The organism is Neolewinella lacunae, assembly GCF_014349155.1.
Lineage (GTDB): Bacteria > Bacteroidota > Bacteroidia > Chitinophagales > Saprospiraceae > Neolewinella > Neolewinella lacunae.
Genome location: NZ_JACSIT010000048.1, coordinates 1 through 48,904, shown reverse-complemented (window position 1 = coordinate 48,904; position 48,904 = coordinate 1). Strand labels below are relative to the sequence as shown.

Below are 48,904 nucleotides of genomic sequence, written 5' to 3'. Positions count from 1 at the left end.
AAAATAACCGACTCCAGCAGTATGCTTGCCACTCTTACTCAGGTATGAGGGGTCGAGAGCAATGATACGGTTGGGGCCTAAAAACGGCTCGCTCAACTCTCTGTTGAAGCCCAGCCAATCCATGCGTTTACCAAAGTGCTTACGGTAAGTGAACTCAGAATATTCGCCTTGACGACCTAGGTTGACAAAGTTCCGTCGGCCAATCATTGAGGGCCACAAAACGAAAAGATGGAGCAAAAAGCGGTAGCGCCATGCGGAAATACCAGGAAGTTTTTGCAAAATTGAGGCGACGAGGATTTCGATCTTCGTTGGGCAAGTCATATCTGTACGGTGTAAGGAACCAACAAGATAGGGCTTGCCCTCTTTATATGCATACTTTGCTAAAGTGTTGCCTCAAACCGTAGCGGACCATTGTATAACACTTGCGTGCATCAAACTCACTATTATTTCGTTCTCAAGTAGCTCAAACTTGAACCTAATTGGGCCATTCAAGTTGTTTCTAATCTTTAAATCTTTATAACCAAAAGCAACAGTAGCATCAGACCCCAAGGGCGCAAACCGGGTTTCATCCGTATAAATATCTATTGAGTAGCTATGCCTTTCAATAATCTCAAGAGATGCATACAAGCTCAAATAATAAATTAGCCCGGACAACTGACAAAGACCGCCTCCTACAGAATCCTCCACTTTTCCCCTAATCAAAGAACGGCTCTTTACAAACCCCTTCTTCTGCGATGGCTCTCCTACAACGTGCCAAAAAGAAAATATCTCATTTGGATTTATCTGAATAGATTCTATTCTCTTTATCGCTACCAATAAATTCGTTATTTTTGCCTCGTTTGGCTTTAATTCCTGCTCCAATGACAAGACATTTATTAAATCATGGTTATATTTCCTTGCTTTTGCATAATAGAAGTAATGCCCTTTTAAGACGTCATGCACTTTGCTCTTTAATAAGTTCAGCCTTACTTTAACATAGGGCGGGATAAATCTCCTCATCATAATTTTGTTAAAATAAAAATCATATGTGAACTATACTCTTTTAAAAATGAATTTCCTAAGAAGCTGTCAAATGTCACAAAGCTTGTCCCATACTTTTATCTAGACCATAAAGGTAAATAAAAACGCCCACACTTGCACCGGTGCCCGCACGACACTGTTGATACTTTGGGTGGTACATTGCGGTTCTCGCCGAGAAGATGCTGCACTGTCCGCTGACTGTATGTCAATTCAGTGACCAACCTAGCGTCAATAACTAAACGCTTACGGTTCCTACGCCCCTGTTACGGGCAGAGCGCTGACCAGCTTCGGGGAAGGAAAGATTGATGCTCAGCATCTTGTTAATTATGTGAAGTGATTACCTGAGAGTCACTTCTCCTGCCGCAAAAGATTGATGAATTCTTCAAAGCCGTAACAGATGTGCTGGAACGCACAGGCTATCAAGTTCACCAAGAAAAAACTCACGCCATTAATGACAATGAAATTTCAGAATTATGAAAAATCACATTTCCTAGGTTGTTAAAATATTCTTGATTTTTTATTAATTACGACTAGTAGATTTTTAAAACTTTATTTTATATTGTATCGTTCTGGAAATAATTTCCAGAGAAGTAATGTTAATAAGGCACTATTTATTATTGAGAAAACAATAACTTCGATTGAAAATGATTCTAAACTATAGCTTTTAACGATAATAATATATCGTAGAGCAAAGAAAAAAGTAGACATCAAAAAGATGCTCAGGCACAAATTACTTAAGTTTTGTTTGTTTTCCATAGTAGATAAATAATTAAGTCTATCAAAACAAAGCAACACTTTTCGATGGTTAAGTGGAAGACATGCTTTTTAACAACTAGACCAGTTGGCTTTAAGAGTAAAGTAAATAGCCTAGTGAGATCTAGTAATTTTATTAAACATATTCTAGTAAAATAAAATTTTCTAGTCAACTTAATTTCCTTAAGTTCTAAAACAAAGATGATAACCAACGACCAACTTTTCCAGCTGCACCCAACGATCCTGCAAGAGCACCGCCTAGTCCACCCATAATGATGCCGTTCACATCTTCACCTTGTATTCCGCCGTTATTATGCGCATTTACTGCTGCAATACCAGCTCCAATTACAAATCCACCTACATCCGCTGCCGCTTGTGGAGAAATTTTAGCAGTAGAATCAAACCCGTTTTTCTCATTCCAATATGTGGTTGAACTAATAGCTAATTCAATAGTTCCATCAACAATAGCAGAAGCAAGATTATTACTCAAATTTGCCTTTACACTGCTCCACTCTTGTCTTACTGATTCAACTTCGGATATATTTCCGGCCGCCGCAAGAATCCTATTCAAGTACTCAGCATGCACAACTGTAATCAAATAACATACGTGGTACCACGTTCAAGTAAGTGGGTAGAAAAACATTGGTACAGGGTATGGAGGGTTGCTTTTCGCTGCCCCCAATCTGTCAAAACAAGTTTCGGGCAAAGTTTAAATCCCTTCCGGCAATCGGCAAGTCCCCCCACCACCAGCCAAGGTATTTACTCCCCCCCCAAATATCCAAGCATGCACCAAAAAAATATGCCCCCCCCTCATCCATTCAACGAATCAATCCCCTCCGCCTTCAGCTGTGCAAGGTGAACTTTCATCCCCGCCACCTGCTCTTCCGGGTGCCCCTGCCACGCCATTACCTCCCCAACGACCCGAAAAGGATCGGTAGACCGGTAGGATTGCGACGGATTCCCCGGAAACTTTTTGTCCGTCAGGTCAGGATCGTCTTCCAGGGTGCCAGTGGGTTCTACCAGGTATATCCGCTGCCGACCTTCCCCGTAAGCGAGCTCCGCACCCCAGATGGCCGCATCCAAAGTGGCGGAGAGAAAAACGTATTTGGCCTGCTTCCGCTGTCCGTAATTCGAGTGGTAGCCCGGCCGAATGAGTTCCCCAACCCGCAAATCCGCGCGCGTGCCGTGGAAATAGGTTTGCGCAAAAGGGCTCGGGCGTTTATTGGCCGCTGGACGTTTGTCGTGGTCTTGTTCCATTTGGATATGTAAGGTTGTTTGTGAGGTCAAGGCGTTTTACGCCGCAGTAATGTAGGTGCGTGAGGTCATGGCAGTTCACGTCGCAGAAAGCATCTAACCACTTTATAAGGAAGCATCCCAACAGAGAATTACAGTCGACGTGAAACGTCTCGACCTCAATAAACTCCATGCTAATATACGGGCTAAAAGAACACCGCTCGAATCAACTTGGAGGTGATTTCCAATTTTTATTTCTTCCATTTTCGTTCTAGGCTGCGATGTTTTATTTATCTATTTCTCAGAGAAAGCAACGTCGAGTGTATGCACAATGGCGAAAAATCGAGCCATTATCGCATACCCATTATTGGCTATTCGTTATTTTACTCCTCCTTCAAGGTCATGTAGAATTAATTTTGTTAATTCTTTCCTACCTTTTATAAAATTCGGATTGTTATCATTCTGATCTTTTATCAATCGGGTGGCAAAAAAGTATACATTCGCATCAGTCTCTACGTAACCTACCCACCAACCGATATCTTGTTGATTCTTTCTTGTCCAACCTGTCTTATCCCTGTAAGTATGTGTTTCTGTTCTTTCTGAAATCATTATCTCCTTCACTTTATCAATAGTTGGTTTTGAGAATGGCAATTTGGCTTCATACAGTTTGATTAGAAATTCTATTTGATTTTTTGGTGAAACTTCTAACGCTCCATAGTTCCAAAAGTCAATTCCGTTTTCTTGTAAGTTGCCATCTCCATAATTACATTTTTTCAATATTTTTTTATACCTATTTCTACCAATCCTTCTGGCAATTTCCACATAAAACCAAACGGTGGAATTTTTAAAAGCCGTTTTCAAGTCAGTATCCTTATTCCAGGCATTTACGACTGTCCCTAAGTGCATTTTAGAGACACCATCCCATGTAAACACTTCATTTTCGTCTTTGACAGCTTTGTATTCAAGTGCTAAAAGTGAATTTGGGATTTTAAAAGTTGATGCTGGCAATGTGCCTAACGCAGCATCCTGTTCGTCTGTGAAAATCCATTTTTTGTTTTTGTAGTCATAAATGGTTGTACTTCCTTTTAAAAACAAACTATCATAATATTCCTGATATCTTGCTTGTCCAAACGCTGTGCAAGCCCACATTGAAAAAGCAATGATTAATATTTGTTTCATTTAGATCCTTTCCTTTAGCTGGGTAAACGGCCTCATCGGTGGTCAAGGTATTTAATAGCCGGGGAATGTGCAAAGGGGAGCACAAAAAAACGTGAGGCCAAGGCGCTCTCCCCCGCAGCAAGGTCAAGCCTAGAGACCAAGGCGCCTTTCGCCGAAGAAAGCGTCTAATCTTATTCCAAGCAAGCTTCCCCCCAGAGGCGAACACTCGACGTAAAACGTCTACTCCAAGCAACTCCATGCCCAACTCCATGCAACTCCATGGGCTAAACCCTACCGAAACACCCGCTGGCTAAAAGGAAACTCAAACTCCTCCCCTTTCGCTTCCACCCGCAACAAAAACTTACTCGCCTCATCGTTGCGTGGAAACACAATCTTACCAAAAGCCTTCTGCCCCGGCTCAATCGTCGTGATCCGCAAGGAGTGGTCCAGCCAGAAATAGCGGTTTTCCGGGACCGGTATCTCTCCCGCCGCCGGCAAATAATGCATGCGGTAATCCCGCACATCCGTCCCCTCCGCAATCCCAAAGGCCAAAGCACTCGCGGTATTGATGGCCAGGTCCTGTGCGAAAGAGCTCCCTACCGACGCCACTCCATTGTCCAAAGCGGGCGCGTCAACCGTTACGGCCGCCACCGTACCAGCCACCACAACGGCTGCCCCAATCCACGCCCACGCCCGGCCGTTGCGAAGCCTTTCCATATTATCTATGTCCATGGACAGTAATTGTTCCTCAGGGTTGATGGCGCGGGAAACTGGCCCCACATCGGGCACCAGCAAACAGCCCTCCGGACTAAAATCAAAAGCTTCATCTCCCGTATTCTCCACCGTCAGGTTAAAAACCAGGAACTGCGGCGTTGCGTCGTAGTAGCTCACGGCCACCCCCACGTCGCCCGCGTAGCGTTGCAAAATTTTGTCCCCGTAGGAATAAGCACTGGGCGTTTCTTCGGGTTCCAACCGGACCACCCGCAAGGGCGTACAGGAAGAAACGGTCAGGGCAAGGGCAATGCACAGGTAGAAGTACTTCATGGTTCAAGGTTTTATTTGGCCCCCTAAAATCGGTTTTTTTTCCCGTTTCACGCAAATTATTGTGGGTTTAAATTTTCCTTAACGCCTTGGTTGAGCCCTGAGGTCAAGACGTTCTACGTCGCAGCATTGTCAAGCCGTGAGGCCAAGACGTTCTACGTCGCAGCATTGTCAAGCCCTGAGGTCATGACGTTCTACGTCGCAGCATTATCAAACCGTGAGGCCAAGACGTTCTACGTCGCAGCATTATCAAACCGTGAGGCCAAGACGTTCTACGTCGCAGCATTGTCAAACCCTGAGGTCAAGACGCTCTACATCGCAGCCAGCTCAAATCCAGAGGTTAAGACGTTCTACGTGGCAGAAAGTGGCTACCCATATTCAAAGTAAGCTACCCTGGAGAGGTGGACAGTCGACGTGAAACGTCTCCACCGCAAAACTCCATGCAACTCCATGCCAGCATGAAATACTGCGAAGCAAAACTCCATGCAACTCTATGGGCTAAAAAAGACCGCCTACCGGACCAGAGGTTCGGATCCGACCCAAAACTCCATGCCTAACTCCATGCAACTCCATGGGCAAAAAAACTCCCTGGGCTAAACCCCTTACCCCAAAATCTTCTTATCAAAAGGATTCAGCCCCACCCCTTTCACCTGCGCCTCCGCCTCAATCCGGTACTCCGAAACCGCATTCCGCGTCTTCTTCGCCACCCAGGCCAGACCTTTAAATAATACGTTCCGGTTGCCAAAATCTTCGATCGCCGAAGTCATCGGAGCAAACTGCACCAGGAAGGGCACCTCGATGGGCTCTCCGTCTGCGGGCACCTCGATCGTTTGCCGGATCACCTGCGTGCCCAGCTCGTACTCGTCCACCAGCGCTTCGGCGTCGCGGCCCCGGGAATATTTTTCGATGATGGCCAGTTTGATGGCCGTAACGGTCTGGGTGTTTTTACTGCGGAAGCGCACCATGCCCGCCAGCGAACCCTGTCGGAGATCGAAATCCGGCGGCAAAACCAGTTCAAGTTTGACGCCCTCAATGCCCAGCCACTGTTTTACTTTTCCTAACATAGGGGTGAAGTTAGTACGATGCGTACTTTAGCATCCGTTATACTCGACGAACGCACCGCCGCCACCGATGGTTGGACGGTGGCTACCCCAAAAAATACAGATGCAGTTAATTGACAACGAACAGGTAAGGAATCTCGGAAACTTTGAATTGCTCGCCCGCCAGGTGGTCGAAGGCTTCATCATCGGCCTCCACAAAAGCCCCTTCCACGGCTTCAGCGTAGAGTTTGCCGAGCACCGTATCTACAACCAGGGCGAACCCACCCGCAACATCGACTGGAAGGTTTTCGCCCGCACCGATAAGATGTACACCAAGCGCTACGAGGAAGAAACCAACCTCCGCTGCCAGATCGTCATCGACACGAGCTCCTCGATGTACTTTCCCGAAGTCACCAAAACCTCCGAGGAACACGTCAACAAAATCCGCTTCTCGGCCCTCGCTGCCGCCAGCCTGATGAACCTCCTCATGCGGCAGCGCGACGCGTTCGGCCTCAGCTTTTTCGATGAGTCCGTCGGCCTGCACACGCGCCCCAAGTCGAGCACGACCCACTACCGCCTGTTGCTGACTTACCTCCAGAACCTGATCGAGAACCCCACGCGCGACCGCAAAACCAGCGCCGCAGCGTCCCTGCACCAGATCGCCGACAGCATCCACCGCCGCTCCCTGGTGATGCTCTTCAGTGATATGTTCGACGACACCGAGCGGGAAGACGACCTCTTCGCCGCCCTCCAGCACCTGCGCCACGCCAAGCACGAAGTCATCCTCTTCCACACCGTCGATAAGGCCAAGGAAATCGACTTCGCCTTCGATAATCGCCCCTACGAGTTCATCGATATGGAATCCGGCGAACGCGTCAAACTCCAGCCCAACCAGGTCAAACAGTACTACGTCGAGCAGGTCCGCGCCTACAAGGAACGCCTGCGCCTCAAATGCCTCCAGTACAAAATCGATTACGTTGAGGCCGACATCAACGACGGCTTCCGCACCGTCCTCCAAAATTACCTCGTTAAGCGCAATCGCATGGGCTAATGGGCGCGGCCGCAGGTGCCGGGGAAGTGCGAAGTAGCAAAGATTGGACAAAAACGCCAAGCCCTACCAAGACCCATCACCAGCCCGCCAGACCCCGTAGGGGTCGAACCTTAATAACCCCGGATGCAGGATGCGTAGCATCCGAAATCCGGGGGTGGAGGAGGAACCTACTCCACCAAAAAATGCAAAGCATCCGAAATCCCGGGGTGGTGGATAGACCTCCTCCACCCAAAAAACAAAAAGCGGACCCCACCACCCAGGCGAGGTCCGCTTTTTCATTCAATCTTTTGCTGCTTACATCCGCGTCACGATGCCCGCAATCTGGTGGGTATTGCGGATGTCGTTGGCTGCCGTTTGGGCTTCCGCCATGGAGGAGAAAGTGCCCACGTACACGCGGTTGATGACCTGTCCGTCAGCCTTGTTCGAGGACAGGTAAAAGACGTTGTTGAGGCCAGCGGCGGCCAACTGGGTTACGCGGTTCTTCGCGTAAAGTTCGTTGTTGTAAGCGCCGATCTGCACTACGTAGCCAGCAACGGGTGAAGCGGCCTGGACAGTGGGCGCAGCGTAAGCTACGGGCTCCACCGACTTCGCCATCTGGTAGGTCGCGGGCGCGGGCGTACCGTAGCTCTGCGGCGTAGCCACCACTTGAGGCGACTGGTAGCGCTGTACCGTCGGGGCGGGCGGAGCGACCTGACCAGGAGACGTGCTGCGGGGAACCGGCTGGTAAGCGGGTTGCTGCCCTTCCGTGGACATAGAGGGGTAAGTACCGTAGGCCTGGGGCTGGCTTACCGGCTGGTAGACCGGCGGAGCGACGTTGGTGGCCTGCGGCGTAACCGTGCCGGGGTAGCGGCTGTAGGTCAGGGGTTCACCCGAACGACCGGAAGGAGTCACTTCGCGGGACATCACTGAGTTGCGCGTATTGGCTGGCGCATTCAGGGTGGCGTAGTTTGTGGGCGTTGAGGGTACCGAGCCGTAAGTCGGGGGCGTCACGATGATGTCGCCACCGCGGGCATCCCAGCCGTAGGTTTGGCCATCAACCGTTACCGGCCGCACTACCCCACCCTGCGCGGGCGTGTAGGCGTAGGTCTGCGGGTGGTTGTAGTCTGCCGGCCCCGGAACTACGGCCGCCGCCGGAGCGGGATTCCAGTTACTAAAGCCGATGCGCTCCACACTGACGCGCGCCCGGTAGTTGATGCCCAACTGCGTAGCGGCGGCCTGGGAGAGCATCACCAGACAGTCGGCACATTCCTGGCCCCGGTCGTTCACGCGTACGGTTACGGCCTGGTTGTTCTCCAGGTTGGTTACCCGGATCATCGTACCCAGCGGCAGCAAGCCGTGGCTGGCGGTCAGTTCGCGGTTGCTGTACGTTTCCCCGTAGGCCGTGCGACTGCCGTGGGCACCGGGATTGTACATCCCCGCCAGCCCCATTTGCCGTTGGTTGTACGCCTGATCGTAGGAATTGGGTACAACGCTACCTGGCTGCACCTCGTTAGGATGCGCAGCGGCAGACTTGGTATTCCACTCGAAATTCTGGGCGCTCGCGGTGGAAAGGACGCCAAAGGCGATCAAGGAGAGAACGTATTTCATGCGTATAGAAGGGATTATAATTGGATCCCGGGGGGAAGACCGGGCTTTCTGACCATATTCTCAGCACAAATTAAAGGCCAAAACTGCTTAAAGTTCCATTTAGCATCAACTTTTTGCCTAAAGTGCTGAAGTTTTAACAACTTTTTGCGAAATCCGTTTAGCAAACGGTGGTTTTTAGCCCCTACTTAACGCAATTGGTTTAGGAAAAGGTATGCAGAAAAGTAAAATTTGAAACTTTTCTACCTATTGGGGGACACTTTGTTCGGCGTCGGGATCGGGCAGCGTCCACTTCCTGACTTCCCGCCAGGCGTACATCTCGTCTTCCCAGCGGAGCAGCTCGGTGACGCGCGGTCCTTTATAGTTGAGGAACCAGGATTCGATGATGGATTTGGCGGCGTCGTTTTCCAGGGCAAAGTCGAGAAAGTTATCGACCTTGAACACCCGCAGGTTCGTGTCGGCGGGTACGGCAATGATTTTGGTATCGATCTCCCCGCGATCCAGCAACAGGAGGGTGGCGATGGGTTTGACGGCAATTCTGCTGCCGGTGGCGAGGCTTTCGCAGATGACCAGTACGTCGAGCGGGTCCCCGTCGCCGCCCTGGGCCCGGTCCATCAAGGTAGAAGGTACGAAGCCGTAGTTCCCCGGATAAGGCAAAAAGTTGATGACCCGCGTGATTCCCCCTTCCAGGGTATCGTTGGAAAAGCCCGTTTCGCTGTCGTATTCAATCTTGTGGTTGGTGCCGGCCGGGATTTCGATGATGACGTTGAGGGCGTCGCCGTCCATGGCCGAAACGCGGTAGGGAGCGCGGGGCTTCTCCAGCTTGGTATGGACAACGGGGGGAGCATCGTTACAAGCCAGCAGCAGGCCTTGCAACAGGAGCAAAAAGAAAACGGGAGGGACGAATCGCATAGGGAGGAAGGATGAGATAGGAAGGGGACACAAAGATAGGCCTTGACCTCCTTTCTCCTTCACCCGTCATGGCACCTGCGGCCGCGCCCAACACCAAGGCCCAAAACACCACCGAAAAAAAGTATCTTGCCACCTGATTTACGCGAACAGCACACCCACCCGATGCAGAAAAACACACCCATCCAAACGTACCAAAGCTATCCCGTCCAGCCTGAATTGGCAGAAACTTCCGCGCGGAAGACGGCCGCGCCGCCGCCGACGCGCGAACTCGTCAGGTGGTGGATGTCTCCCGGCGAAGGCCGCCGAGGCTGGATTTATGGCGTGCTGCTGGCGGCCACCCTGCTGCTGTTTTTCGTGAGCAACCCTCCCGCCGTTTCCCCCTTAATTACTTCTTACCTCGATCTGCTGGATGAGCTCTCCGCCTGGGCCATTCCACGGATTGTCGAACTCGGCGGCATCAGTTTTTACCTCAGTCTGGCATTCGTAATCGTGCTGACCATTTTCCTGTGGTATACTTTCCGGCTTTGTCACGGCAGCTACATCCAACCTTCGCCAGATGATCCCACCTGGGTGGATACGCGCTACTTCAGCTTTCGCGTCGCTCCCGGTTCTGAGGGCTACGTGCGCATCATTACGGGCATTTACGTAGTCATGCTGCTGAGCAACGTTGCCTTATTTTACTACTACGCCCAACGGCTCGAATACCCCGAAAAACCGCTCGAAGGAAGCCTTTTCCGCGTCATTTATTTTCTAGCCATTACCAGCCGGCTGGCGGGCGTTTTTATCGGCATGGGCCTGGTAATTCAGCGGTTTTTGCAGGATTTTGGTGGGCCCATCTGGGATTTTACCCGGCGCTACTGGAAATATTTTTACCCGGCTATTTTGTCTTTGGCCATCGTTCTTTTTGTTTTCACGAAAATGGACCAGTTCGACGGGCTGTTCATTGACCTGATGAACTCGCGGGCCAATTTCCTCCTTTTTTCCCTTTTCCTTTTCCCGGTGTCCATCGTCATAATCTGGTTTGCGCCGAATTACCTGATGTTTACCGACCAGCAATTTTCCAACCGTTTTAAGACCTGGGACCTGATTGACCGGATTTACGACCGCGACAAGCGCTACCGCCGGGCGCCCCGGCTGCTGGCCTGGGCATTTCTCCACAAGCGGCTCTTTCCGCAGCTCGATCGCCTGCTGCCCGGGGAACCGCCCGCCGACTTCATGCCGCGGGCAACCGGCATGATTTCTTATCCCCCGGCGGCTTTTCACCGGGTCCGGGCCGTCCTGGCCCTGCTGTATATCCTCACGCTGGTCAGCATCGCCAGCCATATTTATTTCGATAACCAGCCGCAACCCAGCAGTTGGGGCGATTACCTGGCACCCTTCGTAGGGCTGCTTGCCTTCGCGTACATCATTTATTCCCTCCGCATCACGACCCTGGCCCAGCGACCGGAAAACCGGGTGATGCGCCCGTTTGTGGTCGTCGCCGAAGATGCAAAACTGGGCATCTGGGCGCGGTTGCGCGAGCGGGCGGTGGACAAAAGAAATGCGCAGGGAGAAATTTATCGTCGGGAATCCGAGGCGGTTTATTTCGTAAAAGATCGCTTTTCTTTCTGGTTCGGTTTTGGCATTTTATTGGTGGCGCTACTGGCTTTTTTGCGGCTTACTTTGCTGGTTTCCGAAGCGACGCCCTGGTACCGGAGTTTCGCCTGGTTTCTCGGGTTTCTGGCTTGTTCGGTGATATCTTTTGCGTGGCTGGGTATTTACCGGCCATTTTACCAGGGATATACTTTCAATCGGCAGGATGGCAAAAAACGCTTCCCCAGCGATGGCTTTATGGACCGGCTGGACCACCTGACCATCCAGTCGATGCTGACCTTAATGACGGCAGTATTTCTAATTGCATTTTGCTTTTTTATTTGGGCGCTGACGCAGGAGCGGGCGATAGCTTCAAGCCTGGTTGGGGCAATTAACCCCCTGAATATTTACCTGCTGCTGATCAATGGATTACTGGCCTTTTTCATCCTGGCCGACCGGCTGGTGATGCTTTACAATTTGCGGCAGCACTACCGGCAAGTGTCCCTTCGCGCCCAGGGCAAGCCCACCCCAGCCGACCCCGGCCTTAGCCAGGCCAACCTCGTCTGGGGTTGGGTCATCATCGGAGTGCTGCTGGCCACGGCCTACCTGGGCAACAGCTACCACGAGATCCGCTACCAATCCGGCGCAGCCCTGGAGGCCGCCCAACTGGGTCCACCCACTTTGGAAGATTACACCCGCAATTTCCTCGCCGACACTGCGGAGCAAGGGCCCATCATTTTCATCACCGCCGACGGCGGTGGGCTTAAGGCCTGCTACTGGACGATGCTCAACTTGCTGGAACTCGATGAAATGGGGCTCTACGACGGCCACGTCTTTGCCCTCAGCGGAGCCAGCGGCGGAACCATCGGCCTTTCGATGTACAACTACCTCAAGGCCCAGAACCTGCCGGTGGAAGACATCCGGGAATACATCGAACGCATCGGCCAGGGGAACTACCTGAGTGGCGACTTCACCGGCCTGCTCTGCCGCTTCCCCGTCAACTACTGGCCCGACCTGCCCGGCCTGGAAGCCCACCATTACGACGACCGCATGGACGCGATGGCCAACGCCTACTTCCGCATCGTGGGTGAAAAGGGCGGCGGCTACGAATACGCGCGCATCCGCCAGCAGCCCTTTTACTGGCCCTGGACCCAGAAGCCTGACCTTCCCCTGCTCATCATCAATACCGCCCGGGCGGAAGACGGCCTGCTGGGCACCGTCACGCCCCTCGCCGAAAACCCGCTGGTAGAAACCATTGACCTGACGCGCAATGCCGACCGGGATTTCATTTCCTACCCCGACGCCACCTTCTTGTCCAACCGTTTCCCCATTGCCAGTCCGGCCGCCCGCATCACCGGCAAAGGCCATTTTCTGGACGCGGGTAACGCCGATAACTCCGGCATCAACAGTGCCTACAGCCTGCTGCGGACGCTCAAAGCCCGGGAGTTTAACGACACGACAGCGGATTCCCTCTACCGCCGTTTCTTCGCCCGGAAGATCGTTTTACTGAGCATTCGCAACGCTGCTTCGCGCTACGTGCGCGATGCCTTTCTCGATCAGTTGGATAGCATGAACCGCTACCCTTATAAGTCGGAGTTCAGTGCCAACACGGGGGTAGCCCTTAACACGGGCATCTCTGGCGTCCCCATCGCCTGGGACGATTACCTGCGTGACAGTCTGGCGCAAAAGCTGGGCATCCTGGATGAATACGTGACCATTAACCTGCCCTTCCGCTTGCAGGGCGACGATGTTTTCTCCCTCCTCGGTGGAGAACTTAAGGTCCCGAACCTGCCCCAGCAAACGGACAGTCTCAACCACCTGATCAATGCGCACTTGCGCCGGGACTCCGTTTTTACCGTCATGCCGCCCCTGGGCCGCCTGCTGGCGAAACCCATCCGGGACTACATGGATAAGATGGTCGACTTCCCCGAAGTCCGTAGGCAGTATGAGCAGGTGAAAGGGGCGAGAAATTGAGAAATTGACCTCCGGCTCTTTAAACCGCGAATCCTTTTTACCTTTGCGGCGGTTTTCCACCTGAACAATAAAACAGAGCATAAAATGGCGTACGATCTTATCGTTATCGGTAGTGGCCCCGGGGGTTACGTAGCAGCAATCCGCGCATCCCAGTTGGGCATGAAAGTGGCCATCGTGGAACGTGAAAACCTGGGGGGTATTTGCCTCAACTGGGGTTGTATCCCTACCAAGGCCCTCCTGAAAAGCGCTCAGGTGTTTGAATACATCCAGCACGCCGAGGATTACGGCATCAAGGTGGGGCAGCCCAAAGCGGACTTTCCGGGGATGATTTCCCGCAGCCGGGGCGTCGCCGACGGCATGAGCAAAGGCGTCAGCTTTCTCATGCGGAAGAACAAAATTGAGGTCCTGGAAGGCAGCGGCAAGCTGATCCGCGGCAAGAAAGTGGAGGTTACCGCCAGCAGTGGCAAGGCCACCGTCTACGACGCCGAGCACATCATCATTGCCACCGGTGCCCGCGCCCGCGCCCTGCCGAATCTGCCCATCGACGGTGAAAAAGTCATTGGCTACCGCGAAGCCATGACCCTGCCCAAGCAACCCAAGCGCATGGTCGTGGTCGGAGCCGGTGCCATCGGCGTTGAATTTGCCTACTTCTACCACAGCATCGGCACGGAAGTGACCGTCGTGGAATTCCTGCCCGGCGGCCTCGTCCCCCGGGAAGACGCAGAAGTGAGTAAAGAACTCACCAAGATCTACAAGAAAAAGGGCATCAACGTGCTGGCCAACACCAGCGTAGAAAGTGTCGATACCAGCGGCAAGACCCTCAAGGTGACCACCAAAGACCGCAAAACGGGCAAAGAGGAAGTCATTGAGTGCGACGTCGTCCTCTCCGCAGCCGGCGTGGCCCCGAATACCGAAAATATTGGTCTGGAGGACCTTGGCATCAAGACCGACCGCGGCTTGATCGAGACCGACGAGATGTACCGTACCAACGTGCCCGGCATCTACGCCATTGGCGACGTGACCAAAGGCCAGGCCCTCGCCCACGTAGCCAGCGCCGAGGGCATCACCTGCGTGGAGGCCATCGCCGGCCACCACCCCGAGCCGATCGACTACAACAACATTCCCGGCTGTACCTACTGTGTGCCCGAGGTGGCCAGCGTCGGCTACACCGAAGAGGCGGCAAAAGCAGCGGGCTACGAACTGAAAATCGGCAAATTCCCCTTCAGCGCGTCCGGCAAAGCCAGTGCAGCGGGGGTGAAGGAAGGCTTCGTCAAGCTCATCTTCGACGCCAAGTACGGTGAACTCCTCGGTGCCCACATGATCGGTGCCAACGTCACGGAAATGATTGCCGAAATTGTCGCCATCCGCAAGCTCGAAACCACCGGCCATGAACTGATCAAGACCGTCCACCCCCACCCCACCATGAGTGAGGCGGTGATGGAGGCGGCGGCAGCGGCCTACGGGGAGGTGATTCACTTGTAGTTTTGGAACCTTGCGGTTTTGGAGGGAACCTGACGGTTCTGGTTTTCTACCACACGGTTTTGGAGGAAACCTGACGGTTCTGGTTTTGAACCACTAAGTGCACGAAGAGGTACTAAGGAGGGCACACTTTACGTCGGGTAACTCAAGGCGAGGGAACCTTACGGTTCTGGTTTTGAACCACTAAGTGCACGAAGAGGTACTAAGGAGAGCACAAGTCGCATAGGGTAACTCAGTGAGGTGAATACGTTTCACGTCGACTGTAAACCCACCTCACTTCGGCGGACAACGCCTCAACCAGATGCAACCTAAAAAACTTAGTGGACTTAGTGCCCTTAGTGTCCTTAGTGTCCTTAGTGGTAAAAAAAAATAGAGCGAAGCTCAAAAAAAAGCGCAGCGCCAAAACCCCCACGCCCCCGTATCTTGGCCCCACCCAAGAACTGTTTCTCCCATGCACACTTTTCTCCGCCTGGCCACTTTGGCCTTGCTCCTCCACGCTAATGCGTTATTTGCCCAAGCAATTTCCACGGATCCGGTACTCAATTGCGGGGCCACCGAAAAAACCGAGGCCCTGCACCTGGTTTACCCCGCTTACCTGCAACTGGAAAAAAAGCTGGAGCAAGCCTGGTCGGCCTACGCACAGAAAGGCCGGGCGGCCGGGAAGTCCAATCCCCCACCCTTTACGCTGCCCATTGTTTTTCACATCGTCCACGAAAACGGCGCGGAGAACATCAGCAACGCCGCCGTAGAGCGGGGCCTGGCCTACGCGAACGAGGCTTTTGCCAACGTCGGCTATTATGACCAAGGGACGGGCGTCAACACCCAAATCCAGTTCTGCCTCGCCCGCCGCGACCCCGACAACAACCCCACCAACGGCATCAACCGGATAGTATCTCCCCTGACCAACCTCGACTCCAACGACGATCGGGACCTAAAGGACCTCAGCCGCTGGAATACGCGGGAGTACATCAACGTCTGGGTCGTCAAGGAAATCTGCGGCTTGGGCCTGGGCTGCGGAGTGGCGGGCTACGCCTACTACCCCAGTGCGCACGGCAGTGGCATCGATGGCATCGTCATGGAAGCCCGGTGGCTGGCGGGGGATGAGGCGGCTGCCGGGGTGCTGATCCACGAACTGGGCCATTACCTGGGCCTGCGCCACACCTTCGATGGTGGCTGTACCAACGACGACTGCACGCGCGACGGCGACGCAGTTTGTGATACGCCGCCCGACCAGTCCAAGGCCGCCGTCCCCTGCACCGGCACGGCCAACTCTTGTACGACCGACGTCAACTCCGGCTTCGCGACCGACCAAAACGACATGTTCATCAACTATATGGACTATGGTCACTTCCGCTGCTATTCCGCCTTCACGGCCGGGCAGCGCGACCGGATGCACTTTTTTATTGACGGCATCCGCCGCAGCCTGCTGGAGAGCCGGGGTTGCCAGGATCCTTGTCCCGCCGTCGTAACGGCTAACTTCAGCGGCGGAGACGTGACGGTCGACGTTGGCACCACCATCAACTTCACCAACCTCAGTTCCAACGGAGACCGCTATACCTGGACCAATGGCAACACCATCTTCAGTACCACCTTCAACGCCAGTTTCACCTTCAATTCCAACGGCACCTACCGCATCACCCTCGTGGTGGAAAGCGACGATAACCTCTGCCAATCGGCCACCATTACGCAGACGGTTCGGGTGGTTTGTCCCGTCACGGCCAGCTTTGACGTCCCGGCGCTCGTGTACGTCAACGTAGGCGATACCTTACGCAACACCAGTACCAACGCGAGCACCTTCCGCTGGACGGTGGATGGAACACAGGTCAGTACCGCCGAAGATTATCCCTTCACTTTTACCGCTACCGGACTACGCCGCGTGTGTTTGGAAACGAGCAACGGCTTGTGTGGGGACAACTACTGCCGATCCGTCTTCGTGCGGGAGCCACCGTGCACGGGCCCGGGTTGCGACGGTGGCGGTGCCGACGATTGTGGCGAGGCCTTTGCCTACGCCTACGAGCAGCCGGGGGGACAAGCGGAAGGGCACCTGAATTGCGTGGTTCCTGCAACTGGCGGATTTTTTGCTGCCGGCGACTTGTACGGCCAGCCCCTGGTGATGCTCATCAACGGAGATGGGACGAGTGCCTGGCAGACCCAGTTATACCCGCCAGGCTTTGATGGCACCGTTACTTCCATGATCATCGACCAGAACGGGCTGCTGGCGGGCATTGGCTTCACGGGTGGCGACGAATCACCCCGGGCCTTCGCCTTTCAGCTGGACCCCGCAGATGGCAGCGTCATTTGGGCCAATGCCTACGGTGGAAACCTGGGCAGTCAGGCAGTGGGGCCCCGGTTTACCAGCATATTTCATACGGGGCCTTCCGCGCCCTACACTCTGCTGGGTGCTACGGACCAGGCCAGCATCACCGCCGGACAGCCGAGTGCAAGCTTTTTCCAGTTGGCTACCGCCGACGGGGCTCTGGGGGCCATTAACGTGCGCTACAACGACGGCAGCCAAAGCCGCTTGGTGGACGCCGTGTATGACCCCACCAGCGCCTTGTTTTACGCCGTCGGCAGCAGCAGCGGGGCAGCCGGGGGGTCTTCGCCGCTGCTCGTAGCGCTCAATGCTGCGGGTACCGTACAGTGGGCCAAGCGGCTTAACGACTTCAACGGCGGCACTACCGAAGGGCTCAGCATCGACTTAGACGGCGGCGACCTGGTGGTGCTGGCAACCAACGCGGCGGCCAACCCAGCAACCGGCAAAGCCTTCCGCCTCTGGAAAACGGACCTCCTCGGCAACACCACCTGGATCCGCCAACTCACGCCCAGCGCCGCGTTTTCACCCGAGCGGGTGCGGGTACACCCTAACGGCTACCTGCTGCTGGGCAACAACACCAGTACCGTGCGGCAGTGCCTGATCCAAACCGACCGCGACGGTAACGGTCTCTGGGCCCAGGCCTACGACAACCAGCTGGGCCAGACCCGCTTCCCCGCTGACCGGCTCCGGGTGGATCTAGACCGCATTTTACTGCCCACCAGCCTGGAACCCGGCTTCAGCGTCCCCGCCCTCCTGCGGCTGGGGCCTGCCGGGAATCCGCCGGGAGAATGTCCGCAGGGCGGGCCCCTGGAACTGGAAGAAAGTCAGTTGCAAGGCCGCAGCCTGGACCAGCAGCTGGGCACGCAGTCCTTCCAGATGGAGCGCGAAGCCTTTTTCTTTGAGCCCGCCTTTTTAGCGCTGAATCCCGAAAGCTGCCGGGATACCTGCCCAATCCCACCACCCGACACCGTACCGTGCGGAGCCCCCTTCTTCCTGCAATACACGGAAGCCGACGCAGTGGATATGACGGCCTTTTCAGCGGTGGTTCCCGCCCTGGGGCAGTACTTTGTGGGAGGCAGCAGCAACGGAAATGCCATCGTGCTTTCCATCAACCGCGACGGGACGATCAACTGGAAACACCGCTTTGACCAGGACGCCGCCGACGGGGTGGTGACCGACCTGAAAATGGACAGCAACGGGATGATCATCGGGACTGCCGACAGCGAATTTGGCGGCCTCGCCTTCCGAATTAACGCAAGGACGGGCGAAGTGCAGTGGGCACGAAACTACACGAGCAACCCCGTTTTTCACCCCACCACCATCCTGGAACGTTCCCCCGGAGGTGACTTCCTGGTACTGGGAAAGACCAACGAAGGCCCAGACCGACCCGCCGCCGGTGCCCTCTTCCCGCTGGCCCGGACCACCGGCTTGCCCAAGGCAACCAATTTCCTGACCCTGTCCGCATCCGAGGAAACGGGCATAGCAGACGCCGTGGTAGATCCACGCAACGGGAATGTGTATACCGTCACCACCCTCCGTGAGCCACAGCAATCACGGGCGGTGCTGACGCTTATCCGGCCGGATAATTCGGTGGGCTGGAGTAGGGCGCTGTGGGATTTTACCTTAAGCGATGATACCATCCCCCAAGATAGAGGGGCATTTCTTCACCTTGAAGAAAATTATCGTATTGGACCTGCCAATGCCATTGTGCTTGTTGTAGGTGCTAATCCAGCGCAGCAAACACCTTTTGCTCAAATTGCGGGCCAGAATTTTCTTGTTGACATTACGGAAGATTATACAAGAAGATTGACTATAACGTTTTTTGGAAATGCGTTTAATTACCGCCTGCACGACTTTGCGTATCCACCAAACTCTGGCCCCATCAACTTAGCCTACAACGAATTAACGCGATCCCATGTGCTTTTTACGAACATATCTGAACGTGGGCTAGAATACAAGAACTGGGGACCTGCCACGGAAACCGCTAAAAGCAGCATGGCGACCGACGAAAGTCACGTCTTGATCGCAGGGCGCAACACGCTTACCGGAGGGCCGGTGCTGGTGGGGCACGCCATTACCCAGCTGGGAGCAGAATTTTGTCAGCCCGTTGATCAGGAGACTTTAACCATATTTCCAGTTCTGAGCGGTTCACGAAGTAGAGAGGAACTTATTCAGAACGACCTCGATTTGGGTGTTGCATTCTTCAGCAACACGGCCACCTTTGGGGACTTCCCCCTCTTCCTTGATCCCGCTGCCTCTTGCCAACCGGATTGTCCTGTACCAGAAATCTGCGACAACGGCATCGATGACGACGACGACGGTTTTGTGGACTGTGAAGACCCCGACCTGGTCACCGACTGCTGTTGCCTTGATTCCCTGACGGTAGACCTGGGGCCGGACGCCCGCCTCTGCCCGGGGGAATTGTTGGGTGCCCAGACCAACCGCAGCGGAGTGACCTACCTGTGGTCGACCGGCGCAACGACGGACAGCATCGCCATCGATCAGCCTGGAGATTACTGGGTGGAGGTGACCGACTCGTGTGGGAACATTGCTTCGGATACCCTCACTTTGCACCTGCGGCCGCGCCCCAATCTCCAGCTCGGCCCCGATACGGTGCTGTGCAGCAACGCCGTAATTCCGCTGCTGGCCCAGGACGGATTTGCCAGCTACGAGTGGGTGGATGGCAGTACTGAAAAGCGTTTTACCGCCTACGACGCGGGTGTCTACTGGGTGGTGGCGACCGACTCCTGCGGCGGCGTGCAACGCGATACCGTGCGGGTATCCATCAACCCCGTAACGGAGATCGATCTCGGCCGCGACACCACCATTTGCCCGGGCGATACCCTCCGCTTTCAACTCAGTGGATTCAGCAATTACCAGTGGTCGCAAAGCAGTTTCATCGACTGCACGAACTGCCCCGAAATCCGCTTCGCGCCCACGGCGGATACCCTTTTGCTGGTCTCGGCCGACCTCGGTCCGGGCTGCATCAGCTCCGACAGCATCCGTGTGCGTATCTTCCCGCTCACGGGCCTGCGCGACAGTGCCTTTCTTTGTCCGGGAGACAGTGTAATCTTTGGCGAAAACACTTTATTCAGCGCCGGTCAATACCTTGCTGTTCAGACCGTTAACGGCTGTGAAAGAACCGACACTTTAGACGTTTTTGAGCTGCCCGAAACGCTGCTACGGGATACCGTACAAGCCTGCGCGGGTACGGCAGTGGACATTTTTGGCAGCCCCACGACCCAAGCGGGTGAGTACAGTCAGACCTTTACCGCGGCCAATGGCTGCGACAGCACAGTGGTCATCCGCCTGGAGATTTTGGAGACGCCGCTGCGGTCGGATACGCTGCGCATTTGCCAGGGCGATTCCGTCTTCTTGTTCGGCCAGTTTCGGCGGACGGCGGGTCTTTACGAAGACCGGCAAACGGCCGCCAATGGCTGCGACAGCACCCACCGCGTTTTGCTCGAAGTGGCGAACCTGACGATCAGCACCCGCGAACTGAACCCCGATTGTGGGGGCGCGGCCGCAGGTGCCGGGGAAGTCCTGGTCAACAGCAATGGACGTCCGTTCGTCGTGCGCTGGAACACCGGGGATTTGACGAGCAGCATCGTTGGACTGCCCGCCGGCGACTACAGCGTCACCGTCACCACCGACGACGGCTGTTCCGCCACCGAGACCCTGACGATCAGCTCCGCCACCTTCCGCCCCATCAGCATTGCGGCGGAAGCGGAGACTTGCCCCGGTGAAAACGACGGCATTCTACGCATCAGCGGTGGCACGTTGGGCAACAGCTACAGCCTCGACGGAGGAACTACGGTTTTCGAGGACAGCCTCCGCACGGGTCTGGCCCCCGGCAACTACGAACTTTGGGCCACCGACGCCCAGGGCTGTACCCAACAACTGGCCTTCAGCGTGGGGGTAGCAGCGCCTTTGTTCATCAATTTGCCCGCAGACCAAAGCATCCGCTTCGGCGATTCGGTCAACGTTGTGCCGATCAGCAACCTGCCGGCGGGCGTCAGTTTGACCTGGGGTAGCAGCCTTGGCGACAGCTGCCGGGCCTGCCCGAGCCTCACCCTGCGGCCGGTCTCCACGGTCGTGGTCAACGTGACGATGAGCGACGACCGGGCCTGCGTAGCGACGGATGAAACCACGATCCGGGTCTTGCGCGACAACCTCTTTTACGTTCCCAATGCTTTTAGTCCGAACGGCGACGGGGTCAACGACTTCTTCCGGATTTTCCCGGGTCCGGCGGTAGAGCGCATCCTTACACTAGCGGTGTACGACCGCTGGGGAGGCCGCGTCTTCCTGGCCGAAGACCGGGATCCGGAGGATGCCCTGGCGGCCTGGGACGGTACCTTACCCGGCCGGGACCCCAACCTGGGGGTCTACGTCTACGTGGTGGAAGTCCGCCTTTTCACCGGCGAAGTGGTAAAAGAAGCAGGCGAAGTGATGGTTTTGCGCTAAAAGTGTGGCTAAGGTAGTTGTATACACACGGAATTGTCGGCACGCGCACAGGGCATTGTCTGAATTTGCCGATCTTTCCATCCGAATGCGCGGGGAGGGCTTACTCACCCCAGCACAATACAATCCAAATGAAACGACACATTGCTTACGCCTTCTTTTTGCTTCCTCTATTTACGGTGTTGTGCCTGGCGTGCAGCATGGCCCGCCAGGAAAAAGACGTGGGCGATGAGCTGCCCCGGTCGCAGGTCCAACGGCAGGCGATGCGGGCTTCGGTCTGGCGCTTCGTCTACTGCGTACGCGATGACCAGGACCCTACGGAACTGCGGGGTTTACTAGAGGAGATTGCCGCTTCGCAGCCTTTTGGCCGGCGGATCGAGGTAGTTGATTGTGCGACGCTGAGCCAGGATACGCTGGGAACGGGTCCTTTGGCCTTCTTCGGCAGTCGTATTCCCGCTGGCGGCGAAGGACTGCCGCTGCAGGTAGACCCGGATTGGCAGTTTGACGGAAACAAGGCTTTGGCGGAGGGCGATGTGCTGTTGCTGCCGCTCTACCGCAACCCGTGGTCGGGGGGCAAAACCGTGGCCAGCTTTTTCGTCGCCCAAGACCTCGAACGCCTGCAAGGGGTGATCCGGGCGGAATACATGGAAAACTGGGGACGAATTTTGCGGGGTGGCTGGTCTTACGAAATCCACCGCGCCAATGGCGATCAAGTGCTGGGCAGCTACGTAGACACCACGTGGGCCTTTGACCGCAGTGCCGAGTTGCACCTCCAATCGCCCACCGAGCCCGTGTACGATGCCGACGGCCTGCGCATTTTCGCCTACGACGGCGCGGCCAACGGACAAGACGAAACCCGGGTGGCCCGGGCCATGACCAGGATCAAGGCGGGCGTTGACTCGCTGCTCGGCGGCGAAGCCTCGGTTTATCCCGAAGTGCGCCTGTACCCCAGTGTGGAGCGCATTGGTTTCCGCCTCGGCAACATGGACCCGGTGCAGTACGATGCGGAGCGGCATATTCTCCACCTCGTGCCAAGTTTTTTGTGTGAGATGGCCCTCACCTCGGGCGTGAACGCCTGGCGGCCATTCATGGCTGAGGGGGAACGTAAGGCCTTGAACCCGGCGGCGCAGACGGATTACGTGGCCGCCTTGCAGTACTTCCTGCGCGACAATTTTCTCCACGCGGAAGTGTGGGAAGAAGCGGCAAGGGTGGGTTCCCTGCAGTTGGCGGTGGTGGAAGATATTGACGTGATGAGCCCCATCATTACGGATGCGCAGGCACGCTACCGGGCCTGGCGGCGGGTGCTGGGCAGTCCAGGCAAAACCAAAGAAGTCCTGGCCAAACTCCGGACTGGCGCGGGGGACGCGCTGCCGTTGGCCCCCGCTGCAAGCATTGCGGTGCCGCCGGTGGTGCCTTTCAGTGCGCCGCAACCGCGGCTGGCGGGAATGACCTTTGCCCACGAGGGCTACAACGGCCACCACGGTTACGGTGGCAGCAAGACGAAGCCTTCGCTGGATAGCTTGCGTAAGCTGGGAGCCAACGCCGTTGCGGTCGTGCCCTACACCTTTCAGCGGGACCCTGCGAAGGCAGCGGCTTTCCACCTGCCTAAAGGTGCGGGGAGCGAAAACGACGCTGGTACGGCCATGGCCCTGCGGGAAGCCCACGCACGCGATATGTTTACCTTGCTGAAGCCCCAGATCTGGGTAGGCGGGGGCAACTGGCCCGGCTCGGTCGAGCTGAGCAGTGCGGCAGAATGGGAGGCATGGTTCAGTAACTACCGCTACTGGATACTCCACCACGCCCTTATGGCCCAGCGGGAAGGCGTCACGGCGCTTTGCCTGGGGACGGAGTTGGTCAAAACCACCCTAAAGCACCCGGAACAGTGGCGCAAGATCATTGCGGACGTACGAAAAGTGTACGGCGGGCAACTCACCTACGCTGCCAACTGGGGAGAGGAATTTGAGGGCTTCACCTTTTGGGAAGACCTCGACGCCATCGGCCTGAACTCCTACTATCCCCTATCAGAAAGCGAAGCCCCCAGCGACGCCGAACTGTTGCAGGGCGCGCGTACCTGGATGCAGATGGCGGCGGCCGTCAGTCGGTCCACCGACAAGCCCCTGTGGCTGACCGAGGTAGGCTTCCGCTCGGTGGCGCGGGCCTGGCAAAATCCCCACGCTGCGGCGGACGACCGGCCGACGGATTACCAGGCCCAGGAGCGTTGCTACCGGGCCCTCCTCACCGCCGCAAACGAGACGCCGGAACTGCGGGGGATGTTCATCTGGAAATGGCCAAGCTACCTGGGCCACAACGAAGGCCACGGAGAAAGCGACACCGGCTTCGTCCCCGGCGGAAAGCCTGCGGGCCGGCTGTTGGCAGACTTTTACGGGGAATGGGAATGAGGCGACAAGGAAATTTATCCCGGCCAAGGGAACTTTAGCAGCCAATTGCGTTACCCCATTAGGCGCAGGAGCACTAGACACAATGGCCTGGCCACCCGATAACTTTCTCCTTGATCTGAACCGAGCCCCCCAAAATCATTCGATTATGAAACATTGCTATACTCTTCTATTCCTGCTGTTCGGCGTCCCCGCCCTTACTTTTGGGCAGCCGGTGCTACGGTTCGTTGACCAAGGGGTCAATTTTAGCAGTCCGGTAGACGTCACGGCGGCGGGTGACAACAGCGACCGCCTATTTATAGTGGAACGGGCCGGGCGCATCAAGGTGTTCGATCAGACCAGCGGGATGGTGCAGTCTGCCAACTACCTCGACATCAGCGCGCGCGTTCGTTCGGGCGGAGAGCGGGGCCTGCTGGGCCTGGCCTTTCACCCGGATTTCGCAACGAACGGATACTTTTACGTCAACTACACGGGTAATGGAACGGTAGCGGGGATTCCGAATGGCGCAACCGTCATCTCGCGGTTCCAGGCCGTTCCTCCGGATGCAACTACGGTATCGGCAGCGACCGAAACCATATTCCTGACCATTGCCCAGCCCTTTGCGAACCACAACGCGGGCGACCTGGCTTTCGGGCCGGATGGCTACCTCTACATCCCCACGGGCGACGGGGGCAGCGGTGGAGACCCTAATGATGCGGCACAAAACAAGCTTGCCCTCCTCGGCAAAATGTTGCGTATTGACGTAGACAATCCGGTGGTGGGCGGACCGAACTACAGCGTACCGCCAACGAACCCTTTCGTGGGTAACCCTGCCTACCGACCCGAAATCTGGGCGACGGGCCTGCGCAATCCCTGGAGGATCTCCTTTGACCGTGACCTGGGAGATTTATGGATTGCCGACGTTGGCCAGGGCCAGCGGGAAGAAATCAACTTCCAGGATGCGGAAAGCGGCGGCGGAGAAAACTACGGCTGGGATTGTCGCGAGGGTAAGGTGATTTACAATGGTCCACCCGATAGCCCTTCCAGTGAATGTGATCCGATGATCACCTACACTGATCCACTTTTCGACTATGACCACGGCAGCACGGGTGGGCAGTCCATTACCGGAGGCTTTGTGTACCGGGGGCAACACGCCGACGACTTGCTGGGGCACTACGTTGCTGCCGACTACGTTTCGGAGCGCTACTTCATCGTTACGCCCCCCGACGGCAGTGGCAACCGGAGCCTGCTGCGGCAGACGCCCAGCCTGGCCAGCGACGCCCGGGGCATTTCTTCTTTTGGCGAAGACGACAATGGCAATGTTTACGTCGTCACCCTGGACGGCGACTTCTACGAACTGACCACCGTGCGGGCACTGCCCATTGCACTGGACAGCTGGACGGCCAGCCCGGAAGACAAAAGTGTACGCCTGGCCTGGACGACTACCTCGGAGGAAAACTCCGCCCTCTTCTTCCTCGACCGCAGCCAGGACGGCAGCAGCTTTGTCACCATCAGCAACCTGGCAGCGGCGGGCAACAGCCGGACGCCGCAGCAGTACAGTTACCTGGACAGCGACGTAAGCGCGGGGACCTATTTCTACCGCCTGCGGCAAAGGGATCTGGACGGCAGTGAACAGGAATACCCCATCCGCTCCGTGTATCTGCCGGGCAGCCCCGATGAAGGGCCGCAGCTGACGCCAAACCCGACCAGCGGCAGTTTCCGCCTCACCATACCGGGCCTCCAGCGGCCAGGACAAACCTTACTGCGGATCTTTGCCAGCGATGGCCGCCTGGTGTACGAAGACGTCCGCACCTCCGAGGCAGGACCGCAGGAGTTTGTTCATACCCTGCCGACCTTACCCAGCGGTTTGTACCGGGCCCTGATCGAGTACGACGACCGCCGCTTCGAGCGGAGTCTGGTGCTGCGCTAAACCTTCCCCTGCTCTTTCAAGATCGTGCCCGGCACCTGCGGCCGCGCCCAGAAAAGCACGCTGCGATTGAGGGGGATCTCCCTGCGCCAATCCGGGAGTAAGCACGGTGCTTTTTACCGGCCGATCGGAAGCACCCGCGGGAGCGACTGCCGTAAAATTGGTATATTGCCACCTCATTCAACCCATGTGAAAATGGTCAATATACTAAAATTATGTCTGGAGATTTCACCTTTGAACTGCTGTGCATCGACCCGGCGGACATTGTCAATCAAGAAGCCTTTATTCACGCCCTCAGCTACAGTAAAGAGGTATGGAACGGCAAATCTCCGCTCATTACCCAAGACCTTAATGGGCAGCATTACATCAAAGGAGAGGAAGGAATGGTCGTCACCGTTCTCCCCGTGGACACCAGTAAAATTCTCACCGACCTGGTAGAAGCGGCTTTTGTGCTGCGCATTGAGTGTAAGTATTTCGAGGTCGTGGAGCCGTTCCGGCAACGGGTGCTGCGGCATTTGCGGGACAACCTGAAGTTTGCCCACATCCGGATTTTGAAAGACGACATCTCCTCGGAGATCGCCAACCAGTTGTACCCCAAGATCAACGCCGTGGAAAACCTGCTGCGGCGTTACCTGATCAAGTTCTTCTTCCAGCGCGTGGGCATGAACTGGTGGGACGTAACGGCCACGCCGAAGATGATCGAGAAGGTAAAAACCCGGCAGCGCAACCGCTCTAACCAGTTCAGCCACTTCATCAACAGCGACATCGAATTTGCGGATTTTGACGATCTGGGGCTGCTCATTTACAAGCAATCGACGGGCTTCAACGAGCCGGAAAAAGTGCTGGAACTGTTGGAACACATCAACACGATTGAAGCGCTCGATGAGTTGAAGGGCAACCTTCAGGGCAACTACACGAAGTATTTTAAGACCTTTTTCCGCGATAAAAACTTCGAAAAACTTTGGAAAGACATGTCGCGCATCCGGAACAAGGTCGCGCACCAGGCTACTTTTTTCCATTCGGAGCTGGTGCGGGGCAAGGAGCTTTCGGCAGAGTTGATCCGGATCATTACCGAAGCGGAGAAACACATTGACGAGATCGTGCTGAGTTTGAAGGAAAAGCAAGCCATTCACCAGGCGGCCGCCGAGGTCGTCCGGGAAGAGGAGGTGGAAGCAGCCGAGCAACAGGCGCAGCAGGATGTGATGTCTGGCAACCGTGCCCCTTCGGAAATCACGCCCGAGCCGGAGCCGAGTACCTCTGATTTTGACAACCGGGTAAAACTGGCGGGCCCGAAGATCCTGGGCAAAATCAAGCTGGAGCACAAGGTAAAAACCTACCGCAAGACCGCCGCACCGGGCTACATCGTCATTACCGAAGAAGAGATCATTGCCGAGCTGGAGGAAGCGCTGAGCCTGAACTACACCGATTACGTCGGGCTAAAGTGGTTTGTGACCCAGTTTCTGGCCAACAAAGGCTACGCCATCGGCACCACCTACTCATTGATCAACATCCTGATCGAACAGCAAACCATCATCCTCTACGAAAAAGAGAGCGCCGATGGCCACCCGATTAAGGCTATTCGGTTGCCGGGTGTTTAGTTCATAGTTCATGGTTCATAGTTCATAGTTCAGTAGTAGAAAATAGTGCACCTCAGCTACCAGACGACAGAACTACCAAACTACAGAACTACCGAACTACCGAACTACGGAACTACCGAACTACCGAACCACCAAACCACCAGACTACAAAACAAACCTCCCGCGGGCTTCCCACGGCCGTACCTTTTAGCAATGCCAACTGACACCAACCGCACTGATCTGATGCGCATTCAGAGCAATCTTTTTTTCATCCTGGTGGCGGGCACTACCCTGCTGTTTTTGGGGATGATTGGTCCGTTTCTGCTGACCGTGTTGTGGGCGGTGGTACTGACGATCATCTTTTACGGCGTGTACCGCTGGATAGCGATGCGGTTTAAGGGGCGTCGCCCGGGTTTGGCTGCGGCCCTTACTTCGCTGCTGTTGTTTCTGTTCGTTATCGTTCCTTTTGCGCTGATCGGCATTGCGTTGGTGCAACAGGGCATCGGGGTATTTGAAAAGGTGCAGTCGGGAGAAATCGATCCATCGGCGGTGGTCAGCTACGCAGATGAAAATCTTCCGCGCCTGACGGAATCCCTGGACAAGGTGGGGGTCAGCATGGACGACCTGCGGGAGCGCGTGAGTGGATTTGCGGTGGAAGCCAGCCAATTCGTAGCAACCCGCGTACTGACGTTCAGCGGCAGTGTCCTCAACACTTTCGTGCAATTCACGCTGATGCTCTACCTGCTGTTCTTTTTCCTGAAGGATGGCAAAACGATCATGCGGAAGATCACCAACACCATCCCGATGGGCAATGTCCGCGAACGCACCCTCTTTACCCGCTTTGCCACCGTCAGCCGGGCCACGCTCAAGGGCACGCTGGTGGTGGCCCTGGTCCAGGGAACCATTGGTGGCCTCACCTTCGCCATTCTCGGCATTCCGGCGGCCTTGCTTTGGGGGGTGGCCATGACGCTGCTGGCCCTGCTGCCGGTGGGGGGAAGCGGCATTGTTTGGGTACCGACCTGCATCATCCTCTTTGCGCAAGGGGAAGTAGGCAAAGGCATCGCGCTGCTCATCGTCGGATCCCTCATAATCGGCCTGGCCGATAACCTGCTCCGCCCCTTGCTGGTGGGCCGCGACACGCAGATGCCCGACTTCCTGGTGCTCATCTCCACCCTCGGCGGCATCACCTACTTTGGCCTGAGTGGCTTCGTCATCGGCCCCACCATCGCCGCACTCTTCATCACCGTCTGGGAAATGATGGGACGCGACTACGGGGGCAAGATCGACTAGCATTGACACAGTTGTAGGCGGGCGCGGCCGCAGGTGCAAGGGACGTTTGATGTGCGATGTGGGATGTCAGATGTGCAACGTCTGGCACATCCCCGGCTGAGCATGTCTCGGCCTGGTCCGGGCTGCCTCCCACCGAAACATCCCCGCTTGAGGGTTTCCCCACCCTAGAAGTGTTCAGCCGCCCCCCGGATGATCCCCTGCCGACAACTATTTAGACTAATTACAAAAAAGATTGCCCCTTTCCGTTGCACAGGCGTGGAAGGATACCTTATGTTTGCACTAATCTTATTTAGACCAAATGCAAACAATGAAATCCACCCTGACTTTCCTACTGTTCATCACCGCTTTTAGCGCTTTAACGGGACAATTCCTGGAAGTTTCTCAGGGAGCAGGCTACGGCCAGGCGGTTTACCTCGACCTCACCACGGGCAGCAATACCGCCATACCGCACGATGCATGGGACATTGCCTTCAACGTCGGCGGCCGTTCTTCGGGCATCCTGATTAACGAAGGCGTAGCGGCGGCGCAGGCTTCGCCGGCCCCGGAAGTGGAACTTTACGGCAGTACGGCCACCCATTTCGCACCGGCGGACACTGCCGACATCACCCGCCGGCTCTACAATGGTAAAAGCAGCTGGGACGATGGTGCTTTCAATGCGCTGGCCACACCCGGTAGTCCCTTCGACGTGGGTTGGGGCAATTACAGTCCGGCCACCCAAACGGTGGTGGGTAGCCGGGTCTTTTTCGTCAAAACCCGGGCCGGGGAATACCGCAAGCTTTTCATTTCGTCGTTGGCGGGCGGCAAATACACCTTCCTGCACGGGCCGCTCGATGGCAGCAGCGTGGATACGGTGACGGTTGATAAGACCTTGTTCATTGGCAAGACCCTGGCTTACTTTTCCTTCGCCGACGGTGTCGTAGACCTGGAGCCCGAGCGTTGGGATCTGCTCTTTACCCGCTACGTCACCCCGCTCCCGGACGGAGAAAACATCCTGGACTACACCGTCACCGGCGTCTTACAAAATCAGAACGTCAGCGTCGCCAAATTAAGCGGCGTCGACCCCCCAACGGTAGCAGCGCCCGCCGCAAGCGCCTACAACGACACCCTTACGACGATTGGTTACGACTGGAAGGAGTTCAACCTGACGACTTTCCAATGGTCCATCCCCGAAGACCTGGTCTACTTCGTGCGCAACGCCGAGACCATTTTCCGCGTCCAGTTCCTTGACTTCGAGGGTTCGGGCACGGGTATTTCTACGCTGAGTGTGGAAGTGGCAGGCAGCGTTGCGGTAGCCGAGTTGCCCCGTACCGTAGCGAGTAGTCGCCTGTACCCCAACCCTGCTCCCGACCGGGTCTTCCTGGAAATCGACGCCCGCACGGCCGCCGAAGACCTAAGCCTGGAAGTGATCAGCGTGGCGGGCCAGACCCTCCTTGCATCCCGCGTCCGCGCCCTCCACCCTGGCCTGAACCAGCTCGAAATCTCCGTCCGGGAGCTGCCCGCCGGGAACTACTTCCTGCGCCTGCGGGGCAGCCTCGGCGTAGTCGTGCATCACCTGGTAAAACAATAAATCCCATGCGCAATTTGCCCCTGCTTTTCCTTTTTTCCTTCCTGTTCGTCGCCTGCAGCCCTGCGGCAGAACCGGTTACGGAAGCAGATACTGCCACTAAAACCAGCCCGCGCATCGTGAGCCTGAGCGGTACGCTGACCGAGTTGCTCTTTGCCCTCGGCCAGGGGGATGCTCTGGTGGGCGTTGACGTGACGAGCACCTACCCCGCCGCCACCGCCGAGTTGCCGAAACTGGGCCACGTCAGCAAGCTCAACGTAGAAGCCCTGCTTGGTTTACAACCGGACCTGATCTTCGTAGATGCCGCAGTAACCAACAACCCCGCCCTGAAAACGCTGGCCGACGCAGGTGTCCGGGTAGTGTACGTCCCCCTGCGCCCCACGCTCGATAACGCCGTGCAGGCCACGGCCACCCTGGCCGGGCACCTGGACCTCCCCGAGGCCAGCATCGCAACCGTCAAAGCCAATCTTCAGCGCGATAGCCTGGCCCTGGCCGCTGCCCTGCAAGGGGCCAACACCCGACCCCGCGTCCTGTTCCTCTACGCCCGCGGCGCAGGCCAGGTACTGGTAGCCGGCACGGGCACGGAGGCGGAAGCCATCATCCAACTGGCTGGCGGAACCAACGCCATCCAGTCGTTTGCCGACTTCAAACCCCTCACACCGGAGGCATTTGTGGAGGCGGCGCCCGACGTCATTCTGATGTTCAGCAGTGGGCTGGCCAGTTTGGATGGTCCGGCTGGCCTGGCCAACATCCCCGGCATTGCCCAGACGCCGGCCTTTCAGCGCAAGCGGATCGTGGCGATGGACGGGCAGTACCTGCTCGGCTTTGGTCCGCGCGCTGCCCAGGCGGCGGCCGAGCTGGCCGGGCAATTGCATCTTCCTGATCCTCAGTAATCCGAATCGCCATGCGTTCCTTCTCCGCCGTTTTTTTCGCGCTGATCGCCCTGTTGTCCCTGACCTTGCTGGGCGGTGTCTTCGTGGGCGCCTATGAGCTGGCACCCGCTGAGTTGTGGTTGGCCCTCACGGGGCAGTCGACCGATTTACAGCAGTTTCTGGTGTGGCAGGTACGCATTCCGCGGCTCTTGCTGGCCTTGCTGGTGGGGGCGGCCTTAGCCACGACGGGTGCGGCCACCCAGGGGCTTTTCCGGAACCCGCTGGCGGAGCCCACCCTGATTGGTGTCACCAGTGGCGCGATGCTGTTTGCGGCCGCTGCGATGGTGCTGAGCTTCCGCTTCCTGGCGGCGGCTCCGGCCTGGCTCCAACAGGGGGCGGTGAGTGTGGCGGCCTTCTGCGGGGCGCTCGTTACGACGGGCTTGGTTTACCGCCTGGCCAGCGGGCGCGGCCGTGTAAACGTTGCCACGATGTTGCTGGCGGGCATCGCCATTGCGGCCCTGACGAGCGCGGGCACGGGTTTGCTCATCTATCAATCAAGCGAACAGCAACTGCGCGACCTCACCTTTTGGACCCTGGGAAGTTTGGGCGGTGCCCGTTGGGGGCAAGTGCTTGGCGCGGGCCCCATCATTTTGGCGGGCGTCTACTTTCTGCACCGCGATGCGCTGGCCCTCAATGCCTTCCTGCTCGGTGAGCGGGAAGCGGCCCAGCTGGGCTTTCGGGTGCAGCGCGTCAAGCGGCGCGTGATCATCTGGACGGCACTGGTGGTGGGGACCTGTATTTCCCTGACCGGCATCATCGGCTTCGTGGGGCTGGTCATACCGCACCTCCTGCGGATCTGGCAGGGGACGGACTACCGCCGGCTCTTGCTCTTTTCGGCTTTGCTGGGCGGCAGCTTCCTCCTGGTGGCGGATACTTTGGCCCGTACCATCGTGGCACCGGCGGAATTGCCGATTGGTATCCTCACGGCCCTGGTGGGAGCGCCGTTTTTTCTCTGGCTCCTCCTGCGCGAGCGGGGCAAAAATGCTTTGCTATGATGCGCGCCAAGGGACTAAGCCTCCACCTCGGTGGCCGGGCGATCCTGGACCAGGTCAGCTGTACGGTGCGTCCGGGCCAGGTAACCGTTGTCATGGGCCAGAACGGTGCGGGCAAGAGTACGCTTTTGCAGTGCCTGGCGGGTTCGGTGGGCGCGGACGCAGGTGCAGTGGAAGTGGACGGGCAATGCCTGGCTGCGCTCCCCCCGGAAGAATTGGCGGCGAAGCGGGCGGTGTTGGCCCAGTCCGTTCACCTCAGCTTTCCCCTCACCGTTGCCGAGGTTATCGAGATGGGCTGCTACGCCCGTTACCAGCAGTGGACGGCCAGGCAGCGTACCGCCCGGATCGATCACTACCTGACGCTGCTGGACTTGCAGCCTTTCCGCGACCGCTCCTTCCCCACCCTTTCCGGCGGCGAGCAAAAGCGGGTGTTACTGGCCAAATGCCTGCTGCAACTGGACGCCGATCCTGCCGCTCCCTCCGGCAACCGCTACCTGTTGCTGGATGAGCCCACCGCTGCGCTCGATATCGGGCAGCAGTTCCGCTTCATTGACTTGGCCACCAGCCTGGCGCGCAAACGGGGGCTGGGGGTTTTCGCCGTTTTGCACGACTTAAACCTTGCGGCACGCTTTGCCGACGAGATCATCTTCCTCCGCGACGGGCGGGTATTGGCCTCCGGGCCCACCCACGCCATCCTGACCCGAACCACCATCCGGGATACCTTCGACGTGGACTGCCTCATTCAGGAGCACCCCCACTACGCGGGTCCCCTCATCACAACATTGCCTTATGAAAGACCATACTTTGCACCTGCGTGAGCGCCTCGAACAGCTCCGTACTGCCGAACCCCAACTCCGCGCCCGCGACCAGGCCGAGCGCCTGGGCATCAGCGAAGCCGAGCTCGTCAGCCTCGGCCTGGGAGAGAACGTCATTCGTCTCGGCGGCGACTTCAAAGCACTCCTCAAAGACGTTCTTCGCCTCGGCCACGTAATGGCCCTGACGCGCAACGACCACGTCGTCCACGAACGCAAAGGCGTTTATGACAACATCACCTTCTACGACGGTCCCCACAACATGGGCGTGGCGGTAAACCCTGATATCGACCTGCGGCTGTTCATGAACGAATGGGTCTACGGCCTGGCGGTCATCATGCGTCGCGAGAAGGGGGGTGACCTGCACGGTCTCCAATTTTTCAACGCCAGGGGCGAGGCGGTCCACAAAATTTATACCACCCCGCAGAGCGACATGCTGGGCTGGGCCTACCTGATCGAAAAATACACTGGCCCCCAGGAAGCGATCATTCTGGAAAATCGCGAGGCCCCCAGTCCGGAAGCAGAACGCCCGGACGAAGAGGTCGAACTGGACATTTTCCAGGACGAATGGCGCAACCTGAAAGACACCCACCACTTCTTTGGTCTCCTGCGCAAGCACCAGCTTACCCGTACCCAGGCCCTGCGCCTGGCGCCAGCGGGGATGGTCACGCCGGTTGACCGACTGGCCGTGGAGCAGATTCTGACAGCTGCAGCCGAACGGGCGGTACCGATTATGTGCTTCGTGCACAGCAGCGGCTGCATCCAGATTCACAGCGGACCGGTAAAGCACCTTAAATGGATGGGCAAGTGGTTCAATGTACTTGATCCCGCTTTCAACCTGCACCTGGATACGGAAGCAATTGCCACGGCCTACGTAGTGCGCAAACCCACCGAAGACGGCATCGTCACCAGCCTGGAACTCTTCGATGACCGGGGCGAGATGATCACTTATTTCTTCGGTGCACGCAAGCCCGGTCAGCCGGAATTGCCGGAGTGGACGGAAATTTTGGAAAACCTGACGGCAACGGCCAGCGCACACTGAGCGATAAACTACCGAGGATGCGATTTCTGATCACCCTGCTGCTCAGCGCCAGCACGCTCGGCTTACTGGCCCAGCGAGACTCTACTGTGTTTTCCATTGACCTTGACGATGTGGTGGTGACGGGGCAGTACGCCCCCACCGAAGCCCGCAATGCCTTGCACAAGGTGACGGTACTGACCCGGGAGGAGTGGCAAACGCAGGGCTTGAATAACCTGGCGGAACTATTGCAACGTCAAATGACCCTGGGGGTTAGTCCGGACCCCATTCTCGGCAGTGGCCTGACGATTCAGGGAATGGGCGGGCAAAACGTGCAGATCATGATCGATGGCGTGCCGGTGATCGGGCGACTGGGTGGGAACATCGACCTGAACCAGCTCGACCTGGCCAGCTTTGCCCGGGTGGAGGTCATTGCCGGGGCGATGTCGGCCCGTTACGGCAGCGACGCCGCTGGCGGGGTCATCAACCTGATCACGGCCAAGGAACAGGCCGGAGCCTGGAAACTGGAAGCGGGCGGACAGTACGAGAGGGTGGACCTCGACCGGCAGTACCTCCGGGCGGGCCGGCAGCTGGGGGATTTACAGGTGGATGGCGGCGTCAACCACTACCGCGCCCGCTTTGGGAGTGTGGATAGCCTCCGCACGGGGTCCATTCCCTGGAACCCTAAACAACAGCTGGGCTACGATGCCAACCTCCGCTACCGGCCGGGTGATAGTTTACAAATTCACTACGGGTACCGCAGTTTCGACGAAACGCTCACGATGTACGGCCCCGTACGCCGGCCGCAGTTTCGCCCTTACGTCCAGGACCAGATTTTCACGACCAGCCGCCAGGACCACAGCCTGTGCGCCAACTACTGGATTTCCCCGGCGATCTCAGCCGACCTCACCGCCGGTTGGAACCGCTTTGACCGGTTAAAGGCGACGGAACGGCGCGATCTGGAGCCCGACACCACCCGCCTCGTCGTGGGTGGCCAGGACACCACCCGTTACACGGCCCAGCTGTTACGGCTGAGCGTTGCTGCGGTGGGTCATCCCCGGTGGTCGGGGCAATTTGGGCTGGAGTACCTGCGGGAAAGTGGTTCTGGCGGCAGGATCCTTGATCCCCTCACCGGGTCGCGCACGCCAACGTTGGAAAACCTGGCCAGCTGGCTTGGCTTCCGCTACCGGGTGGCAAACGAATGGTCGGTAGAAAGCACCGCCCGAATCGGGCACAATAGCCGCTACGACCACCCCGTGGTGCCCGCCCTGCACGTGCTGTGGCGGCCCACCGAACAGTGGCGCTGGCGACTGGGCTACGCCTGGGGCTTCCGGGCACCGAGCGTTCAGGAGTTGTTTTTCAACTTTATTGACGTTAATCACTTCATCATTGGCAATCCCGCCTTGGCTGCGGAACGGAGCCGCAACGCCCGCCTGCAAGGAGAATGGCTCGGTGGTAAGTCAGGTGTCCTTAGCCTGAATGGAGAACTTTTTCTCAATCAGGTCAAAAACCGCATTACGCTCGCCGACGTAGCCGACGGACAATTCTCTTACGTCAATCTGGCCACCTACGCCACCCAGGGCGCGACGCTCCAGGCCGTCTACCAGCCCAGCGCCAACTGGTCTTTCACCACGGGGGCTGCCCTGACCCGGCTGCAGAACCCGGCGGAAAACGAGGAGACGGAGCTGCCCCGCTTCACCACGCTGGGGGAAGTCCGCAATGAACTGAGCTTCCGCCTCCCCCAACAGCACTTCACTTTCCGGATCGATCACCGCTACGTGGGTCGCCAGGATCGCTACCTCGTCGCCGCCGACGGCAGCATCAGCCAGGGCTACATCGGTGATTATCACCTGCTGCACCTCACCCTGAACAAAGGCTTTCTTCAGGAGCGGGTATGGCTAAGCCTGGGGGCAAAGAACCTGCTGAACCGCGACCGCGTCCCCGTCACCGGCGGCGAAGGAGGCGGAGCCCACTCGGGCGGTAGTGGCGGGCAACTGATCGATTTTGGGCGGAGTTGGTTTGTGAACGCCAGCTTTAGTTGGTAGGGAGTGAATGTGTGAATGGCTACCGCAAGGGATAGGCGAGATAGGGCTTGAGGGGCGGCGTGGAGGCGGGGCGACCCCGGATTACGGATGCTGGCCATTATTTTTGGGGGGGGAACCCCGGATTCCGGATGCTGCGCATCCTCCATCCGGGGTTATTCAGGTTGGACCCCTATCGGGGTCGGGGGGGGCAGCACAGGCAGTCATCGCACCCTAGACATTCCCTGCACCTGCGGCCGCGCCCCTTTATTCCTTTCCTCCTTTCCCCCTTTATTCCTTTCATCCTTTCCCCCTTTATTCTACCCTCGGTTCCGCAAATCATCGATGAAGCGGATGAGTTCCTGTTCGTCGTACACGAGCACTTCGCGGGGTTTGGAGCCGACGGCGGGGCCTACGATGCCGAGTTGTTCGAGTTGGTCCATGATGCGGCCGGCGCGGTTGTAGCCCAGTTTGAGGCGGCGCTGCACCATGCTGGTGGAGCCGTGTTGTTGCTGGATGATGAGCTTGGCGGCGTCCTCCAGCATATCGTCGAGGTCGGCGTAAGTGAGGGCGCTGGAGCCAGCCATTTCCTCGTCCGTATTGTATTCGGGCAGCAGATAGGGCTCAACGTAGCCGCGCTGGTTGGCGATAAAATCAATGACTTCCTCCACTTCCGGGGTATCGATGAAGGCACCCTGGAGACGAACGACGTCGCCGCCGTTGGAGAGCAGCATATCACCGCGGCCGATGAGCTGATCGGCGCCGCCCGCGTCGAGGATGGTGCGGGAGTCGACTTTGGCCGTCACTTTGTAGGCAATGCGGGCCGGGAAGTTGGCCTTGATTACGCCGGTGATGATGTTTACCGAAGGCCGCTGCGTGGCAATGACGAGGTGGATGCCGACGGCACGGGAGAGCTGGGCCAGGCGGGCGATGGGCATCTCTACCTCCTTACCAGCGGTCATGATGAGGTCAGCAAACTCATCGATGATCAGCACGATGAAAGGCAAAAACTTGTGCCCCTTCTCCGGGTTCAGGCGGCGGGCCACGAACTTTTCGTTGTACTCTTTGATGTTGCGCGCCGCTGCTTTTTTGAGCAGGTCGTAGCGCTGGTCCATCTCAATACAGAGGCTGTTGAGAATGTGGATGACCTTGGTCGTTTCCGTAGTGATGGGCTCCGTCTGCCCGGGCAAAAAGGCCAGGAAATGGCTTTCCAGCTTGGCGTAGGGAAAGAGTTCCACCTTCTTGGGGTCGATCATGACGAGCTTCACCTGTGAGGGGTGCTTCTTGTAAAGCAGCGACATGATGATGGAGTTGATACCGACGGACTTACCCTGGCCAGTGGCACCGGCCACGAGCAAGTGGGGCATTTTGGCCAGGTCAGCCACCAACACTTCGTTTTTGATGGTTTTCCCCAGTACCAAAGGAAGATCCATCTTGGCGGTGCGGAATTTTTCGCTTTCCAGGACTTCCCGCATCCCCACCATCTGAGGGTTCTTGTTGGGTACCTCGATGCCGATGGTCCCGCGACCGGGGATGGGCGCAATGATGCGGATGCCGAGCGCGGCCAGGGAAAGGGCGATGTCGTCTTCCAGGTTCTTGATGCGGGAAATCCGGACGCCGGGGGCAGGGACGATCTCGTAGAGCGTTACCGTCGGGCCAATGGTGGCGCGGATCTTGGTAATCTCAATTTTGTAGTTGAGCAGCGTCTCGATGATCTGGTCCTTATTCGTTTCCAGTTCGGCACGGTCCACCTCCGCTTTGCCGCTTTCGCGGTCGAGCAGCAGCTGCAGGTGGGGAGACTCGTAGCTGGGCAGGTCGAGGGTCGGGTCGTAGGGTTCGGAGTGATCCTGGTTCTCCTCCGTCACGGCCAGGCTGGTGTCGATGCCGGTGTCGCCGTCGGCAATGATGAGATTGTCTTTGCCGATCGAGAGGGGGTCGTGGCTGACGAGCGTCAGGTCGCCTACCGCATCGAGGGGCATCTTCATTTGGCTGCCGCGGGGCTGCTCGAAATCGCGGTCGGTCTCCAGCTCCGGTCCGTCCACTTCAAAGATGCTTCCGTCGCCCGGCGAAAGCGATCCGGGGGCGGATTTTGGTGGCGGGGGCGCGGCCGCAGGTGCCAGGGGAGGGTTGGAAGGAGCGGAGAAGGCCGAGCCGGTGCCGGGTGCATCAAAGCGTTCCGGGCTCGGTTTGCCACGGAAGCGGATGCGTTCCGAGAAGTGATCGACGATGTCCGTCCGGATCTGCCGGGGGGAGCCGTTGAAGTCGATCCGGGCCTCGAAGACCAGGTAAAGGCCGACGAGGGCCAGCAGCAACAGGATGACGCCAAAGCTGCCAAGGACGCCGGTGAGGTGATCGACCAGGTATTTACCGATGCCGCCGCCAATGGGGAACTGCATCCAGCCACCCACCGCAAACTCCAGGAGTACGGCCAGGGCGAGAATGGCAAGCATGACTTTGACGAACAAAGTTCCCATCAAACGCAGGGGTTGCCGACGCAGGCGGTTAAGCCCCAGCATCCACAGCAGGTAAATGAGGCCAAAGCTGGGTAGGCCGAAGAGGTAGTAGATGTAGAAATTGGAGAGGAAGGCGCCGAGCCGGCCCAGCCAGTTATCCACCGTCGGGCCATCGGCCAACAGCAGTTTCCAGCTGAAGCGGAGCACACGGTCCTGGTCTACCTTCCAGGTAAAAAGGTAGGAAAGAAAGGCTACGCCCAGGTAGACGGCACAGATGAGCAGGAGCACACCGAAGAGTTTCGGCAGGCGTTCGTCCTTCAAGCCCATCCGCAGGCCGAGTTGTCCGGGATTTTTTTTCTTCGCTTTGGCCATACAGTAAGTCTGAGCGCGAAAGTACAAAATTTGCCCCACTTGCTGCCCAATTGGTGCCGGCGAGGAAGTTTTTTGCTGGCCCTGCCCTTTTCTGCGGGGCGTATCCGCTGGCTGCCGCAACTTTACCGGACCCGCAAAACTTTCTACCCATCGTCTTACCCAAATGTACCAAGCCATGATCGATTACCTCCAACTCAACGCAGAACAGTGGAACCGCCGCACGCCCGCCCACCTGGCGTCCAGCTTCTACGACGTCCCCGGCTGGCTGGCCGGCAAAGAAAGCCTGATGGCACCCGAGCTGGCCCTGCTGCCCGCAGACCTGCGCGGCTACAACATCCTCCACCTCCAGTGTCACTTTGGCCAGGACACCCTGAGCCTGGCCCGCCGGGGGGCTACGGTGACCGGCGTTGACCTGAGCAGCGCCGCCATTGCTGCGGCCCGCGATCTCGCCAAACAAGCCAATTTGGCGGCCACGTTCATTAACTGCGACCTCTACAGCCTGCCCGAACACCTGGACAAGACCTTTGACATCGTCTTTACCTCCTACGGCACCATTACCTGGCTGCCCGATCTGGCACGGTGGGCCGGTATCGTGGCGCGCTACCTAAAGCCCGGCGGACAGTTCGTCTTTGCCGAGTTTCACAACATGGCTTACCTCTGGAATGAGGACCGCACGGGCATCAAGTACCCCTATTTCAACCCCCAACCCATCGTCGAGACGCTCAAGGGCAGTTACACCGACGGCAGCGAGGAGGTTACCGGTACTGAAGTCAACTGGGACCATACCATCAGCAGCGTCATCAATGCCCTGATCGGGGCCGGGCTCACCCTGCGTAGTTTCGTGGAGTACGATTATTCCCCCTACAATTGCTTCGCCGACATGGTGCTGGCCGCGCCGGGGAAGTGGCATTTACGGCAAATGCCGGGTTTAATTCCTCTGGTGTATACTTTGGATTGTGTGAAGTGATGACGGGATCGTTTTCTACCCTTTCGCCCGCCCCGCCAGCAAAGGTGCCAGCGTTAGGGCAACTAGGGTGGCAGAAATGGCCGTCACTACCAGGTTTCCGTAATGCTGCGGGTCTAAACCCGTACAAAGCCGTAGGGTTACGATGAGCGAAACGATAGCGCCCACGATAAACCAATAACGCCACTCAATGTTCCGCGCCGCTACCTTTTCCGGTGGCAGCCTGTACAGCGAGAAAAATATAACCATCCCGCCTAGTAAGGTGCTTCCGTGTTGTAAAACTTTGAAGCTGGGAAGCATTGTGCCCAGGATATCAACCGAGCGGGTAAGGGCAGGAATCCGTTCCAAAAAAAACCATTATGGTGCGTAAAACCATCCCATAAAATATGCGAGGCAGCTCCGATCAAAATGGAAACGAGCACCACCCACCAATGCTGCAAAAAATAAGCATTCCAGGAAAATGATGTAAAGGCTACCAACCGATCCCGCAAAATCATCGGTAAATTCTCGAACAAAGCGTTACGCACAAAATGGTGGAAAATAAAGGACAGTAAAATCCCCATTGGCAAATCAAACCAAAACATTCCCGCCAGCGTATGGCTGAAATTACTTTCGATGCGCATTTTAATGAAATACTCGAAATCAGGGGTCAAGCTACCGATGATGAGCCCAGTCATGGAGCACCACCGCTTGGGCAAATAAGCGAAAGGTAAAACTACGGCGGGGTGGGCAAAGGTAAATGGCAAGGGATCTTTTTTAGGCTTTTTAACGAGGCGGAGGGCTTACCAGCTTAGGGAGTCCTTGCTCCGCACGTAATTAACCAACTTAAGCAGTCCCACGAAAAAGCAAATTTGCCCAACCGTGTTGATTATTCCGGCGAAAATACCTAAAGTCCTGGCATCAAATTCTCCGCTGTAAGAAAAAAGGCCCGTAAAGTTGGCGTAGACCCAAAAAAGGCTCTGGAGGAGCACCATGGTGCTGCCAATAAGCATCAAAACGGTGCCCGAAGAGCGATGCCGCTGGTGCGCAATGACGCAGACAATGAGCCCGAAGGCCAGTATCGCCGGTCCCACCAGCATACTGAGCAGGGTGATTAGGGAGTCTTGGGAAACCATCGGGCAATGCTTTTGCGGGTAAGGTACAAAAGAAAGGTGGGCACCAAATAACGCCCAAACCAAAATATCCGGCAGAATGGCTGGCCAGGGAAAACCATTCTCCATCCGCTGGGTTCCTAGCCTGAGCCTCAAAACGCTCTCCTCCCGCCCGTGAAAATCCTCATCCTTTTCGACATCGACGGCACCCTGCTCTATTCAGATAAGGTGGATAGCCGCTGTTTCGCGGCCAGTTACGGCAGCATTTTTGGCCGCCCTTTTCCCACCATCGATTGGTCGCGCTTTCCGGCGGTGACCGACCACGTCATCTTCCGCACCGCCTTCCACGCGCATTTCGGGCGCTACCCCACTACCGGGGAACGCGAGCGCTTTGAGGAGCACTATTTGGGGGCGCTGACGCAGGTGCGGGGCAAGGACCCGGGAATAAGCAGGGAAGTACCCGGAGCCGTGGCCCTCTGGCACCGCTTGGCCGAAGACCCGAACTACACCATCGGCATCGCCACCGGTGGCTGGCAACGTCCCGCCGCCATCAAACTCGCCCACGTAGGCATCCCCCCTAACCCACCCTACGCCGCCTACGCCAACGACATGCACCGCCGCGAAGACATTCTCCAACGCGCCATCACCCTGGCCCAGGCCGAACACCCCATCCACCGCGTCGTCTACGTCGGCGATGCCCTTTGGGACCTCACCACCACCCGCGCCATGAACATTCCCTTCCTCGGCGTCCGCCTGGCCGGAGACCACGCCACCCTCCAACGCCACGGTGCCCGCCGCGTCATCACCGATTACCAAGACCAAAATGCCTTTTTTGCCCACATTCACGCGCTGCTGGAAGAAGATTAATGGTTAAAAAAAGCCTCGGATTCCGACCATTCTCCACTGTCTAGCCCACTTTTCCCCTAAACCCCCACCCGCCAAATTGCCCTACAGAAAAATCTTATTTCCCCCGTAAAAAGACTGGCAAAAGAAATAGAGGCAAAGTGCCACTCAAACAGCCTTTCGCACCTTTTTGGGGTAACAACAGAATTTTATTCCTAAGCATCCATCCGCAGAGCCATTAAACAAACAATTATTCCGCCACCTATTGTGCCGTAAGAAAAATACCCCGACCTTTGCGGCGCGAAACGGAGGCCCCCAAAAAACGCCCCCGCTTCCATCCGTAAAACTGATACCCTACATCATCCCAAATCTCAGTGAACAATGCGTGCATCTCAAGAAATCAATACCCCCAACAACTACCGCCTGACCCCCGCCCAGCGCCGTCTCTCCGCCGGTAGCGTAGGCACGGCCGGACTGCGCAAAGCCGCCAACCGCAGCCTGCTTCCCCCCGCCCGCAAAGCCGAAATCGCCGCCGCCATCACGGGTGGCCTGGTGATCCTCTGCGTTGCCGCTGGACTGCTGGCGTAGTTGCCTTCTCTCTTACCTTGTAGCCTCCGATGTGCTTTCTGCGCCTGACCTCGTCAGCGCAAGAGCATATCGGAGGCTTTTTTATTGCCCTTTGATGATTTCTACCCGATGGATGGCCGGACGAGACGTCCGGAACCAGCCGCACATCTGACATCTGACATCTGACATCAAACATCTGATGTCAGAACCTCCCCAATATCCGTCCGCGCCGCTTGGATGGCTGGCAATACCGCCGCCACGAACCCAATCCCAAGTGCCCCGAGCAGAAGCCAGCCTTCGGCTGCGAGAAAACGCAGTGGATCGAGTTGGTAACGGAAATCATCCTCGATATTGGCAGCTACCAGGTAAAGAATCCCGTGGCTAAGGAGGAGGCCCAGGACGTAGCCCAGCACCGCCACCGTAAGCCCTTCCAAAATAATGAGGCCAAAGAGCTTTGGCCGGCTCGCCCCCATTACCCGCAGCAGGGCCAACTCATACCTCCGCTCCCGCAGGGACGAAAACAGCGCGATAAAAATACTCAGTGCCGAAACAAAGGTGATGGCCAGCACCAGAATGCCCAAAATGCGTTGCCCCGAATCAAACTGCCGCCGCACCTCGCTGATTTCGTAAGCCGGGTTGGCCGCCAGTAACTCGGTATTTTCATTGATGTTCCGCGGAAAACTCAGCGCCTGGAAACTGCTGGCGTTTTTATAGCGCACCAAAACGCTGGTAATTTCCTTCTCGGCCCCCTCCTCCAGTAAGCTGCCAATCTGGCTATGGTCATGACCAGCATGATCGTGGTCATGATCATGGTTATGTTCGTGATCGTGGTCATGCTCGTGATCGTGGTCATGGTCGGCTAGTGCACTGGTGTCCTGCGCTGGCGTGGTGGGTTCCGGCCCGTGGTCTTCGTGGGTGTGCCAGTAGGTTTGGTTGGTGGTCAGGATCAGCTGATCGAGCACGGTGCCGCTGGGGGCCAGGACACCGACTACCTTAAATTCGTCGTCGTGCTCAATATTGTCTTCGCCCTCGTCGAGGATGCCGTGGGTGGAACGGAAAGTGCTGCCAACGTCCAGGTGTAATTTGCTGGCCACCTCTGCGCCAATCGTCACGGAGAAATCTTCTTTCCAGGCGGCTCCCGTGGCCACTTGCGCGCCGTACCAGTCCAGGATTTTCGGGATCGTTCCAACGATGCGGTAGCCGCCGTAGTTGTCGCCCAAAGACAGCGGAATCGCGTCAGCCACGATGGGGTGCTGGGGATTAAAAAAGGCTTTGACCTGGCCCAGGCTGACGTTGCCGGTGGCGTACCCCACGTGGTACATGCTGTTCAGGGTCAATTCCAGGGGGCTTCCCTTGGCCCCCACCACCAGGTCGATGTCCGCCAGGTTGTTGTCAAACTGCTCGTCGGCCTGTTCCCGCAGGTTGAGCAGCAGGGAGATGAGGCCAATACTGAGGGCAAAGAGCAGGACGCTGAGCAGGGCCGTCAGGGGCTTGTAAGCCAGGTTTTTCCATGCCAGTGCCAGAAGGTTCATAGGTGGGTGCGTTGGTCGATGATGCCGGTCAGGCGATTGTCGTGGGTGACGATGATCAGGGTGGCGTTAACGGCCGCAGCCTGTTGCTGGAGGAGGCCGAGGACTTGGCTGGCGTTGTCGTCGTCAAGGGCCGAAGTAGGCTCGTCGGCCAGCATCAGCGCCGGTTGGTTAATCACTGCCCGGGCGATGGCCGCGCGTTGTTGCTGCCCCACGCTCAGGCGCGCTGGCAGGCTCCGGAGTTTTTCGCCCAGCCCCAGCACATCGAGCAGTTCACGGATGCGGCGGCGGTCGGTGGTTTTGCCCGCCAGGCGCTGCGCCAAAACCAGGTTTTCCTCCACATTGACGGAGCGGACAAAGTGCGCCGTCTGGAACACCATCCCGATGTTTTGTCCGCGAAACTGGTCGAGCGCCGCCGTTGAGAGTTTGCCCAACTCCGTACCGTTCACCACCACTTTTCCGTGGCTCGGCGACCGCAGTCCGGCCAGCAACTGCAGCAGCGTTGTTTTGCCGCTGCCCGATTTTCCGAGCAGCAGGTGGGTGGCCCCGGGGGCACAGCGCAGGTTGGGAAATGTCAGGCTTTCGCCGCCGGGATAGCGGTAGGCCAGGTCAGTAGTTTCGAGCATGGGCTGGTCATTGGCAGTCTGGGGGCAGCCATTCCTGGAGAATATTGGCTGGTGCACAAGGTAAGGTGCCGCGAAGATTTTTGTTGTTTTATCCCTCCGCAATTCGCTACCAGGCTCATTTCCTCCGTTCGGGATCAGGTCGCTTTGGGCGCGGCCGCAGGTGCAAGGGAAAGGAGGAAGGAGCAATGTATGGGCGGCCAGCCGAGGCGTCTCCCTTTACATATACCCCGGTTGAGGCTGTCCCCACCCGAAGGTTTACGTTTTGGGTGGGGACAGCCTCAGCCAAGACTCCTCGGCGAGCCAAAATTTGCCCCTGCGGAAAAGTTGCCCAGCCAGGAAAGCACCCAGCAAGATTCTTCCCCTATCTTCACCCCGCCCAATGATGAAGCCCGTGCGCAGCCTTTTATTCCCGCTCCTTGCTTGCCTTTTCTGTTCCCTTTCCCTCGCTGGCCAGGACGGACTCTTCCCTGCCTTCGATATCCGCTCCCGCCTGCTGGGCGGTACGGGGCTCAGCGCGGAGGGCATTGATGGCCTGTGGACCAACCCGGCCGGACTGGCCGCCAGCCCCCGCAGCATCGCCGCCAGCGCCGCCGCCGAACAGCGCTTCGGGCTGAGTGAACTGACGATGGCCAACGTCGGTGCGAGCTACGGAACCGGACTGGGCGGCTTCGGCCTTCAACTGGGCAGCTTCGGCTTCGATGCCTACCAGGAGACGCGGATTGGACTGGCCTACGGGCGGCAACTGACGGAAAATTTTCGCGTGGGCCTCGACTTCGTAGGCTTCGCCACCAACACCGAAGCCTACGCCAGTACATTCGACGCTACTTTCGGACTGGGCTTCCAGCTGCGCATCATCCCCGAGCTTTCCATCGGCGCGCGGGTGTTTTCGCCGTTCCGCGCCGAGCGTTTCCCCGATGAGTACCTGCCCCAACTGCTCGCCATCGGCCTGAGCTACCAACCTTCGGAGAAAATCATCGTCAACGCCGAAGTACACAAAGACAGCACCTTTCCGCTGCGGACCCGCGTAGGCCTGGAATACCTGCCCGCCGAAGAACTCAGCGTCCGGTTTGGCGTTGCCACGGAAAACACGGAATTGTCGTTCGGCCTCGGCTACGAAGTAATTGATGGCCTGGAGCTGAGCGCCGGGGCCGTATGGCACGAATTACTGGGCATCTACCCCGGCGTAGGGCTGCGCTATCGCCAGGATTAAAAACGAATCCCCTGGCGGGTGGGCCGTTGCCGGTAAAAGGCACCCATGCGGATGCCCGTCACGGCGGCTTCTACGCCTTTGTTGCCGTGTTGGCCGCCGGCGCGATCGAGCGCTTGCTGGTGGTTGTTGGGCGTGAGTACCCCGAAAATATAAGGCTTCCCGGTGGCGATGCTGAGGTTGACCAGGCCCTGGGCAACGGCATTGTTGATGTATTCGTCGTGTTGGGTTTCGCCTTTGATGACGCAACCCAGGCAGATCACCACGTCGGTATTCTCCCGGCTGGAGAGGATGCGGGCAGCGGCGGGCAGCTCGAAAGTGCCAGGGACTTGCACGACGTGAATTTTGTCTTCCTGCGCACCGTGTTGCAGCAAGGTGCTCAGGCACCCTTCGTACAGAGCGTGGGTGATGTCCTTATTCCAATCCGCCACCACAATGCCAATCGTGAGTTCGGCCGCGTCGGGGATGTTGGATTCGTCGTAGGTGCTGAGGTTTTGCAGGGCGGAGGCCATGGAATTGCGCTTTGGGGTGGAGGAATTAACCGCAATGATACAGTTGGCTGGCGTTCTGGGTTGCGACCGCAGGGAAAGGGCGTTCAATTCCCTGCAATTACGCTGGTCCTGCGCCAAAATTTGGGCCACCGTGTAACGGTATGGAAGACTGAGTCATGAAGCCTTCGTTGGCAAGGTTCCGGTTTGGTTTGCGGATCGAAACGGCGGACTTGCCTTGCGAAAACCAATTGTTCATTACTCACCCCTTGTCTGGAATGCGTTACCTCATCTTTACCTTGCTCTTATTCGTCTTTCTTTGCACCTGCGACCGCGCCCAAACGAGCGAAACGGGCACCGCCACCCCGACCGCCGAAGCTCCCCCAGCCCCCGAAACTCAGGCACCGGCTAAAGAAAAGCCGACCGACCTGTGCACGGTAGTGACCGAAGAATTTGTTCGCCAAGCCATCCCCAACGCCAGCGATTTCAGCTATCAAACGGGCAATTTTATTGGCTTGATTGGGTGCACGGCCACGGCCAACATCAACGGCGAAGCCCACCGCATCACCCTCACTTTTCAGGAAAATGCGCTGACACCGGAGAAGTTTGAGAAAATGCTGGAGACGCTGAAAACGCTGGGCAGCGACAGCCCACCGGTGGAAATTGAGGGCATCGGCGACCGTGCCTACGTGCAAGCGGGCAGCATGGGCGGGGCGATGTTTCTGGAAGGCGAAGACGTTTGGAAAGTGGTGGTCAAAGACCCCAAAGAAAACAACAACACTGAGCTTTCCGAGCGCTTGCTGCGTCAACTGCGCTGATTGCTGCGTACCTTTGCGGCATGCGAATACTGCTCAAATTCCCTTCCCTGCTGGCCGGCGAAGGCAGCCTGGCGTCCTGGTTGGTACTGGCGGCAATTCTGCTCCTGGTAGCGGGCGTCTTCACCTTCGTGTTTCGCTCCATGCGCGAGCGGGAATAGGTCAGCGAAGTCTTTCCAGCAGGCTCGTTTCCCAGCGGGCGTAAGCTGCGGCGCGTTCCTGTGCGTAGCCGCCGGGCACAATGCGGTCCAGCAGGTGCTGCCGACCGAGGGCGCTGGGCAGGTCATCCGCCAGATCTACGGAAACGCCGGCGGCCAACGCAGCACCGACCGCGCCGGTGGTGTCGTACACCTCAATGGTCGCACCGGTCAGGCCAGCAATCGTTTCGCTGAAGACCTTGCTCTGGAACAAGTTGTCGTTGCCCACCCGAATCGTACTCAGGTCTACCCCCAATTCCTGCATGATGCGCATGCCGTAGACGAAGGCGAAAGCGATGCCTTCGAGGCCAGCCCGAACGACGTGGGCGCGGCCGTGGCGGTTGAAGTCAAGATCCAGCAGATGAGCACCTACATTTCGGTTGCCGAGCATTCGTTCCGGGCCATTGCCGAAAGGTAGGCAGTGCAGGCCGTCGCAGCCCACCGGAACCTGGCTGGCCAGCTCCTCAAGTGCCCCGTAGCTGAGGTCCGCGCCGCCCACGAGGTTGCGCACCCAGCGGTGGAGGATGCCCGCGCCGTTGATGCACAGCAGCACGCCGATGCGCGGCACTTCGCCGGAATGGTTGACGTGGGCGAAGGAATTGACCCGCTGTCCGGGGTCGTAAGCCAGGCGATCGGTGACGCCGTAGACTACCCCGGAGGTGCCGCCGGTGGCCGCTACTTCGCCCGGGGCTAAGACGTTGAGGCTCATGGCGTTGTTGGGCTGGTCTCCGGCGCGGTATCCAACGACGGTGCCGGGGTGGAGGCCGAAGTCGGCGGCTGCCTCGGGCGTCAGTTGCCCTTGGTAGCCGACGGCCGGGACGCGGCGGGGAATCTTGTTGGCGTCCAGTCCCATGGCATCGATGACGAGGTGGGCGAGGTCGTTTTCCTGGAAGTCCCACAGTACGCCTTCGCTCAGTCCGGTGACGGTGGTGGTCGCTTCGCCCGTGAGGCGGAGGGCGAGGTAATCGCCGGGCAGCATGGCGTAGCGGGCGCGGGCGTAGTTATCCGCTTCGTTTTCGGCGACCCACTTCAGCTTGGCGGCGGTGAAATTGCCGGGGCTGTTGAGGCAGTGGCCCAGGCAAGCTTCCGCTCCGATGGCATTGAAAGCGGTTTCGCCCGTGGCAACGGCCCGGCCGTCGCACCAGATAATGCTGGGCCGGACGACCTGGTGATCGGCGTCTACCAACACCAGGCCGTGCATCTGGTAGCCGATGCCGATGGCTTTGATGGCGTCGGCGGCGACCTGGGTCTTTTCAAGAATGGCGTGGGTGGCTTCGCGGGCGTAGCGGTACCAGTCGTTGGGGTCTTGCTCGGCGTAACCGGGGGCGGGCGCGGCCATATCCATTTCGGTGGCGGGGGCGCTGACGCGGGCCAGCACCTTGCCGGTGGCGGCTTCTACGAGGGCTGCTTTTACGGAGGAGGAGCCGATGTCGTAACCAATAGTGTACATGGGTGGGGGCTTTTGCCTGGTTTGGTGGGGGCTAAAGGTAGGGTGTTGAAGGCAGGATCGCGATGGCTTCGCTACTTTTTAGGGTACAGATTTTTTGTCCTCCCCCCGGGAGTGTTCAATAACCTGTGTCTAGGTTAGATAATAGTAAAGCGAAGCTTTACAGCCCGCAGGGCGCGCAGCGTCCCCGGCTCCTGAGGCCGTA

The 48,904-nt window shown here is 57.5% G+C and carries 35 protein-coding genes and 2 pseudogenes; 21 read left to right on the top strand and 16 right to left on the bottom strand.

Annotated features, from left to right (window positions below):
• The 6 genes and pseudogenes from H9S92_RS02415 to H9S92_RS02390 all read right to left on the bottom strand — a co-directional run.
• Window positions 1–321: pseudogene (locus tag H9S92_RS02415) on the bottom strand (transposase); the annotation flags it as partial.
• Window positions 322–393: 72 nt separating this feature from the next.
• Window positions 394–1,002, bottom strand: a complete 609-nt coding sequence (locus H9S92_RS02410) for a VanW family protein (protein ID WP_222935946.1) — start codon at window positions 1,000–1,002, stop codon at window positions 394–396.
• Window positions 1,003–1,963: 961 nt separating this feature from the next.
• Window positions 1,964–2,344 (bottom strand): hypothetical protein, encoded by a 381-nt coding sequence (locus tag H9S92_RS02405; protein ID WP_222935945.1) that lies wholly within the window; start codon window positions 2,342–2,344, stop codon window positions 1,964–1,966.
• A 239-nt stretch (window positions 2,345–2,583) separates the two neighbouring features.
• The gene (gene arr / locus H9S92_RS02400) at window positions 2,584–3,030 is read right to left on the bottom strand and encodes an NAD(+)--rifampin ADP-ribosyltransferase (protein WP_187465132.1); all 447 of its coding nucleotides are present in this window, start codon (window positions 3,028–3,030) and stop codon (window positions 2,584–2,586) included.
• A gap of 354 nt (window positions 3,031–3,384) precedes the next feature.
• Window positions 3,385–4,185, bottom strand: a complete 801-nt coding sequence (locus tag H9S92_RS02395; RefSeq protein WP_187465131.1) for a class D beta-lactamase — start codon at window positions 4,183–4,185, stop codon at window positions 3,385–3,387.
• A gap of 270 nt (window positions 4,186–4,455) precedes the next feature.
• Entirely contained in the window at window positions 4,456–5,208 is a 753-nt protein-coding gene (locus H9S92_RS02390) for a hypothetical protein (RefSeq protein ID WP_187465130.1), read from the bottom strand.
• Window positions 5,209–5,298: 90 nt separating this feature from the next.
• On the opposite strand from H9S92_RS02390, the gene H9S92_RS02385 reads away from it, so the two are divergent.
• The gene (locus H9S92_RS02385; protein ID WP_187465129.1) at window positions 5,299–5,592 is read left to right on the top strand and encodes a hypothetical protein; all 294 of its coding nucleotides are present in this window, start codon (window positions 5,299–5,301) and stop codon (window positions 5,590–5,592) included.
• Between the two features lie 215 nt (window positions 5,593–5,807).
• Here the strand turns inward: H9S92_RS02385 and H9S92_RS02380 are convergent, their stop codons facing one another.
• Window positions 5,808–6,269, bottom strand: a complete 462-nt coding sequence (locus H9S92_RS02380; protein ID WP_187465128.1) for a hypothetical protein — start codon at window positions 6,267–6,269, stop codon at window positions 5,808–5,810.
• A gap of 100 nt (window positions 6,270–6,369) precedes the next feature.
• Between H9S92_RS02380 and H9S92_RS02375 the strand changes: the two genes are divergently transcribed.
• Window positions 6,370–7,296, top strand: coding sequence for a DUF58 domain-containing protein (locus H9S92_RS02375; protein WP_187465127.1), 927 nt, complete (start codon window positions 6,370–6,372; stop codon window positions 7,294–7,296).
• Between the two features lie 294 nt (window positions 7,297–7,590).
• On the opposite strand, the gene H9S92_RS02370 is transcribed toward H9S92_RS02375, so the two are convergent.
• Entirely contained in the window at window positions 7,591–8,883 is a 1,293-nt protein-coding gene (locus H9S92_RS02370) for a septal ring lytic transglycosylase RlpA family protein (RefSeq protein WP_187465126.1), read from the bottom strand.
• A 243-nt stretch (window positions 8,884–9,126) separates the two neighbouring features.
• The gene (locus tag H9S92_RS02365; RefSeq protein WP_187465125.1) at window positions 9,127–9,792 is read right to left on the bottom strand and encodes an inorganic diphosphatase; all 666 of its coding nucleotides are present in this window, start codon (window positions 9,790–9,792) and stop codon (window positions 9,127–9,129) included.
• A 126-nt stretch (window positions 9,793–9,918) separates the two neighbouring features.
• Between H9S92_RS02365 and H9S92_RS02360 the strand changes: the two genes are divergently transcribed.
• The 13 genes from H9S92_RS02360 (at window position 9,919) to H9S92_RS02300 (ending at window position 36,124) form a co-directional block, all read left to right on the top strand.
• Entirely contained in the window at window positions 9,919–13,338 is a 3,420-nt protein-coding gene (locus tag H9S92_RS02360; protein WP_187465124.1) for a patatin-like phospholipase domain-containing protein, read from the top strand.
• A gap of 84 nt (window positions 13,339–13,422) precedes the next feature.
• Window positions 13,423–14,820 (top strand): dihydrolipoyl dehydrogenase, encoded by a 1,398-nt coding sequence (gene lpdA / locus H9S92_RS02355; RefSeq protein WP_187465123.1) that lies wholly within the window; start codon window positions 13,423–13,425, stop codon window positions 14,818–14,820.
• 448 nt (window positions 14,821–15,268) lie between these two features.
• Complete coding sequence (locus tag H9S92_RS02350; protein WP_187465122.1) at window positions 15,269–21,595, top strand: M43 family zinc metalloprotease; 6,327 nt, start codon at window positions 15,269–15,271, stop codon at window positions 21,593–21,595.
• 128 nt (window positions 21,596–21,723) lie between these two features.
• On the top strand, window positions 21,724–23,991 hold the full coding sequence (locus tag H9S92_RS02345; protein ID WP_187465121.1) for a glycoside hydrolase family 113: 2,268 nt from the start codon (window positions 21,724–21,726) through the stop codon (window positions 23,989–23,991).
• 145 nt (window positions 23,992–24,136) lie between these two features.
• On the top strand, window positions 24,137–25,897 hold the full coding sequence (locus tag H9S92_RS02340) for a PQQ-dependent sugar dehydrogenase (RefSeq protein WP_187465120.1): 1,761 nt from the start codon (window positions 24,137–24,139) through the stop codon (window positions 25,895–25,897).
• A 212-nt stretch (window positions 25,898–26,109) separates the two neighbouring features.
• Window positions 26,110–27,492 (top strand): HEPN domain-containing protein, encoded by a 1,383-nt coding sequence (locus tag H9S92_RS02335; protein WP_187465119.1) that lies wholly within the window; start codon window positions 26,110–26,112, stop codon window positions 27,490–27,492.
• A 192-nt stretch (window positions 27,493–27,684) separates the two neighbouring features.
• Window positions 27,685–28,761, top strand: coding sequence for an AI-2E family transporter (locus H9S92_RS02330; RefSeq protein ID WP_187465118.1), 1,077 nt, complete (start codon window positions 27,685–27,687; stop codon window positions 28,759–28,761).
• Window positions 28,762–29,068: 307 nt separating this feature from the next.
• A complete protein-coding gene (locus H9S92_RS02325; RefSeq protein WP_222935943.1) occupies window positions 29,069–30,328 on the top strand; it encodes a T9SS type A sorting domain-containing protein in 1,260 nt (419 codons plus the stop codon).
• A 5-nt stretch (window positions 30,329–30,333) separates the two neighbouring features.
• On the top strand, window positions 30,334–31,218 hold the full coding sequence (locus H9S92_RS02320) for a heme/hemin ABC transporter substrate-binding protein (protein ID WP_187465116.1): 885 nt from the start codon (window positions 30,334–30,336) through the stop codon (window positions 31,216–31,218).
• An 11-nt stretch (window positions 31,219–31,229) separates the two neighbouring features.
• Window positions 31,230–32,252: a FecCD family ABC transporter permease gene (locus H9S92_RS02315; RefSeq protein ID WP_187465115.1), complete on the top strand. Its 1,023-nt coding sequence runs from the start codon at window positions 31,230–31,232 to the stop codon at window positions 32,250–32,252.
• Window positions 32,249–33,067, top strand: a complete 819-nt coding sequence (locus H9S92_RS02310; RefSeq protein WP_187465114.1) for a heme ABC transporter ATP-binding protein — start codon at window positions 32,249–32,251, stop codon at window positions 33,065–33,067. The genes H9S92_RS02315 and H9S92_RS02310 overlap by 4 nt, the downstream gene beginning before the upstream one ends.
• The gene (locus tag H9S92_RS02305; protein ID WP_187465113.1) at window positions 33,039–34,103 is read left to right on the top strand and encodes a hemin-degrading factor; all 1,065 of its coding nucleotides are present in this window, start codon (window positions 33,039–33,041) and stop codon (window positions 34,101–34,103) included. Before H9S92_RS02310 ends, H9S92_RS02305 begins: the two co-directional genes overlap by 29 nt.
• A 17-nt stretch (window positions 34,104–34,120) precedes the next feature.
• Window positions 34,121–36,124, top strand: a complete 2,004-nt coding sequence (locus H9S92_RS02300) for a TonB-dependent receptor plug domain-containing protein (RefSeq protein WP_187465112.1) — start codon at window positions 34,121–34,123, stop codon at window positions 36,122–36,124.
• 296 nt (window positions 36,125–36,420) lie between these two features.
• Here the strand turns inward: H9S92_RS02300 and H9S92_RS02295 are convergent, their stop codons facing one another.
• Complete coding sequence (locus H9S92_RS02295) at window positions 36,421–38,925, bottom strand: FtsK/SpoIIIE family DNA translocase (RefSeq protein ID WP_187465111.1); 2,505 nt, start codon at window positions 38,923–38,925, stop codon at window positions 36,421–36,423.
• Window positions 38,926–39,100: 175 nt separating this feature from the next.
• On the opposite strand from H9S92_RS02295, the gene H9S92_RS02290 reads away from it, so the two are divergent.
• Complete coding sequence (locus H9S92_RS02290) at window positions 39,101–39,892, top strand: class I SAM-dependent methyltransferase (RefSeq protein ID WP_187465110.1); 792 nt, start codon at window positions 39,101–39,103, stop codon at window positions 39,890–39,892.
• A gap of 15 nt (window positions 39,893–39,907) precedes the next feature.
• On the opposite strand, the pseudogene H9S92_RS02285 reads toward H9S92_RS02290, so the two are convergent.
• Together H9S92_RS02285 and H9S92_RS02280 are read right to left on the bottom strand one after the other, a co-directional pair.
• A pseudogene (locus H9S92_RS02285) lies at window positions 39,908–40,587 on the bottom strand (DUF4184 family protein).
• 84 nt (window positions 40,588–40,671) lie between these two features.
• A complete protein-coding gene (locus H9S92_RS02280; protein ID WP_187465109.1) occupies window positions 40,672–41,004 on the bottom strand; it encodes a hypothetical protein in 333 nt (110 codons plus the stop codon).
• Between the two features lie 150 nt (window positions 41,005–41,154).
• Here H9S92_RS02280 and H9S92_RS02275 point away from each other — a divergent pair, with 150 nt between their 5' ends.
• The gene (locus H9S92_RS02275) at window positions 41,155–41,847 is read left to right on the top strand and encodes an HAD family hydrolase (protein ID WP_187465108.1); all 693 of its coding nucleotides are present in this window, start codon (window positions 41,155–41,157) and stop codon (window positions 41,845–41,847) included.
• Window positions 41,848–42,204: 357 nt separating this feature from the next.
• Window positions 42,205–42,411, top strand: coding sequence for a hypothetical protein (locus H9S92_RS02270; RefSeq protein WP_187465107.1), 207 nt, complete (start codon window positions 42,205–42,207; stop codon window positions 42,409–42,411).
• A 167-nt stretch (window positions 42,412–42,578) separates the two neighbouring features.
• Here H9S92_RS02270 and H9S92_RS02265 read toward each other — a convergent pair whose 3' ends face one another.
• Together H9S92_RS02265 and H9S92_RS02260 are read right to left on the bottom strand one after the other, a co-directional pair.
• Window positions 42,579–43,922: an ABC transporter permease gene (locus H9S92_RS02265; RefSeq protein WP_187465106.1), complete on the bottom strand. Its 1,344-nt coding sequence runs from the start codon at window positions 43,920–43,922 to the stop codon at window positions 42,579–42,581.
• Window positions 43,919–44,545 (bottom strand): ABC transporter ATP-binding protein, encoded by a 627-nt coding sequence (locus H9S92_RS02260; protein ID WP_187465105.1) that lies wholly within the window; start codon window positions 44,543–44,545, stop codon window positions 43,919–43,921. Before H9S92_RS02260 ends, H9S92_RS02265 begins: the two co-directional genes overlap by 4 nt.
• A 391-nt stretch (window positions 44,546–44,936) precedes the next feature.
• On the opposite strand from H9S92_RS02260, the gene H9S92_RS02255 reads away from it, so the two are divergent.
• Window positions 44,937–45,755 carry a hypothetical protein gene (locus H9S92_RS02255; protein ID WP_187465104.1) on the top strand — a complete coding sequence of 273 codons (819 nt, stop codon included), beginning with the start codon at window positions 44,937–44,939 and terminating at the stop codon, window positions 45,753–45,755.
• Here the strand turns inward: H9S92_RS02255 and ribH are convergent.
• Window positions 45,752–46,264, bottom strand: coding sequence for a 6,7-dimethyl-8-ribityllumazine synthase (gene ribH / locus H9S92_RS02250; RefSeq protein ID WP_187465103.1), 513 nt, complete (start codon window positions 46,262–46,264; stop codon window positions 45,752–45,754). The genes H9S92_RS02255 and ribH overlap by 4 nt on opposite strands.
• Before the next feature lie 254 nt (window positions 46,265–46,518).
• On the opposite strand from ribH, the gene H9S92_RS02245 reads away from it, so the two are divergent.
• Window positions 46,519–47,058 (top strand): DUF3558 domain-containing protein, encoded by a 540-nt coding sequence (locus tag H9S92_RS02245; RefSeq protein ID WP_187465102.1) that lies wholly within the window; start codon window positions 46,519–46,521, stop codon window positions 47,056–47,058.
• 20 nt (window positions 47,059–47,078) lie between these two features.
• Window positions 47,079–47,216 carry a hypothetical protein gene (locus tag H9S92_RS02240; protein WP_187465101.1) on the top strand — a complete coding sequence of 46 codons (138 nt, stop codon included), beginning with the start codon at window positions 47,079–47,081 and terminating at the stop codon, window positions 47,214–47,216.
• A gap of 1 nt (window position 47,217) precedes the next feature.
• On the opposite strand, the gene H9S92_RS02235 is transcribed toward H9S92_RS02240, so the two are convergent.
• Window positions 47,218–48,702 (bottom strand): xylulokinase, encoded by a 1,485-nt coding sequence (locus H9S92_RS02235; protein ID WP_187465100.1) that lies wholly within the window; start codon window positions 48,700–48,702, stop codon window positions 47,218–47,220.
• Window positions 48,703–48,904: the final 202 nt, after the last annotated feature.

What these genes read in the sequence shown, in the direction of transcription:
- lpdA (WP_187465123.1), top strand. Translation starts at nt 13,423, where the DNA reads ATGGCGTACGATCTTATCGTTATCGGTAGTGGCCCCGGGGGTTACGTA.
- H9S92_RS02260 (WP_187465105.1), bottom strand. Translation starts at nt 44,545, where the DNA reads ATGCTCGAAACTACTGACCTGGCCTACCGCTATCCCGGCGGCGAAAGC.
- arr (WP_187465132.1), bottom strand. Translation starts at nt 3,030, where the DNA reads ATGGAACAAGACCACGACAAACGTCCAGCGGCCAATAAACGCCCGAGC.
- H9S92_RS02380 (WP_187465128.1), bottom strand. Translation starts at nt 6,269, where the DNA reads ATGTTAGGAAAAGTAAAACAGTGGCTGGGCATTGAGGGCGTCAAACTT.
- H9S92_RS02330 (WP_187465118.1), top strand. Translation starts at nt 27,685, where the DNA reads ATGCCAACTGACACCAACCGCACTGATCTGATGCGCATTCAGAGCAAT.
- H9S92_RS02345 (WP_187465121.1), top strand. Translation starts at nt 21,724, where the DNA reads ATGAAACGACACATTGCTTACGCCTTCTTTTTGCTTCCTCTATTTACG.
- H9S92_RS02335 (WP_187465119.1), top strand. Translation starts at nt 26,110, where the DNA reads ATGTCTGGAGATTTCACCTTTGAACTGCTGTGCATCGACCCGGCGGAC.
- H9S92_RS02315 (WP_187465115.1), top strand. Translation starts at nt 31,230, where the DNA reads ATGCGTTCCTTCTCCGCCGTTTTTTTCGCGCTGATCGCCCTGTTGTCC.
- H9S92_RS02270 (WP_187465107.1), top strand. Translation starts at nt 42,205, where the DNA reads ATGCGTGCATCTCAAGAAATCAATACCCCCAACAACTACCGCCTGACC.
- H9S92_RS02235 (WP_187465100.1), bottom strand. Translation starts at nt 48,702, where the DNA reads ATGTACACTATTGGTTACGACATCGGCTCCTCCTCCGTAAAAGCAGCC.
- H9S92_RS02265 (WP_187465106.1), bottom strand. Translation starts at nt 43,922, where the DNA reads ATGAACCTTCTGGCACTGGCATGGAAAAACCTGGCTTACAAGCCCCTG.
- H9S92_RS02390 (WP_187465130.1), bottom strand. Translation starts at nt 5,208, where the DNA reads ATGAAGTACTTCTACCTGTGCATTGCCCTTGCCCTGACCGTTTCTTCC.
- H9S92_RS02310 (WP_187465114.1), top strand. Translation starts at nt 32,249, where the DNA reads ATGATGCGCGCCAAGGGACTAAGCCTCCACCTCGGTGGCCGGGCGATC.
- H9S92_RS02280 (WP_187465109.1), bottom strand. Translation starts at nt 41,004, where the DNA reads ATGGTTTCCCAAGACTCCCTAATCACCCTGCTCAGTATGCTGGTGGGA.
- H9S92_RS02295 (WP_187465111.1), bottom strand. Translation starts at nt 38,925, where the DNA reads ATGGCCAAAGCGAAGAAAAAAAATCCCGGACAACTCGGCCTGCGGATG.
- H9S92_RS02395 (WP_187465131.1), bottom strand. Translation starts at nt 4,185, where the DNA reads ATGAAACAAATATTAATCATTGCTTTTTCAATGTGGGCTTGCACAGCG.
- H9S92_RS02375 (WP_187465127.1), top strand. Translation starts at nt 6,370, where the DNA reads ATGCAGTTAATTGACAACGAACAGGTAAGGAATCTCGGAAACTTTGAA.
- H9S92_RS02410 (WP_222935946.1), bottom strand. Translation starts at nt 1,002, where the DNA reads ATGATGAGGAGATTTATCCCGCCCTATGTTAAAGTAAGGCTGAACTTA.
- H9S92_RS02290 (WP_187465110.1), top strand. Translation starts at nt 39,101, where the DNA reads ATGATCGATTACCTCCAACTCAACGCAGAACAGTGGAACCGCCGCACG.
- H9S92_RS02300 (WP_187465112.1), top strand. Translation starts at nt 34,121, where the DNA reads ATGCGATTTCTGATCACCCTGCTGCTCAGCGCCAGCACGCTCGGCTTA.
- H9S92_RS02320 (WP_187465116.1), top strand. Translation starts at nt 30,334, where the DNA reads ATGCGCAATTTGCCCCTGCTTTTCCTTTTTTCCTTCCTGTTCGTCGCC.
- H9S92_RS02370 (WP_187465126.1), bottom strand. Translation starts at nt 8,883, where the DNA reads ATGAAATACGTTCTCTCCTTGATCGCCTTTGGCGTCCTTTCCACCGCG.
- H9S92_RS02245 (WP_187465102.1), top strand. Translation starts at nt 46,519, where the DNA reads ATGCGTTACCTCATCTTTACCTTGCTCTTATTCGTCTTTCTTTGCACC.
- H9S92_RS02305 (WP_187465113.1), top strand. Translation starts at nt 33,039, where the DNA reads ATGAAAGACCATACTTTGCACCTGCGTGAGCGCCTCGAACAGCTCCGT.
- H9S92_RS02365 (WP_187465125.1), bottom strand. Translation starts at nt 9,792, where the DNA reads ATGCGATTCGTCCCTCCCGTTTTCTTTTTGCTCCTGTTGCAAGGCCTG.
- H9S92_RS02350 (WP_187465122.1), top strand. Translation starts at nt 15,269, where the DNA reads ATGCACACTTTTCTCCGCCTGGCCACTTTGGCCTTGCTCCTCCACGCT.
- H9S92_RS02325 (WP_222935943.1), top strand. Translation starts at nt 29,069, where the DNA reads ATGAAATCCACCCTGACTTTCCTACTGTTCATCACCGCTTTTAGCGCT.
- ribH (WP_187465103.1), bottom strand. Translation starts at nt 46,264, where the DNA reads ATGGCCTCCGCCCTGCAAAACCTCAGCACCTACGACGAATCCAACATC.
- H9S92_RS02240 (WP_187465101.1), top strand. Translation starts at nt 47,079, where the DNA reads ATGCGAATACTGCTCAAATTCCCTTCCCTGCTGGCCGGCGAAGGCAGC.
- H9S92_RS02340 (WP_187465120.1), top strand. Translation starts at nt 24,137, where the DNA reads ATGAAACATTGCTATACTCTTCTATTCCTGCTGTTCGGCGTCCCCGCC.